Source organism: Bacillus sp. FSL K6-6540 (assembly GCF_038007545.1).
The window spans coordinates 15001-72671 of record NZ_JBBOXH010000001.1; the positions used below are offsets into that span (position 1 = coordinate 15001).

Sequence of the window (57671 nt, forward strand, 5' to 3'; positions counted from 1 at the left end):
TTCCTGAGGAAGGCTCGTCCGCTCAGGGTAAGTCGGGACCTAAGGTGAGGCCGAAAGGCGTAATCGAAGGACAACAGGTTGAAATTCCTGTACCACCGTAAACCGTTATGAACGATGGGGTGACGCAGGAGGGTAGTGACGCGGACTGATGGATGTCCGTCCAAGCAGTGAGGCTGATGTGTAGGCAAATCCGCACATCGTAAGGCTGGGCTGTGATGGGGAGTGAAAATTACAGTAGCGAAGGTCATGATCTCACACTGCCAAGAAAAGCCTCTAGTCAGGTGAAGGTGCCCGTACCGCAAACCGACACAGGTAGGCGAGAAGAGAATTCTAAGGCGCGCGGAAGAACTCTCGTTAAGGAACTCGGCAAAATGACCCCGTAACTTCGGGAGAAGGGGTGCCTCGGTAGGGTGAATAGCCCGAGGGGGCCGCAGTGAAAAGGCCCAAGCGACTGTTTAGCAAAAACACAGGTCTGTGCGAAGCCGTAAGGCGAAGTATACGGGCTGACGCCTGCCCGGTGCTGGAAGGTTAAGGGGAGCGGTTAGGGGTTAAACCCGAAGCTGTGAACCGAAGCCCCAGTAAACGGCGGCCGTAACTATAACGGTCCTAAGGTAGCGAAATTCCTTGTCAGGTAAATTCTGACCCGCACGAATGGCGTAACGACTTGGGCGCTGTCTCAACGAGAGATCCGGTGAAATTTTAATACCTGTGAAGATGCAGGTTACCCGCGACAAGACGGAAAGACCCCATGGAGCTTTACTGCAGCTTGATATTGGATTTGGGTACGATCTGTACAGGATAGGTGGGAGCCTAAGAAGCATGAGCGCCAGCTTGTGTGGAGGCGACGTTGGGATACCACCCTGATCGTATCTAGGTTCTAACCTGGTACCGTGATCCGGTACGGGGACAGTGTCAGGCGGGCAGTTTGACTGGGGCGGTCGCCTCCTAAAGAGTAACGGAGGCGCCCCAAGGTTCCCTCAGAATGGTTGGAAATCATTCGAAGAGTGCAAAGGCATAAGGGAGCTTGACTGCGAGACCTACAAGTCGAGCAGGGACGAAAGTCGGGCTTAGTGATCCGGTGGTACCGCATGGAAGGGCCATCGCTCAACGGATAAAAGCTACCCTGGGGATAACAGGCTTATCTCCCCCAAGAGTCCACATCGACGGGGAGGTTTGGCACCTCGATGTCGGCTCATCGCATCCTGGGGCTGAAGTAGGTCCCAAGGGTTGGGCTGTTCGCCCATTAAAGCGGTACGCGAGCTGGGTTCAGAACGTCGTGAGACAGTTCGGTCCCTATCTGTCGTGGGCGTAGGAAATTTGAGAGGAGCTGTCCTTAGTACGAGAGGACCGGGATGGACGTACCGCTGGTGCACCAGTTGTTCCGCCAGGAGCATGGCTGGGTAGCTACGTACGGACGGGATAAGCGCTGAAAGCATCTAAGCGTGAAGCCCCCCTCAAGATGAGATTTCCCAATTAGTAAGACCCCTTGAAGACGACGAGGTAGATAGGTTGGAGGTGGAAGTGCAGCAATGCATGGAGCTGACCAATACTAATCGGTCGAGGGCTTATCCAAATATATTTCAATGTGCTGCAAATTCGTTTCGTATCTAGTTTTCAGGTGATCAAACATCTGAACCGTTTGGTGGCGATGGCGGAAGGGTTCCACGCGTTCCCATACCGAACACGACCGTTAAGCCTTCCAGCGCCGATGGTACTTGGACCGAAGGGTCCCGGGAGAGTAGGACGTCGCCAAGCGAAAAACCACTGTCGATGTAATCGATGGTGGTTTTTATTTGTTTATGGGACTTTTGATGCTTTGCCGTATTAAGAGGTCCAACGCTTAAAATAGCACCAAACGTAAGTGCTAGCGGCTTTTCTGTTATATAACATGATCATAAAATTGACGTAAACAGATGAAGATTTTGTTACCGATACCACACCGAAAATCAGTATAATAGAATTAGGCATAATCGGGTAAGTGTTTACCGATTTACGCAGGCTATAGGAATGAAGGCCTGATTGGAAGGTTCTCCATTAACCAACCAACTATGAATACTCATCTGGAGACCGGTTATTGTGGGGGAAGGAGGACAATGACATGTTGCGTAAAAGTGGTCTGCATGTGGCAGGAATGATCTGTGCGGGTACGATACTGTTAATCGGATCCGGATGCGGGGCATCCACGGAACCAAGCTGGAAATCCTTTGACGGGGCAGCGAATGTGAAATCATTCCCGGTTCCGAAGGAAGCGAATAAAACGGAGCAGACGACAGGCAATAGTGACTTGGATTATGTACGCTATGCGCTTCCAGGCTTGAAGGAAGACGACAGTATTCCTGAGCCTTACTTGGATGAAATCGAGTCCTGGGGATGGAAGCAGAAGGAAGTTGAAGACAACGGGTCTTCGTTAGTGTTTGAAAAAGGTAAAAGTATCGTCCACCTGTCGGTGCAAGACGATTTTCTCATAATCACGGTTCCTACTCAGCTTAAGAAACAAGTCATACAAGGATTGGAAAGCAATAAAGCGAATGAATAAAGACCTCTTCCGGCTTCGGAATGAGGTCTTTATTTCATGTACAAGAGAATATGGTTACAACGCTATGTAGTAAATTCAAACACGAAAAATCCTTTACTTTATTGCTGGTAGTATGAGATATCCTGCTCATTCATTTTTAACATCCCGTCTTTGCGCTGACCGCTCAGGCGCAGCATGGTATAACCTCGCGGAAGAAGCAGCCATAGATGCCAGAACACAATCGCAATGGCAAACGGCAGCGATGACCAGAAGGCCATGATAGCGCTTAAGACTATCCCTACCCAACAGGTATAGAACTGCACCAACATGAATACGCGACGGCTGACATGTTGATCTGGGATATAACCAAGCCAAGGCAGCCTCAGCCTGAAGCGCCAGCGCTTCCGATAGCCTGTTCCCAGGAGGACAAGCACGGTATGACCGATAACGTACTGGATCCATAACATAAGCGGAAAAGCGATGAGCATATAGAGCAGAATGTACGGAGACACCCATAGGGTCCCTGCAGCTGCAGCAAGCCAAGGCAGACTTAAGTAGAGGATGAGCAAGCTTTTGGAAAACTGGATTTTCTTGATTAAGCGGTAGTGATAAAAGGTGGCTTGACCGTGTGGATCTGCCATTGGGCTATGCCGTCCCCCTTTAAATAGAAGATAAATTTCGATAGACGAGAAGTTTTAGTCTTTTATGTTTTTATCGGACAAAATCATATTTTTATTAAGCTGAAAAAAAGGTACAGACACAAGGCCATCAAGGGGTACATATAAATAAAGCGTAGAAAGATATCCTATGAAAAGGTTTAAAATAATAGAAACTGTGTCATACTAATAGGAAAAGGATCAAGGTGGGATGGTTATGGAAGAATTGACCGAACACGTATGTATCATATGCAATCAGTCGAAGACCGATGGAATCACCATTGTATCGCAATTCGTATGCGAGGAATGTGAATCGGAAATCGTCCATACCAGTGCGGAAGATGCCAAATATCATTTTTTTATCCGTCAATTAAAACAGATTGCGATGCCGAAGAATGCATAGGCGCGGGTACGCGTGTTAAATGGGCCTGAAGTAAGGGCCTTTTTTTGTTTAGAGAGGATTTTCAGGACATGGAAACGTAGGCGTAGGTTTCAATTTGCGTTAAAATAGGTTAGAGAATGTAATCCGAAGGGATATGTCGATGACTACACATAGAGAGCGTGCCCCACTTACTGAAGCTTTAAGGTTATACCGGGAACGCGGGGCTTCATCTTTTCATGTACCCGGCCATAAGAACGGCAGGGTATACGGGGCAGAAGGTGGCGCAGCGGAGATGCTGCGAGAGGCAATGCGCATCGATGTGACGGAAATTACCGGAACCGATGATTTATTTCATCCGGAAGGCGTGATTCAGGAAGCGCAGGAGCTGGCTGCCGATTGTTTTGGCGCCGAAGAAAGCTTTTTCCTGGTGGGCGGAAGCACGGCCGGCAATCTGGCGCTGATCCTGACGGTATGCCGTGAGCCGGGCGATCTCGTGCTGGTGCAGCGGAACGTACATAAGTCCGTGTTGAACGGATTGATGCTGGCCGGTGCAAGGGCGGTGTTTCTTCAGCCGGAGCTGGACAAGCAGAGCGGTTTAGCCGTTGCCCCATCAGAAGCTACGCTGAGAGCGGCTCTTGAGGCCTTCCCTGAGGCCAAGGGAGCGATCATCACGATGCCGAACTATTACGGGATGGGGAGCGACTTAAGGCCGCTGGCGGAGGCCTGCCATAAGCGCGGAGTGCCGCTGCTGGTGGACGAAGCGCACGGAGCGCATTACGGGCAGCATCCACAGCTGCCGATGAATGCTTTGTCATGCGGCGCGGACGGCGTGGTCCAATCCACGCACAAGATGTTAGCCGCAATGACGATGGGAGCCATGCTGCATGTACAGGGCGGGCTGCTCGACCGGAGCCTGCTGCGCCAGCGGCTGGCGATGGTGCAAAGCTCCAGCCCCTCGTACCCGCTCATGGCTTCGCTGGATCTGGCGCGGCACCTGCTGCACAAGCAGGGCGCAGGCGCCTTCACGGCTGGCCTGGCCGCCGTGGATGCCTTCCGGCGCGGCCTCGCGAAGCTGCCGCGCTTCGGGCTGCTACAGCCGCCGCAGCCCGAGGATAGCGCCGCGGGCACAGCCGCCGCGGCGTATACCCGCCAGGACCCGTTCAAGGCGGTCATTTATGACCGCACCGGGGCCCTTAGCGGGTATGCACTCCAGCGCGCACTGGAGGCGCGCGGCTGTGTGCCGGAGATGAGCGACGAGCTGCGCGTCGTCTTATTGTTTACATTGGGATCGACCCGCGAAGATGCGAATCACGTCTTATGGGCTCTTGTGCATATTGTAGAGCAGGGGGAGAAGACAGATGAGACCGGAATGGAACCAGGCACTGCTGCGGAAGATACGGAATTACTGATCCGGAAATTGCGGGAACAGGGGGATTTCGCGAAGTACGAGCGGCCGGGGATCCACTTGAATGAGGGCTCTTCTCACTTCAATGTCGATGCTAACTTGTTAACTGAAGAAAGTTCGGTCTCCGATGTTTCCACGTGGAACAATTTGCTGCGACAGGCTCCATATTCAGCTCCAGTCCCTTTCTCGCTCAAGCCGATTGACAAGGAGCGATTGGAATCGGTGCCGTTAGCAAAGAGCGCCGGGCGAAAGGCGGCCGAGATGGTTATTCCGTATCCGCCAGGCATTCCGATATTATACCCCGGCGAAGACATAACAGCAGAAATGGAACAGAGAATGCTGGCATTGAGGATGGCCGGGGCCAAGTGTCAAGGAATAACCGATCCCACGCTGCAAACCATTGTCGTTTACAAGGAAACGTAAAGGATGGAAACCTCCGTTATGCGCCGGTACGTAAAACTTGGGCATATGATCAACAAATGATGAAAGCAGGATACGCTATGAATAATCGCAGACCACTATTTATTACCCTAGAAGGAGGAGAAGGTTCCGGTAAGACGACCATGATGGGCAGACTCGCCGCCTTTATGCAGAATCATTCGATCCCGTATCTGATTACCCGCGAGCCTGGAGGCATAGACATCGCTGAGAAGATCCGCTCCATTATTCTGGATCCGGAGCACACCGCGATGGATGCACGCACAGAAGCATTGTTATATGCGGCAGCCCGCCGCCAGCATCTTGTGGAGAAGGTGGAGCCGGCATTAAGGCAGGGATTGACCGTCCTATGCGACCGATTCGTGGACAGCAGCCTGGTTTACCAGGGCTATGCGCGCGGATTGGGCATGGAAGAGGTATGGAGCATCAATCAGTTCGCCATTGATACCCGGATGCCGGATCTGACGCTGTTATTCGATATCGAGCCGAGGATCGGCCTGTCAAGGATCGTGGCGAATGCAGAACGGGAATGGAATCGACTGGATATGGAGAACCTGACATTTCACGAGAAAGTTAGGGAAGGCTATCTATTGGTAGCAGAGCGTAATCCGGATCGAATTCGCATCGTGGATGCTTCCAAGACACCCGCGCAGGTCGAAAGGGAAATGAATCGTCACTTGGAAGACGCGATATTAAAGGATTTTTGAGGTTGTTTGTCAAATAAGTAGTGTTAAGGGCATATGATGCCCAAAATAAACAAGGAGGGTTTACCATGAAATTGATTGTTGCGATTGTCCAGGATAAAGATAGCAACCGTCTCTCCGCCGCATTGGTCAAAGCTAACTTTCGGGCGACAAAGCTTGCAAGTACGGGCGGCTTTCTGAAGGCGGGGAACACCACCTTTATGATTGGGGTAGACGATTCACAGGTTGAAAGTGTGCTCAGCGTCATTCGCACAAGCTGTAAGGTCCGCGAACAGCTGGTCACTCCGGTAACCCCTATGAGCGGTACAACCGATTCCTATTTGCCGCTTCCGGTTGAAGTGCAGGTTGGCGGCGCAACGGTATTTGTACTCCCTGTAGAACGTTTCGAACATTTCTAAATTCATTCTCTAGATCTGCGATAGATACGTAACGGATGTTTTTATTGGGATATTTGACGGCTGTGTTCTCCTGTATTGAAAGTCTTCTGAACCACTTCTGTATCATAATAAAAATAGTTACCGTAGATCGCTGCAATCGGGAGATGATCTTTCATAAATGGATATTGTAGATGGACTCCGGATAAAGCACCCTGTATTTCGATCAATGTCGGCGAATCGCTTGACAAGATAACCATTTCAAGGTACGTTCACGTGAGGCATAGGTTGTTCGATATGAACGTACCAGATGCCTCCGTTTTATTAGATGCAACAAATAACGCAATAGGCGGTGGATTCAGGTGAAGATCAATCCGGGCTTTCGGCCCATGAAAAGCGAAATCACGGTGCCGGATGGCAACGCCAGACCGATTCAGAAGCGATCGTTCTCGGATATGATGCAGCAGCAGGGAGAACGTGCGACCCATGAAGAGCTGAGTCGTCAAATGCGTGAAATTGCAATGCAAGGGGATCGTTTGGCCAAAGCGATGACCGTTCGAGAGCTAAAGGCATATAAATTGATGGTTCGCCGATTCTTGGAGGAAACAGTTCGTCGCGGGGTAAAAATGAAGGAAACACGAGGCTGGGACCGCCGGGGGCGCGGCAAGCGCTATAACGTAATCGATGAGGTCGATTCGGCGCTGCTCGAGATGGCGGATGAGCTGCTGGATACAGAGCAGGGGAGAATTGATCTGCTGAACAAGGTAGGGGAAATCCGAGGCATGTTGATCAATCTTGTATTCTAGCCGCAAGCAGTAAGGAAGTTACTTGAAATGATGGAGTGTTCCGTAATAGAGGATCATGAAGGATTGGTAGAAGGTGAGGACATATGTCTTTTAACGATATCGTAGGTCAAGAGACTGCGAAGCAACTGCTGCAAAATGCCTTGCGCCGTAATGCTGTCAGTCATGCCTATCTGTTTAGCGGCCCAAACGGTGCCGGACAGATGCAGACGGCGCTTACGTTTGCCAAGGCATTGTTTTGTACGGAACGGGAAGACGATGCTTGCGGGCAATGTTTGGAATGCCGCAAGGTGGAGCACGGCAACCATCCGGATCTGACGATGGTCGAGCCGGATGGGGCCAGCATCAAGATCGATCAGATCCGCGATCTTCAGCGGATATTCTCCTATCGATCGGAGAACCGGAATCCCAAGGTATATATTATTGACCGTGCGGAGAAGATGACCACGCAGGCAGCCAACAGCCTGCTGAAATTTCTTGAGGAGCCGCAGGCGCCTGCCGTCGCCATACTGATTGCCGAGAATGGACAAGCCCTTCTGCCCACCATTCAATCACGATCACAGCTAGTCCCGTTCCGGGCCCTTGATCCGCAGATGATGGAAAAGGTCCTTGTAGGTGAGGGCTATCCTGCCGCGCTTGTACGCTGCGCTGTTCATCTGGCGTCCGGACTTGACGAGTGCAGGAAAATATTGAATGAGAATTGGTTTGCAGAAATTAGAAACGTAGTGTTACAATTAGGGAAGGAGTCTTTGACCCGCAGTGGCTCTGCGATGATCACCGCGAGTCAAAAAGTGTTCAAAACCGAACTCTCCGATCATCTGGACTTATTGTTCAGTATGTTTCATTTATGGTTTAAGGACATGATCCATGTCCAGTATGGAAGGAAAGAGTCTCTCGTTTTCATAGATCAGGCAGAGTATATCACTGGTCATGCATCAGCCCGCAGCACAGCACAGTGGGTGTCATACATGGATTTGGCCGCAGAGTGTCAGAAGAAGTTACGCTATAATGTCAATGGACAGCTCAGTTTAGAGCAGTTATTGATGGGTTTGGGCGGTAACACTCCGGCGTGAGCACACCCCCAGGCCCGAAGAATGGCCAATATGTACAGGCACAAGGGGGTTTATTTTTGTACAGTGTAGTAGGTGTCCGCTTTAAGAAAGCGGGCAAAATATATTACTTTGATCCGCTCGACCTCCCCGTGGAGAAGGAACAATCCGTAATTGTGGAAACCGCGAGAGGGATCGAGTATGGTCAAGTTGTGATAGGAAAGAAGGAGGTAGGTGAATCCGACGTTGTCCTTCCCCTCAAGAAGGTCATTCGTATCGCTGGTGACTCCGATGCCCGTGTGGTTGAAGAGAACAAACAAGCGGCGAAGGATGCATTCACCACCTGTTTAAATAAAATTCGGGATCACGAACTGAAAATGAAGCTGGTCGATGTGGAATTTACCTTTGACCGAAACAAAATCATTTTCTACTTCACGGCGGAAGGCCGTGTGGATTTCCGTGAACTGGTTAAGGATCTGGCCAGCATATTCCGAACAAGAATCGAACTTCGCCAGATTGGAGTTCGCGATGAAGCCAAAATGCTCGGCGGTCTTGGACCTTGTGGACGCGTACTGTGCTGTTCCTCATGGCTTGGTGATTTTGAGCCGGTATCGATCAAGATGGCAAAGGATCAAAGCCTATCGCTCAATCCGACTAAAATTTCCGGGCTATGCGGAAGATTGATGTGCTGCCTGAAGTTTGAGCATGATAATTATGAAAGCGTGAAAGAAGAGCTTCCATCCGCTGGGAAACTGGTCGTTACTTCGCTTGGAGAAGGCAAAGTAGTCGGGCTCAATGCGGATAAGCGGACGGTTCATGTTCAGCTGTTTGAAATTGGAAAGGTCAAGGAACTTCCAATGGATGACGTTGTCATCAAATAGTCCAATAGAATGTTTATTTTCGGGGTGTAGACTTGGAGAAGAAAAACATTTTTGTGCTCATTCAAGAGTTGGAAACACAGATGGGACATATACACAGTGAACTGGGTGGACTTAAGCTGGTCATCAAGGAACTGCTGGAAGAGAACCATCGCCTCAGTCTTGAAAATGAACAGCTCCGGAAAATTTTAAAGAGGGAAGTCAATCCGGCAGAATTGGAAAGCCCAGTTGCTTTACAACCTCAGCCTCATGTGAAGGATGAGGAACATGAAGATGTGGTCGGTGAGGGGTATGATAACCTGGCACGGCTGTATCATGAAGGCTTCCATATTTGCAATGTCTATTATGGACATCTGCGGACGGAAGGGGATTGCCTGTTCTGCTTGTCTTTTCTGAATAAATAAGAAGCCGTAGGGGAAACTGCCTACGGTTTTTTTCTAGAATCGAAAGGTTATACTGTAAGGATCGCGAGTGAAACATATGGCTGCTTGTCATGCAATGTGAAGAGCAGCTTTTTACGTATTTCATATCATCAGGCAAGGGTGGAAAGAGTTACACACCAAAGTAGCGGGGATATAACGAATTATAGAGATAAAGGGTTGAAACCATGAAATTGAAAGAAGTGTTATTGCAACCATCCGAGCGGATCGATGATCTGCTCACCCATGAGCTCGGCATCATTCAAAGCGAAGAGGTATTCAGCTTCTCCATGGACGCGGTCCTGCTTGCCAGGTTTGCCAGCATACCGCGCAGGGGCCGGATTCTGGATATGTGCACGGGTAACGGGGTAATTCCCATTCTGCTGTCGACACGTACAGGCGCGCCGATCGAGGGGATTGAAATTCAGCCCAGACTTGCGGATATGGCCAGACGGAGCGTAGTGATGAATGACCTTCAGGACCAGATCACGATCCATGAAGGCGATCTGCGGGAACTGTACAAGGAAAAGGGATATGGAGCGTATGACCTGATTACGGTCAACCCGCCTTATATGCCGATGAATGGCAGCGACTTGAAGCTGAATGAGCATCAGGCGATTGCGAGGCATGAAATTCACTGTACGCTTGAAGAAGTCATTGAGTCCTGTGCAAGGCTGCTCAAACAAGGCGGGAAGATGAGCATGGTTCACAAGCCTCTGCGGCTGGCGGAGATTATCACCCTGATGAGCAAATACCGGATTGAGCCCAAGGTCATCCGATTTGTGCATCCGCGCGTGAAGATGGAAGCCAACATGGTCCTGATCGAGGGCATTCGGGACGGAAAGCCCGAGGTTCGGCTAAAGCCACCGCTGATTGTGTATGATGAGCAGGGGAATTACGGACCGGATTTTATGGAAATTTACTATGGAACACATGAGGATGAGACAAAAGAATGAGAAATCTTGTGCAACAGAGTTATGCCGACCGGGGAGCGGGAAGTCCGGGTTCGCTGTATTTGGTGGCAACGCCGATCGGGAATTTAGAGGATATAACGTACCGCGCCGTACGCATCCTACAGGAATGCGATATTATCGCGGCAGAGGATACGAGGCAGTCACGCAAGTTGCTGACCCATTTCGAAATTCCGGCTAAACCGCTGTTTAGTTATCACGAGCATAACAAGGCGGCAAGCGGTCCTGAAATCATACGTTATATAATAGAAGGAAAAAATGTGGCACTTGTCAGCGATGCCGGTCTGCCGGCGATTTCAGACCCTGGCAGTGATCTGGTTTCGCTTGCGATTGAGGCAGGAATTTCGGTCATTCCGATCCCGGGAGCCAATGCGGCGTTATCCGCCTTAATCGTGTCGGGTTTGCCGACCGAACGGTTTACGTTTATCGGCTTTTTGCCGCGGGAGCGCAAAGATATCGTCCAACAGCTGCAAGCTTTGCAATCGGCGCAGGGAACGTTATTATTTTATGAATCTCCGCATCGCGTGAAGAAGACGCTGGAGATCCTGCAGGAGGTACTGGGAAATCGGAAGGTGACCTTGGCACGGGAGCTCACCAAGCGCTACGAGGAATTTGTGCGAGGCAGCATTTCCGAATGCCTGGACTGGCTCACGGAGCATCCGCCGCTGGGAGAATATTGTTTGGTGGTGGAGGCCGGCAGTGCAGAAGAGGAGCAGAAAGAGAAAAATGCCTGGTGGCAGGAGCTCTCGCTGGAGGAGCATGTGGGGCACTATGAGCGGGAAGGACTAAGCCGCAAGGATGCCATGAAAAAAACCGCGGGTGATCGCGGCGTATCGAAAAGGGACATCTATAACGCACTCCTGACGGAGTCGTGAATATGGCTTGCCTGGCCCAAGGGGGATAAACAAAAAGCCCCACAAAGTGGACCCAAGCTTCGATGCTTATTCCAAATACTTTACGGGGACCCCAAAACATATAAATGGGATTAAAGAAAGGATACGCTTCACTGAAAACGTATAATTCTTTAATCCCAAAAAAAGACCCTCCTGCGGCCGGGTTCATAGCCGAGGAAGGCACCAAGGAGATATGAAAAAGGTTAGAATTAACAAAATGTAATAATGCTATTATATACTAAAAATCTTAATTTGTCACAGGTGTAGGGATTTCCGAGATACATTCATGGCAAACAATTTTACCTTTGAAGTAAGTGACGTTCTCAGCGTTACCACAGAAGATGCAGGCAGGCTCATATTTCTTAAGCATGATGCGTTCGCCGTCTACATAAATCTCCAATGCATCTTTCTCACCAATTCCGAGCGTGCGGCGCAACTCAATCGGAATGACGACCCGTCCAAGCTCATCGACTTTCCTTACAATTCCTGTTGATTTCATCATAACTTATAAATGCCCCTCTCGCCATAATTTAAAAAAGTCATAATTCGACATAGTTCTAGTTTTTATGTTATTTATAGTACCAACGATTCCCAAAACAGTCAACCTATATTTTTGAAAAATCGGAACCTGTTTACGAAAGTATAGTGAACAAAAGCCTTATATAGCAACGGAATTACCATAATCGAACCAATTTTTGCGGCGATTTTGGATTTGTCGATTTGGAAAGCGTGATTTTACGTTATTCGACATGGTTCGACATTAGATGTCAAAAGAAGTGTTTATCGGCTAAAACTAAAGAGTTAACGAGAAGGAGTTGAGATGAAATGCATTCACCCATTTCGGAAGAAAAAGTGTTTAAGGACCCCGTCCACAATTATATTCATGTGCAGGACGATATTATCTGGCGGTTAATCGATACCCCGGAATTTCAGCGGCTTCGCCGGGTCAGGCAGCTCGGCACTTCTTTCCTGACCTTTCATGGAGCAGAGCACAGCCGATTCTCCCATTCTCTTGGAGTCTATGAAATTACGAGAAGAATCATCTCTCAATTCGAACGGAGAGGGTATTCCGATTGGCCTGCCGAGGAACGGCAAGTTGCGCTCTGCGCGGCGCTGCTGCATGATGTAGGGCACGGGCCTTTTTCGCATTCCATAGAAGAAGCTTTTCATATGAACCACGAGGATTGGACATGCCGGATCCTGCTCGGAGATACTTGCGTCAATCAGGTACTTCAGGAGCTCGGTGCCGATTTTCCCGAGAAGGTCGCCTCCGTTATTAACAAAACCTACGATAAGCCAATTGTCATGAATCTGGTCACTAGTCCGCTGGATGCAGACCGGATGGATTATTTGCTAAGGGATGCTTACTATACGGGAGTCAATTATGGAACGATTGATATCGACCGAATCTTGCGGATGCTGCGGCCGTACCGCGATCGGGTCGTCGTGAAGGAATCGGGCATGCACGCGGTGGAGGATTATCTCATGTCGCGGTATCAGATGTACTGGCAGGTGTATTTTCATCCCGTCACCCGAAGCTCCGAAATCATCCTGCGCCAAATCTTTCGCCGGGCCAAGGAGCTGCATGACCGTGGATATGCTTTCCGTTTCATGATCGAACCGCTTCCTGCGTTGTTTTCGGGGAACATTGGCGTACACCAATACTTGCGTCTTGATGAAGCCTTGATTCAAACGGCCTTTCTGCAATGGACGGAGGAGGAAGACCCGCTTCTTAGCGAATTATGCGGCCGTTTCATGCACCGAAAGCTCTACAAATATGTAGAAATCGACAACATCGATCTGGAAACCATCGACGGGATCCGCCAAGCGTTCCGCGCGGTGGGGCTGCATCCGGAATATGACCTGGAGATTGATTTTCCAACGGATCTTCCTTATGATAAGGTTCATTCCGATATGCCGCTTAACGAGAAACAGATTCTCCTTCTGGACCGGCATGACGAGCTGAGGGAAATCTCGGAGGTATCCGATATCGTACGCTCGATCAGCGGCATTCATAAAGGGCGGTACCATCTTTATTATCCGGAGGAGAAGGTGGGCCCGCTCCTGGGTCAAATGCCGGAGACGATAGCCGACGTTTTCAAACAACAGTATTAAATCAAGCAAAACAGGACAACCGTTAATCCCCTTGCATTCAACCAACTAATGGAAAATAGACGACATAGAAACGACAGGAAGGAGAGTGTGGATAGTATGCTGTTCGACACGCACACTCATATGGACGCTCCCCAATTCGACGAAGACCGGGAAGCTGCAATTCATCGGGCGCTTGAAGCCGGCGTTACGCGGATGATCAATATCGGATTTAACCGGGAGACGATCCCGACCACGATGAAGCTGGCTGAGACTTATGATTTTATATATGCAGCGGTAGGCTGGCATCCTGTAGATGCGATCACCATGGAGGATCAGGACCTGGATTGGATCGCCTCTTTATGCAGTCACGATAAAGTGGTGGCAATCGGGGAGATCGGCTTGGACTATCATTGGGATACGTCCCCCAAGGAAGTGCAGCACCGCGTGCTTCGGCGCCAGATCGGGCTTGCCCGGGAATTGAACATGCCCATTGTCATTCATAACCGGGATGCGCATGAAGATATCGTTAACATTTTGCGTGAGGAAAAAGCCTCTGAGGTCGGCGGTGTCATGCATTCCTTCTCCGGAAGCTGGGAAACGGCCAAAATGTGCCTGGATATGGGATTCCATATCTCGTTTGGGGGGCCGATAACGTTCAAGAATGCGAAGCAGCCCAAAGAGGTTTTGGCAAAGGTTCCGCTTGATCGATTATTGATCGAAACGGACGCGCCTTACCTGACACCTCATCCCTTCCGCGGGAAACGAAATGAGACCGCATATGTAAAATTGGTGGCGGAGGCGGCGGCCGAAATTAGAGGGTTGTCCTATGAGGAATTGGCCCAAATTACCACCAAAAATGCACTGGAACGATTTGGTATTTAACGAAAACAAGAGCAAAAGCCATGAAAAAGGGAGCATTTTCGATTAATTAAAGTTTTTTAATCAGAAAAGGCGTTGATATTACAATATTTTAACCTTTTACTTGAGAAAATGTGGTTGAATGTCGCTTTACAACCTGCATACAAACAGGATATCATCTTTTCAGTGATAAGAAGCTGCGATGTGCAGATCGCAGCCGAATATTTCATGAACCGTCTCGCTTAATCTCCGAAATTCTGGAGAACGGGGGAACCGATACTGCGGTGCATACTGGTCTGGATGCACGAAGCTGTATTTGATTTCTTTTTCGGGTCTTTGGGGTGAATTTGAAGGATCTCGCCATGAGCGGGCATCCGGATATAGGGCGTCTCTCTTACGTCCGAACCCGACAGCTAACTCCGTAAGCGAAATAAGAGGGGAAATCTCGTGCATACCATTTCCATGATTTCATTCATCAGGAAGCCACGTTAGAGCCTCTAGTACTCTTTCAATGGCTTCTTTTATTTTTGAATAATGGAGACGGGTCCATCATACTCTTGGTAAACAGGAGGTGATGGCAAATGGACGGAAGACGGGAATTGACGCAGGGTGTAGATAGATAGCAGGGCGCCCTGTGAGAAAAATTGCTATAGTCACGTCAAATGCATTCATGCGTTTACCTAGACGGCGGGACTATGAAGGAGGATGGAATAGTGGGCATTTTTCAACCTGAAGAAACCCATGAATCACAATCATCCAGCATGTCTTACGCATTGAGATGGAAGCATGACAATTTGCGTCAACTGATGTTGCTCGGCGCCATGGGTGCCGTTACGGTATCACTTCTCATATCGTTGGTTGTACATGACCAGGCAGGCAAGGAAGTTCAGCTTGTCGTCGACGGCCGGGTCACTACGGTGGAAACACGTGGATCGTTGCTGCAGGAATTGCTGGATGAGCAAGCGATCACGTTGAGTCCCCAAGATCAAATTTCGATGCCCCTGAACGGCGCAATCCGGGACGGAGACCGAATTATTATTGACAGAGCTATTCCAGTCAACGTTACGGTAGGCAGCAAAACCAAAACCATATTTACATCCCAGGATACAGTTGATCATGTACTCAAAGAGGCTGGCGTTACGATCCAGGGTGAAGATATAGTACAACCGTCGCAAGACACGAAGCTGACCAGCAATATGAATATCAATGTCGTTCGCGTCACGAAGCAGAAAGTTAAGGAAACGGAAGACCGCGAATTCCGCGTGATCAAGACGGCCGATCCATCGCTTGAAAAGGGCGATAACCGCGTCATTCAGCGGGGCGAGTCTGGTCTTATGGTGAACCATTACGAGAAGGTCTACCACAATGGCAAGCTGGTTTCCAAGACGAAGGTCTCCCAAGAAATCGAACGCAGAACGAAGGATAAAATCATTGCCGTAGGCACGAAAAAAGTGGAGAAGCCTGTTATCGTCCAGGCGGCAGCCACCGATGTAAAAGCTACACCAGCTAAATTGTCCGGCACGAAAAAAGTAACGACCGCCAAGGCTGTGGAGAACAACGTGGTTTCCCGCGCAGGCGTTGATTTTAAATACAAGAAGGTATTGAACAACGTGTCGATGACCGCGTATTCCGCCGAACAGCAAGGAATCGGTACGCGTACCGCATCCGGCACACGCGTTACGGAAGGTCGCACCATCGCCGTTGATCCTAATATCATCCCGATCGGATGGTGGGTTTACATCGAAGGCATCGGCTTCCGCCGTGCTGAAGATACGGGCGGCGCCATCAAAGGCAACAAAATCGATGTCTATTACGATTCGTTGAAATCGGCCATGAATTTCGGCCGGAAGAGCGGCCGCACCGTTTACGTGATCGGTCCGGTTAAACCTGAATTGAACTAGACGCATGAATTCCAATTTACTTTGCCATTCTAATGCTATACTATTTAGCTTATAATATATGATGATCAAGAAGAGGGAATATTTCCTCTTCTTTTGTTTTGTAAAGACCGGAGTAATCAAGGCTAAACGGGTTGAGCCTTAACGTTGTACAGGCCTGCTCTGCTTGGGAAGGAAGAGAACGAACGAATGATTAAAGAAGTGATTGTCGTGGAAGGCAGGGACGATACCGTTGCCATTAAACGGGCCGTAGAAGCCGACACGATCGAAACCGGCGGTTCAGCGATCAACAAGCAAATCCTGAAGCGCATAGCGCTTGCCCAGGAGCGCAGAGGCGTTATCATATTGACGGATCCTGACCATGCGGGTGAACGAATCCGCAAAATCGTGGATCAGGGCGTACCCGGCTGCAAGCACGCCTTCATTCCGGAAGCGGATGCTACAAGGAAAGGGGATATCGGCGTAGAGAATGCCTCGCCAGAGGCGATACGGCGCGCGCTGGAGCGGGTTCACACGTCTTTTGAGGGTGGAGAGAGCCTGATCAGTTTGGAGGATATGCTGGAGGCAGGATTATCGGCTCACCCGGAGGCTGCGGCAAGACGGATGGCGATGGGTAATCTGCTGGGCATCGGATACTGCAACAGCAAGCAGTTCCATAAACGATTGGCCATGTTTCAAATATCGCGGGAAGAATTTCTGGCAGCACTTGCACAGTTGGAAGAAGGGGGCGTTTAGCTAATGAGTCGGATCGAGGATATATCAACACCAAGACGGACGAAGGAGATCATCTCGCGCCATGGATTCTCCTTCAAGAAGAGTCTGGGCCAGAACTTTCTCATCGATCAGAATATTTTGTATAAAATCGTGGAAGCTGCAGGACTGGATGAAGATAAGGGCGCGCTCGAGATCGGACCTGGCATCGGTGCACTGACGGAGAAGCTGGCGCAGACGGCAGGAACCGTCACCGCGGTCGAAATCGATCAGCGCCTGATTCCCATCCTTAGGGAAGTCCTGGAGCCCTACGGGAACGTGAGGGTTCATCATGGGGATGTGCTGAAGGTGGATCTTCACGAGCTGTTCCGTCAAGATTTCGCGGACGTATCGAAGGTAAGCGTGGTTGCCAATCTGCCGTATTACGTGACGACGCCGATTCTCATGAAGCTGCTGGAGGAGAAGCTGCCGCTGGAGAACATCGTGGTGATGATTCAGAAGGAAGTGGCCGAACGGATGGCCGCTGCACCGGGAAGCAAGGATTACGGAAGTCTCAGCATCGCCGTTCAATACTACAGCGAGCCTAAGCTGGTCTGCATCGTGCCGCACACGGTGTTCATTCCGCAGCCGAACGTCGAGTCGGCCGTGATTCGCCTGGCGGTCCGGGAACAGCCGCCGGTCCGCGTGGAAGATGAACGATTCTTCTTCGAGGTGGTCCAGGCTTCATTTGCACAGCGACGGAAGACGATTGCCAACAATCTGAAGAGCCGGTTCTTCCCGGGTGAGGGACGTGAACGGCTGGAGCAGCTGCTGCAGGAAGCAGGGATCGAGCCTTCACGGCGCGGAGAGACGCTTAGCATTGAGGAGTATGCGCGGCTTAGCAACGTGCTGTTTGGCGCCAATATCCGTTGACGCAGCCGTTCAGGGAGTCTCTGGAGCTTACGCATGGCCTCCGCGCGATAAATTGGCGCTGAACAAGAACCAATAGTCACAGTAGCCCATACCATAGGGTAGGGGTGATGTTGTGATGAACTTGGGAGACTTGGTCGTTCGTAAATCCTACGGCGGCGATGTAACGTTCCGGGTAGAAGGCATGCGGCAAAATAACAATATCGTCATCAAAGGGACGGAATTCCGGTTACTGGCCGATGCTCCCGTTGATGATCTGGTTACGGTCCCGCATCCCACCTTAAGCGAACGAACAAAGCAGGCGCAGATCAAAGCCAATGAATCGCTGGACCGCCTGCAGAAGCAAAGACAGGAGCAGAGCGAGCGTCAACTGGCCAGCCTGCGGCATACTGAAGGCGGCCAGCTTGCGGATAAAGGATACTTTGACGTGCCGGGCAAGGTGCTGCATTTGGATGGAGATCCCCAATATCTGAAGAAGAGCATGACCTTGTACAACCAGCTTCGGGTCCCAGCGGAAGGCCATTATATCAATGAGTCGGGGATGGCCGATTCATTATATCGTCTTCTTCCGCGGGTAAGACCTGATATCGTTGTGATCACGGGACATGATGGGGTTCTGAAGAGACGTCAGCCATACGATTTATATAGCCTGGACAGCTATAAGAATTCCCACAACTTCGTCACGGCGATTCAGGTGGCGCGTCAATATGAGCGGAACCTGGATTCCCTGGTCATCGTGGCCGGAGCGTGCCAATCGCATTTTGAGGCACTGCTGCAGGCTGGAGCCAATTTTGCCAGCTCGCCGGGGCGAATCCTCATCCATGCGCTGGATCCCGTTTACGTCGCCGCTAAAGCGGCCTATACGTCGGTCCGGGATACCGTGAACATCCATGACGTGGTCCATCATACGATCAGCGGCAGCCAGGGCGTAGGCGGAATTGAGACGAGAGGCAGCTACCGGATCGGTCTGCCCAAGCTGCAGGATTTGTCCACCTTGAAGGTTACGCCTTCAGTCAGCTAGGCTCCTAATCCGTTCGATCAGAGGTCCAATAACCGCTGGAGAATGAACCAAGAAGAACCCCACTCGCTGGGGTTTTTTTATTTTTCGTTTCCATTCGTTAAGAAAGTTGTCAAAAAAATTACATAAAGCTTGTCAATTTAGCACATATTAAAGCAAATGAGCGCGAGAATGGCAGGGTCAAAAAAAATACATTGACAATATATTTTTGATGCTGATATAATTAATGTTTTTGAATTGACAAATGATGTAATCTTCGGTATAATGGACAAGGAAAGAGGTGGTCGTCGACAATGGCTAAAAATGCGCTGTTGGAAATCAAACGCAGTCTCGATGCCCATTTAGGGCAAAAAATTACGCTTCGGGCAAACGGTGGCCGTCGGAAGACCGTCGAGCGTACTGGTGTTTTGGAAGAAACGTACCCTTCTGTTTTCATTGTGAAGCTGGACCAAGACCAGCAAACTTTTAAACGTGTGTCTTACAGTTATGCGGATATTTTGACCGAAACCGTGGAAATCATGGTCACCGGTGACGACAACGAGATGCGAATCACCTATATCAAGTCATAACGATACGTCATGAGAGCAGTCTCCGCTTACAGGGAGGCTGTTTTTTGTTGCCATCCTTCCGGAGGGATGACAAGGACGGGTTGAACGCATACTAAAGCTGCGCGAAGCTTATCCCAGCCGTTCTATACGCGGTGACGGAGACTTAAGCATGCGTAAGGCCCATGGAAGGCCGCTGCGTCGCGCAGGATGCTGTTCATGCCATACTCAATACATTTTCCAAGGAGGCGGGATTGATGAGCAGAAGAAGACGAAGCATCATGTCCGATCAATTGAAGACCGAATTGGCTAAAGAATTGGGATTCTACGACACCGTGGAAAAAGAGGGCTGGGGAGGCATTAAGGCCAAGGATGCCGGCAACATGGTAAAACGGGCGATTGAGCTCGCCGAGCGGGCAGCCCGCAAATCCGACCTGTAAGAGTATGGCCGCATCGCAGCAGGGTCTTCCGATTAAGCGGAAGGCCCTGTTTGTTTCATCTTTAGCTTCCTGACTCGCAGGAAAAGCTTACGTTATGCGCGTCGATAGGCGTTTTTCTTAAAGCCGGTGCATCGTAAACGTCATCAAACGGTCCCATGACTTCAAAGCCTGAGTTTGTTAATATAGAGGCATTAGATGTTTTTCCTCGAATATGTTAAGTTCAAGCATATGGGAAAAGCTAAGGATAGGTGAACGTTCTTGAAAATATACGAAAAAGCACCGGCCAAAATCAATTTGATGCTGGATGTACTCCATAAACGTCCTGACGGCTTTCATGAGGTAGAGATGGTCATGACGATGATCGACCTCGCCGATCGGCTCGAAATGTCCGAACAAAAGCGGGACACCATCATCATCACCTCGCAGGCAGGATACATACCGCTGGACGAGAAGAATTTGGCCTTTCAGGCAGCAAGACTAATCAAAGAGCGCTACGACGTGAGGAAGGGTGTACATATCCACCTGGACAAAAAAATTCCCGTTGCCGCGGGACTCGCAGGAGGCAGCAGCGATGCGGCGGCCACGCTGCGCGGCTTGAACCGCCTCTGGGGGCTCGGCATCCCCCAGCAGGAGCTGCTCGCGCTCGGTGCCGAGCTCGGCTCCGATGTGCCGTTCTGCGTGACCGGCGGCACGGCATTGGCTACGGGGCGCGGCGAAGTGCTCACGCCGATCCAGAATCCGCCGCAATGCTGGGTGATCGTGGCGAAGCCGCCGATCAATGTGTCGACGGCGGAGGTGTATGGCCGCTTGCGCAGCGAGCAAATTCAGTCCCACCCATCGGCTGAGCGGATGGTGGACGCGCTGGCGCAGGGCAGCTTCCAGCAAATGTGCCAGTCGCTGGGCAACGTGCTGGAAGAAGTGACCTTGAAGATGCACCCGGAAGTTCAGCAGCTGAAGGAAGGTATGCTGAAATTGGGCGCTGACGGCGCGCTGATGTCCGGCAGCGGTCCTACCGTCTTCGGACTGGTCTCCAAGGAATCCAAGGTGGCCCGGATTTACAATGGCCTTCGGGGCTTCTGCAAGGAAGTGTATGCCGTTCGCCTGCTCACTTAGAAACGGTTGGAATTGACAATTCGGGGGCGAATTGCAATCAAAGTTGTATAAATACGTACAAAAGTGTTATATTTAACATATAATATTCGGATTTAGCGAGGAACCCTAGGTGAAAAAATTAAAACGAAGCGAACGATTGGTCGATATGACCCAATATTTACTATCCAAACCGCATACGCTGATTCCGCTGACAACGTTCGCCGAGCGATATGGAGCAGCCAAGTCGTCCATTAGCGAGGATTTGGCGATCATTAAGGACGTATTTGAGAGCGAGGGGCTAGGAGAGCTTCAGACGCTGGCCGGAGCGGCCGGAGGGGTAAGGTACATTCCGAAGCTGCGCAGAGACCATGCCCTGCGCTTTGCGGAGGAGCTGTGCCAGCAGCTTCAGCAATCGGATCGGATTCTGCCGGGCGGCTACCTATACATGTCCGATCTGCTCGGACAACCTACGCTCATGAACGAAGCGGGCAAGATCATTGCGACGGCATTCTCCGACCGGGAGATCGATGTGGTCATGACCGTGGAGACCAAAGGAATTCCGTTGGCCTATGCGACGGCGGCGCAATTGAACCTGCCGGTCGTACTAGTTCGCCGGGACCATCAAGTGACGGAGGGGTCGGCCGTAAGCATCAATTATGTGTCGGGCTCGCACAAGAGCATCCATACGATGTCTTTATCCCGCCGGGCGCTCAAGGAACGCTCCCGGGTGCTGATCGTGGACGATTTCATGAAGGCAGGAGGCACCATTCAGGGGATGGTCGATCTGCTGGGTGAATTTAATGCCGAAGTCGCAGGCGTCGGGGTCCTCGTGGAATCGGGATCGGTAGAAACCGAGGAAAGACTCCTGGAGGACTATATTTCACTCGCGGTTTTGAGCGACGTAGACTCCAAAACCAAGAGAATTACCGTCAAACCTGGTAATTATTTCGAAAACTAGGCACGCGGTTTTTGTCGATATAATAGCGTTTTCATTCGAATCGGCACGAAGTCTGTCGAAAATATCACATTCTAAAAAAAATTCCTGTTTTTAGGACATTTTGTAGTAGAAAAAAGAAGGATTTCGGGTTTGCTGTGTGGAATTATACACCAAGTCTCTGATGGAAAAAGGTGGTGAACACATATGCAAATTACGGATGTCAGACTCCGCCGTGTTAACTCTGAGGGGAGAATGAAGGCAATCGCATCCATTACCATCGATAATGAATTTGTCGTTCACGACATTCGCGTCATCGACGGAAACAATGGAATGTTTGTTGCAATGCCGAGCAAACGCACTCCTGACGGAGAGTTCCGCGACATTGCCCATCCCATTTCTTCCGGTACCCGCGAGAAGATTCAATCGGCTGTATTGGCCGAGTATGAGCGAGCGGCTACTGAAGAAGAAGTGATTGAAGAAGGCGCTTAAGTTTTATAATTGGGGTTCAAGGAAAAGAGAGCCATACCTATGGCTCTCTTTTCTTTTTTTGTAGAATGATATATATTCAGTAGTGAGTTCAAGAGGAGGAGGCATGGCCCTTGAAAAGATTTGCTATTGTGCTCGCCGCTGGGCAGGGCAAACGTATGAAATCCAAACTATATAAAGTGCTGCATCCTGTTTGTGGCAAGCCGATGGTCGGACATGTGGTCCAAACGGTACAGCAGGTGAACTGCGAACGCAGTGTTGTGGTCGTTGGCCACGGCGCGGAAGCGGTTCGTACCTATCTGCAAGACGCAGCCGAGTATGTCCTGCAGGAGCAGCAGCTCGGAACGGGTCACGCCGTGAAGCAAGCCAAGGAACTGCTTGGCGGTGAAGAGGGATCCACGATCGTCATTTGCGGGGACACTCCGCTGGTGACGTCTGAGACGCTGGAGAATCTTCTGAAGCTTCATGAAAGCAGCAACGCGGCCGCCACGGTGCTCACCGCGCATATGGATAACCCGAAAGGCTACGGCCGGGTCATTCGAGGCGAGGATGGAAGCGCGCTTCGGATCGTCGAACAGAAAGATTGCAGTCCGGAAGAGGACGCCGTCACTGAAATTAATACCGGTACCTATTGCTTTGACAATAAAAAGCTATTTGCTGCACTGGATAACGTAACCAACCAGAATGCGCAGCAGGAATATTACTTGACCGATTGCATCGGCATCCTGAAACAAGCCGGCGAGACCGTGCTTGCTTATCAGACGGATGACTACGCCGAATCGATTGGCGTCAACGACCGTCTGGCGTTGTCGGAAGCCGAAGGCTTCATGAGAGAGCGCATCAACCGCTCGCACATGTTGAACGGTGTTACCATCATTGACCCGGCTTCTACGTATATCGGAGCCGACGTTCAGATTGGTTCGGATACCGTGCTTTATCCCGGCACCGTTCTGAAAGGGAACACGGTGATCGGCGAAGACTGCGTCATCGGGCCGGATACCGATATCGAGGACTCCGTTATCGCGGATGGTGCCAGCGTCAAACATTCGGTGCTCAGCAGCGCTGAAGTCGGCTCTCGGACCTCGGTAGGGCCTTTTGCTTATCTCCGTCCGGGGGCAAAACTCGGAGCTGACGTGAAGGTGGGCGACTTCGTCGAAGTGAAGAACGCGACGATTGACGACGGTTCTAAAGTATCCCATCTCAGTTATGTTGGCGATGCCAAAGTCGGCAAAAACGTCAATATCGGCTGCGGTGCGATTACAGTCAACTATGATGGTTATAATAAATCCATTACCGAAATAGAAGACGATGCATTTATCGGCAGCAACGTGAATTTGATTGCGCCGGTGAAGGTGGGCAAGGGCGCATTCGTTGTTGCAGGCTCGACCATTACGCATTCCGTCTCGGACAATGATCTGGCCATCGCTAGGCAGCGTCAGGAGAACAAGCCAGGGTACGCAGAGAAGATCCGGGCACGCGCCATCGCCAAGAAGAACAAGAAATCGTAATTATCCCTGCTTCTCTTTTCCAAGATAAGAAGCGGTGATCGGATAGCCTAATTCAACGAACCAGCACGGAGGGTTTTTATTCTATGACTTATCTTGATTCTAAATTAAAAATATTCACGTGTAATTCCAATCCTAAACTTGCCCATCAAATCGCTGATTACATCGGCATTCCGATGGGAGAGTCGCATACAACCAGCTTCAGTGACGGCGAGATTCAAGTTAAGCTCTCCGAGAGCGTACGGGGTTGTCATGTCTATATTGTGCAGTCCACTTGCTTGCCGGTGAATGATAACCTGATGGAGCTGCTGGTTATGGTGGATGCGCTCAAGCGGGCATCCGCGAAGAGCATCAACGTGGTTATTCCGTATTACGGATATGCCCGTCAAGACCGTAAAGCGCGTTCGCGGGATCCGATCACCGCTAAGCTGGTTGCCAACCTGATCGAAAAGGCAGGGGCTCATCGCGTCATTACGATGGACCTGCATGCGATGCAGATTCAAGGATTTTTCGATATTCCGGTGGATCATTTGCTTGGCGTGCCGATCCTCGCCCAATATTTCCGTTCGAAGCAGATCGAGAACCCGGTCGTTGTATCTCCGGATCACGGCGGCGTGGTTCGCGCGAGAAAGCTTGCTGATTTCCTGAATGCCCCGCTGGCGATTATCGATAAACGCCGGCCGGAGCCGAATGTCAGTGAAGTCATGAACATTATCGGGAATATCGAAGGCAAGACCGCCATTCTGATCGATGACATTATCGATACCGCCGGAACGATTGTGCTGGGTGCCAATGCGTTGATGGAAGGCGGCGTGAAGGAAGTCTATGCGTGCTGTACGCATCCGGTTCTCTCGGGCCCTGCCCATGAGCGTCTGGAAAACTCCCCGCTGAAGGAAGTTGTCGTAACGGATACCATTCCGATCACCAATCCGAACCCTAGCAGCAAACTGACGGTACTGTCGGTTGCTCCGTTGATGGGTGAAGCCATCATCCGGGTTCACGAGGAATTGTCGATCAGCAAGTTGTTTGAAATAGAATAATAAACCGTGTAAAAGGCAGGGTTACATCTCCTCATGAGGGAAATGTAGCCCTTGTCGGCTATGACGGCATTACGGCCCTTTAGCAGATGCAGATGGACAGCCATGAAGAAAACGTTTTCAAAATTCATGACCTGTCAATGCCAGGACGACGTCCATCCGCTGTCAGTAACCGGGCCTGGAGATGAAAGTGAACGTACTCCGGTTGTACAGCGTTCCCTCAAGCTCGACAAAATAGGCGTCGACCGCAGTGATCAGACCCACGTCGATGTGACAACCGAGTTCATAGACTTGAACAGGGATGCCATGCTTCATATGGTATTGAAAATGGCTGTGATGCGTTAATTTCTGTTCGAAAGCTTTCAATGCCGATTCACCTTCTTATGAGGGCATAACGCCAATAGGTTTTGTTCATATTGTACTCAGAAATGCGCAAAGAAGAAAGTATAAATCGTGAAAGGAATCAACCTGTGATGAAATGGATTGTCGGACTGGGCAACCCCGGTCCCAATTATGAGAAGACACGCCACAATGTTGGATTCATGGCATTGGATGCCCTCGCAGAGCGCCATGGCCTGAAGTTCAATCAGAATAAATGCAAATCGGTCATCGCCGAAGGAATGATTGGCGGCACCAAAACCGTCCTGATCAAACCGATGACGTTCATGAATCTCTCGGGCGAGGCTGTGCGTGCTTATATGGATTATTATAAGGTGAGCCTGGAAGACATGATTGTGGTTTATGATGATTTGGATACCGTCGTCGGTAAAATCCGCCTGCGGTATCAGGGCAGCGCCGGAGGACATAACGGCATCAAGTCCATCATTCAGCATACCGGAACCCAGAGCTTCAACCGGGTCCGAATGGGCATTTCGAGACCCGAGCCGGGTTATGCGATTGTCGACTACGTGCTCGGGACGTTCCCGAAGAAGGAGCGCGAACAGCTGCAGCACATGGTGGAAGAGACCTGTGACGCACTGGAATTCAGTTTGGGTCATACCTTTGAGCAGACTATGGCGAAGTTTAACAAGTCGTAGAAGAGCAACATAGATGAGGAACAGAGGAACAAAGATGAAGTATCCCCGTAAGATGACTCTGAGGTATTCGATAATGGGGACATCCGGGTCTTAAACAAGGGAAATCCGGGCATACTGAAGGTAATATACGACCTTCAGGAGGCATATGATGGCGATAACCTATGTTTGCAGACATTGTCGAGCGTTCCAGGGCCGCATCGATTCCCATGATGTATCCGAAGCCCGTCTCGGATTTGATTCCTTGACCCCTGAGGAACGCAGGGATATAATAGCGTATGATTTTAACGGAGAAGTGATGGTTCGGGTAACCTGCGATCATTGCAGGGAAGCGCTCGAGGCCCATCCGGAACTCAGCCTTTTGGCAAACCCCCTGCAATGAGAGTATAATGGGGTACACGACGTTTTTTCGTAGATGACATACAGCGGCAGAGCCTGCCGCTGCTTTAGCCTTGGCAGTTTTGCTCAAGGCTTCTTTTCGGTTATAATTTTTCGGCAATCGTCTAAAATTCCATGAGAAATAGAGTCTAGGAAATTCATTTCTTTTGCATAAGAGAGGTGCCCCTTTTGTTACAAGCACTTATTGATGTATTTTCGAAGGATTCGGACTTCAAATCCATAACGTCTGGCGTTCATGCCGGCATGAGGGAGCAATTGATCTCCGGTCTTTCCGGGTCGTCCAGACAGATCTTAATGGCTGCCCTGCACCAGGACCAGCAGCGCCCGCTGCTCGTGGTCACTCATAATATGTTTTCAGCCCAGAAAATCGCAGATGATTTACAGGAAGCGCTGTCATCGGATCAAGTGCTGTTATACCCTGCGAATGAACTGGTGGCGGCCGAGTCGGCCGTTTCAAGCCCCGAGACTCTGGCGCAGCGGATCGATGTGCTCGTCCGTTGTGCAAGAGGCTTCCGGGGTATTGTCGTTGCGCCATTTTCCGGCGTGCGCCGCCTTCTCCCCGCTCCCGAGGTGATGTCCGATGCCCGAATCGTGCTTCACGACGGCGGGACCCTCGTGTTGGACGCCTTCCTCAACCGGATGATCGAGATGGGGTACGAACGCGTGGAACGGGTAGAGCGCCGCGGCGAGATGAGCGTCCGCGGGGGGATCATCGACTTCTACCCAATGACAACAGCCATGGCGTACCGCGTCGAGCTGTTTGATGAGGATATCGACTCGATCCGAACCTTTGATCCGACGGATCAGCGCTCCATCGATAAGGTCCGGGAGGTCATGATCACACCGTGCAAGGAAATCATTGCGGATGCGGAGCGGCTCAGCCGCACGGCGGATACGGTGGTCCGCCTGCTGGAGGCGCAGCTTGAACGCATGAGCGACCGTCAGGCCAAGCTCCGCCTGCGGGATGAAATACACCGGGAAGTCGAAATGCTGCGCGAGCGGATCTACTTCCCTGAAATCTATAAATATATCTCCTTGTTGTATCCGGAGAAGACCAATCTGTACGATTACATGCCGAAGGATACGATTCTGATCATGGATGAGCCTGCCCGTCTGCTGGAAACAGCCAAGCAGTTGGAGCGGGATGAAGCGGAATGGAATTTGCATCTGATGCAAAACGGCAAATCGCTGCCGGATCTGCCGTTGTCCCTGGATACGGAGGAGCTGATTTATCAGCATCCTTACCAGAGTCTGATGATCTCCATCTTCCTGCGCCAGGTGCCGAGAATGCAGCCGCAGAATATCGTCAATGTCATTACGCGCGGCATGCAGGATTTCCATGGCCAGATGAACGTGCTCAAGGCCGAGATGGAACGCTGGAAGAAGTCAGGCGTCCAGGTCATGATGCTTGCCGGCGATGCGGAGCGGATGGACCGGATGCGGCGGGTTCTGCAGGACTACGGCATCGAAGAACCGGTTATGCTGGAAGGGCATCTCCAGAACGGCTTCGAGATGCCCTCGGTTCACGCGGCCATTATTACGGAGAGCGAGATGTTCTCCTCAAAGCAGCGAAAAACACGCAAAACCACGAAGAATATGGACAACGCCGAGCGCATCAAGAGTTATACGGAGCTCAAGGTCGGCGATTATGTAGTGCATCAAAACCATGGCATCGGGAAATATATGGGGATCGGGACGCTCGAAATCAACGGGATCCATAAGGACTACATGCATATTCTCTACGCTGGGGGCGATAAGCTGTCCGTTCCGATCGAACAGATCGATCTCATCCAGAAATATGTCGGTTCCGAGGATAAGGAGCCGAAGGTTTACAAGCTGGGCGGAAATGAATGGACGCGGGTCAAGAACAAGGTTCGTTCCTCCGTTCAGGATATCGCCGACGATCTGATCAAGCTGTATGCCGAGCGTCAGTCTGCGCCGGGGTACGGATTTGAGAAGGATACGTCCGAGCAGCAGGAATTCGAGGACATGTTCCCTTATGATGAAACCCCCGATCAGCTTCGGGCCATTACCGAAATCAAAAAAGACATGGAGCAGAACCGTCCGATGGACCGGCTCTTATGCGGTGACGTCGGTTACGGGAAAACGGAAGTGGCGGTTCGCGCTGCATTCAAGGCGGCGATCGAAGGCAAGCAGGTTGCGGTGCTGGTACCGACCACGATTCTGGCCCAGCAGCATTACGAGACGTTCCGGGAGCGCTTCGCCAATTACCCGATCAATATCCAGGTGTTGAGCCGTTTCCGCAGCCGGAAGGAACAGAATGAGACGATCAAAAAAGTGAAGCAGGGCTCGGTCGATATTCTGATCGGCACGCATCGACTCCTGTCCCAGGATATTGTGTTCAAGGATCTGGGGCTGCTGATCGTGGATGAGGAGCAGCGCTTTGGCGTTACGCATAAGGAAAAATTGAAAAAGCTGAAGACCAATGTCGACGTGCTGACGCTGACGGCAACGCCGATTCCGCGCACGCTGCATATGTCGATGCTCGGCGTTCGGGACTTGTCCGTAATCGAGACGCCGCCGGAGAACCGTTTTCCGGTGCAGACGTATGTCGTGGAGCATAGCCAGACCTTGGTGCGGGAAGCCATTGAACGGGAGCTGGCCCGAGGTGGCCAGGTATACTATCTCTACAATCGGGTTCAAGGGATCCAAGAGATGGCAGCCCAGATATCGATGCTGGTGCCGGAGGCCCGCGTAGGCGTAGGGCATGGCCAAATGTCGGAAACGGAGCTGGAGAAGACCATTCTCGATTTCCTGGACGGCGAATACGACGTATTGGTGAGCACAAGCATTATCGAGACGGGTGTCGACATTCCGAATGTCAACACGCTTATCGTGCACGACGCCGACAAAATGGGCCTCTCCCAGCTGTACCAGCTGCGTGGGCGCGTCGGACGTTCCAACCGGATCGCGTATGCCTATTTCACGTACCAGCGGGATAAGGTGCTGACCGAAGTAGCCGAGAAGCGGCTGCAGTCGATTAAAGAGTTTACGGAGCTGGGCTCCGGATTCAAGATTGCGATGCGGGACTTGTCGATCCGCGGAGCGGGCAACTTGCTCGGGGCGGAGCAGCATGGCTTCATCGCTTCGGTCGGGTTTGACCTGTATTCACAGATGCTGGCAGAGGAGATTCAGAAACGCAAAGTCAGCATGCTGGGCGAGCCGTCATTGCCGTCGAAGGACTGGAACACGTCCATCGATTTGGGGATTGACGCTTACCTGCCGTCCGATTACATCTATGACAGCATTCAGAAGATCGAAATTTATAAAAAAGTGGCCGTCGTTTCCTCGATCGACGAATCGGCTGAGCTTGAGGACGAGCTGCTTGACCGCTTTGGCGAGCTGCCGCTGGCGGTAAGCAACCTGCTTGCCGTATCCCGCTTGAAGGTATATGGCCGTACGTACGGGATCGATTCCATTACCCAGCGCGGGGACGACGTTCTGCTGCAGTTTTATGAAGGGCAGGATAAAGCGGTGGACACCGCAGGGCTTGCGCAAATTGGAAATAAGTTCGAAAGACGTGTACAATTTGAACAAGGGCCGGCTATGGCCATTCGAATCAAAGGCAAGGGACTATCCGATCAACAACTGTTAGAATTGCTTGAGCAATTCCTGGAGGCTGCACAAGGGCCATTCAACCTGAAGGGAGAACTACAAAATGCCGTCAAGAAATAATAAGGCATGGAAGACGTTTATTGTATCGATCACAGCAGTACTATCCATGTCGATGATCGCTGCGTGCGGAAACGACAAGACTAAAGGTGCCGAAGAAGATAACAGCAAAGTCATTGTCAAATATAAGGGTGGAGAAATTACCGAGAAGGAATTTGATCTGGAACAGCGCATGATTCAGTTCATGTCCCCGGAATATGCCCAATTTTTGCAAATGGATGAATTTAAGGAGTATTTGGCGAAACAGGGGGTAGCATATGAGTACCTGTACGCCAAAGCTGACGATAAAGCCAAGGAAGCTGCCGAGAAGCAAACGGATGATTTGTTAAAGCAGCAAAAAGCCGGAATGGGCGAGGAACAGTTTAAAGCCGCCCTGGAATCTCAAAAATTGACGGAGGACGACCTGAAGAATTATATGCTTCGCGTCATGACCGTCATGGAGCATGAGAAGAATCAGGTAACCGAAGAGGATATCAAGAAGGAATTCGATGCGAACAAGAAGGACTACACCAACATTAGCGTTCGTCATGTCCTGATTGCTTTTCAAGATGCCGAAGGCAAGGAGAGACCGGAGGGCGAGGCGCTCAAAATTGCCAAGGAAGTACAGTCCAAGCTGAATAAAGGGAAGGATTTTGCTGCTTTGGCGAAGGAATATTCCCAGGACCCTGGTTCCAAGAACAGCGGAGGCCTGTATGAGAACAAGCCGGCAGGCAGCTGGGTGCCTCAATTTAAGGAAAAGGCCTTAACGCTGGAACTGAACAAAATCAGCGATCCGGTAGAAACCGATTACGGCTACCATGTCATGAAAGTGGAGAAGCGCGAGGAAGTGACGTATGACAAGCTTCCAGCCGATCAGAAGGAAGGCATTCGGAGCGAACTGGCTTCGGCGAAGATCGACAACTTTATGCAGAATGAACTCAACAACCTGATTGAGAGCATGAACCTTCCGAAGAGCGAGAATGCGGACAAGCCTGCCGAAGGCACGGGTGACCAGAAGACGGACGGCACGACCGACAAACCGGCAGAGGGCGACCAAACACCGGATGCAGGCAAGGAAGATACGGGTAAATAAGCCCGTGGCCCGTGGACCGGTATCGGCACAAGGATATGGTGCTGCGAGTGATGCCAAATCGACGGCCAGCGTGATGATGAAATGGCGTGATCCTTTGAATCCATAACGTGCGATGCGCGCGTTATGGATTTTTTCTCCCCCCGGGGCGGTGAAGTCGCTCCTGACGAGATTTATTTTTGGATTTCGCAACCAACAGAGGGTAGATGATGTATAAGGAATTGGGAATGGATGAATACTATGGTCAGACATTAACTCTTATATACCTGGGGACATCCTCTTCCCGAATGGAACAGTAGTTGAAAAATCTTCTTATGAAAGTGGGGCAACAAGTGACATGAAAGCTACTGGTATCGTCCGCCGTATTGATGACCTCGGGCGCGTGGTCATTCCAAAAGAAATTAGACGCACACTGCGGATTCGCGAAGGCGACCCGCTCGAAATCTTCGTGGACCGGGATGGCGAAGTCATTCTGAAGAAATATTCACCGATCGGTGAATTGGGCGATTTTGCGAAGGAATATGCAGAGTCCCTTTATGAGAGTACAGGCCACATCACGATCATATCGGACCGTGATACGTTTATCGCCGTTGCAGGCGGCTCCAAGAAGGAGTATTTGGACAAGCCGATCGGCAACCTTCTGGAAAACTGCATGGAAAATCGCAAGACGGTACTGGAAAGCAACAACGGTACGTATGAGATCAGCAAAGACAATCCGGAAGCGTTGTCCGCTTTTGTCGCCGCGCCTATCATTGCAGGAGGAGACCCGATTGGCAGCGTCGTGCTGCTGAACAAGGACGAATCCGTGAACATGGGCGAGATGGAAGTGAAAATGGCTGAAACTGCCGCAGGTTTCCTCGGCAAGCAAATGGAACAGTAGACGAGGACATCGTTCCTTGGATGGAGACTCCCGCTGAACGTTGATCACTAGGTCAATCGGCAGCAGGGAGTTTTTGTTTTGTCCGGTCGAATTTTGTGACACTCTCCCACCCTTGGTTATAATGGAGGTACGCATGGCAGCGTCTGCATGAGGATCGGCTTGCGATGCGAAAGAAGAGACTAGGGGATTGGAAGAGGATATGAAACCAGATCAAACCGGGGCAAGGCTGCTGCAGGGAGCGTTTATCCTCAGCGCAGCCGCCATTCTGTCCAAGCTGATTGGCACGCTGCAAAAAATACCGCTGCAAAACATGGGCGGCGATGCCGTCTTTGGCATCTACAACACGGTTTATCCGTTCTATATGATGATCATTACGATCGCGGCGATCGGCTTCCCCGCGGCCGTATCCAAGTATGTGGCAGAGTATGAGGCGGAAGGGCGCACTCGGGACGGTCATCGGCTGCTGCGCTTGTCCTCCGCCGCGCTGGTGCTGTTCGGCCTGATCCTTGGTTTCCTGATGTACGCCTGCGCTCCGTGGATCGGGAAGTGGATCGGCAGCAGCCAGGTAATACCGGCTCTCCGCGCAGGAGCTTTGGCGCTGGCCTTCGTGCCCTGGATGTCGGTTCTGCGCGGTTATTTTCAGGGACTGCATAATATGGTGCCGACGGCCATCTCCCAGATTACGGAGCAGATGGTCCGCGTCGGGGTCATGATCGTGCTGCTGCTCTACCTGATCCGTGTCGGCGCCGATGCCGACGTGATTGCGGCGGGGGCGCTGCTTGGATCTGCTGCCGGCGGTGCCGCCGGGCTTTTGGTGATGGGGATATACTGGCGCAAGCATATCCGGGCATCTCGGAGCACCTCGCGGGGAGCAGCAAGGCACGAATCCGGAGAGTCCGGTATGAACAAAACGGAGATGCGTGCCGATGTAACTAAAGAGGGAGCAGGTGTTCTGCTTGGCCGCCTGCTCGCTTATGGCATCCCGGTCTGCCTCAGTCTGCTGGCGGTTCCGCTAATCGGACTGGTGGACACTTTCACCGTGCCCCGGTTATTGGCGTCCGGCGGACTTGGCGAATCGCTGGCCATGGCGGAGTTTGGGGTCTATAACCGCGGCCTGCCGCTGGTCCAGCTGGTTACGATGCTGGCCGCTTCCTTGTCGGTGCTGTTCATCCCTGCGTTGGCGGAAGCCAAGTTCAAGGGAGAATCGGACCGGGTCGCAAGCCAAAGCCGCATGGCCCTTCGCTGGTTCTGGCTGATCGGCATGACGGCCTCCGTAGGCCTGGCTGTGCTGGCTGAGCCGATCAATATCATGCTGTATGAAGATGCCGCAGGTACGGGCACGATGCAGGTGATTGCCTTTACAGCGGCCGGGGGGACGCTGAGCACGATTACGGCAGCATTGCTCCAGGGCATCGGCATGGTCAAGGGGCCGGCGATTCACCTGCTGGCTGCGGCCGGTTTGAAACTGCTGCTCAACCTGCTGTTGGTGCCGCAGTTCGGCATTACCGGCGCGGCCATCGCCGGCGTGGCTGCGCATCTGACCGCAGCCGCGCTCAACCTCGCGCTGCTCTCGCGAAGGGCCGGCGCCCGTCTTGACGCCGGCGGGATGCTCGCGAGGACGCTGCCGGTCCTCGCTGCGGTGGCGCTGGCCGCCTGGGGCGCAAGTGCCGCGTCCGGCGGCCTTCTGGGGGCGGCCGGCTTCGCACCAGGCCGCCTGACCCACGTGTTCGCGAGCCTGAGCGGCGTCGCGGCCGGCTGCGGCGCCTTCCTCATCGGCGCTGCGGTCACGAAGCTCCTCACCGAGGAGGAGCTTCGGATGCTGCCGAAGGTCGGAAGACCGCTGGCAGCCTTCTTGCGGGCCCTGCGCGTGCTGCGCTGAACCGGGCAGACGTGCAGATATTTGATCTTCTGTGATATAGTAGTGTACGATAACGACGTCGACAAGGCGGACGAAGACGAAAGGAAGTAGCTTATGAGTGCATCCATTACGGTGGTCGGCTTGGGTTCTGGCAATCCGGATCGATTGACGATAGGCATCATCAAAACCATGCAGCGGGCATCGAAGGTGTATGTGCGCACATTATCCCATCCCGTCATGGCTGCGTTGAAAGAGTTCCAGGTTCAGCCGGAATCGTTTGACCATGTGTATGAAGCGCACGACACCTTTCCCGAGGTGTACGAATCCATTGCAGCCGCTCTAATCAACTTGGCCAAGGCCGCGAAGGACGACGAGCGCGAGATCGTCTACGCGGTACCCGGGCATCCGATGGTAGCGGAGGCAACGGTCCGGCTATTGCGCGAGCGCTGCCCCGGAGAGAATGTGACGCTTACGGTGCTCGGCGGCGAGAGCTTTCTGGACGAGGCCTTCGTCCGCCTTGGTTTCGATCCCATTGAGGGCTTCCAGCTGCTCGATGCCGCTGAGCTTCGAGCAAGCGTCATCCAGCCGCAGCTGCATACCCTGATCGGCCAGGTGTATGACATGTTTACGGCTTCGGAAGTGAAACTGGCGCTGATGGAGCTGTATCCGGACGATTATCCCGTCATTGTCGGCCATGCGCTGGGCGTTGAGGGCGAGGAAGCGATCCAGCAAGTGCCGCTCTTCGAGCTCGATCGCATCGACGGATACGGCAATTTGTCGCTGATCTATGTACCCCGAAGCGATGACAGCAATCTGAGGCAGCGGACGTTTGCGAGGCTTCATGAGATCGTTGGCATTCTCCGCAGTCCCGAAGGCTGTCCGTGGGACCGTGAGCAGACCCACGAATCCATCCGCAAAAATCTGATCGAAGAAACCTACGAGGTATTGGAGACGATTGACGAGGATGATCCCGAGCATATGCAGGAGGAACTCGGCGACCTGCTCCTGCAAATTATGCTGCATTCCCAGATGGAAGAAGAGCTGGGCACCTTCACGGTGTACGACGTCATTCAAGCCCTGAATGACAAGCTGATCTTCCGCCACCCGCATGTTTTTGGCGAGAGCAGCGCCAAAGACGCGGAATCGGCCCTGCAGAACTGGGAGCAGATGAAGGCGGAAGAGAAACGGCGCAAGGGGCTCTCCCCGGAGAAGGCCTCGGCGCTGGACGGCATCCCGCGGGACCTTCCCGCCTTGATGAAGGCGTACAAGCTCCAGAAGAAGGCGTCCAAGGTGGGCTTCGATTGGGATAACATCGACGGCGTATTCCAGAAGATTGAGGAGGAGCTCGGTGAGCTGCGGCAAGCGGTGACGGAGGGTCAATCCGACGAGGATACGGCGCTCGAGCTCGGCGATCTGTTGTTCGCGGTTTCCAATGCGGCAAGATTCATCGGCGCGGATCCGGAAGAGGCGCTTTCGAGAACGAACCGGAAGTTTATCCATCGCTTCAGCTACATAGAGGAGCAGCTTGCCGCCCAGGGCAAAACCCTGCAGGAAAGCACCTTGGACGAGATGGAAGCCCTGTGGCAGTCCGCCAAAACGGGATCGGCGCATCACGGCGGTATCGAAGAGTGAAAAAACGCATCTTTTCACGTAAAAAATAAAAAAATAGGGATATGCGGCAGGAATTCCGCAAGGCATCCAGAATAATCATTAATGGTGAAATCTTGCAGAGTGCAAGGCGGTATAACCGAATAACCGTAAATCTTATATTTTTCTGATAATTGGGAGGATTTAATTCATGAACAAAACAGATCTGATCAACAACATTTCCGGTAAAAGTGGATTGACTAAAAAAGACGTAGAGAACGTCCTGAACGGCTTCCTTGGCGAAATCACGGAAGCTTTGGCTAATGGCGATAAAGTTCAATTGATCGGCTTCGGTACATTCGAAACTCGCAAGCGCGCTGGACGCACAGGCCGCAACCCGCAAACAGGCAACACGATCGAAATTCCAGAATCCAACGTTCCTGCGTTCAAGGCAGGCAACAAGCTTAAAGAAGCTGTAAAATAATGCGCGTCGATAAATTCCTGAAAGTATCGAGGTTAATCAAGCGGCGTACCGTAGCGAAAGATGTATCGGATCAAGGCCGGGTGCTGATCAACGGCCGCGAGGCCAAGCCGAGCAGCACGGTTAAAGTGGGCGATGAGATCACCGTCCAGTTTGGCCAGAAGCTGGTGACCGTCCGGGTCGAGCGTCTTACCGAGACAACCCGTAAAGATGAGGCGACCAGCCTCTATACCTTGGTCAAGGAAGAACCGATCGTTAAAGATCGCGGATTGGACTGGTAAACAGCCCGAGCCGTTCCATGAAACGTCCCTCTCACCATAAGGTGGGGGGGACGTTTCTGTTTTCATCCTGGCGTGTATATATGTACGGGAGATCCGGGCTCCCGTTCGTTTATGAAGCATCCCGGCTGCTTTCCGATCTTTCATGAAGGTGTGCGCCGCTTCCGGTTCTAAAGACAGGCACCTCCCCATAAGCTATTGTTAAAAGGAGGGGTACATGCCATGATCGACCAAGGGAAGGGCAAGTTTCATGATCTGCGGATGCAGAACCGGAAGCTGCTGGACATTACGGGTGTCCAAAACGTGGAGAGCTTTGACAGCGAAGAATTCCTGCTTCAGACCGAGCTTGGGCATCTGACCATTCGGGGGCAAAATTTACATATTAAAAATCTCAGCCTGGAAGAGGGGCTTTTGTCGATTGAAGGTCAGGTGCACTCCCTGATATATTTGAATCCCGGTTCGCAGACCAAGAACAAGAGTCTGCTGGGCAAGCTGTTTAAATGAATCCCAGCGTACAATGGATCACGCTGCTCTGGATGCTCTTCTCCGGAGCAGCGATGGGAGTCGCCTTCGACAGCTACCGGGTGCTGGCAGGGCAGCTCCGTTTCCCGCAATGGTCCAAGCATGCCATGGACTTCCTTTACTGGATTGCGGCAGCCTTCTTCATTTTTCGCATGTTATACATGACCAATGACGGGCAGCTACGCTTTTATGTGTTTGTTGGGCTATTTATAGGGGTTTGGATCTATTTTTTATTATGGAGTGTCATAACCCAGCGTTTTGTGGTAATGTTAATTCAAGTGACAAAAGGCTTGCTGTCCTTTTTGTACAAGCTGTTCCGTATGCTATTATGGAATCCGATCAAAGGAATCCTGATGCTGGGCTTAGGGCTGTTAAGGTTTCTATGGAAGTTTCTCCTGTCGCTGTTGCGTTTAATCCTTAAATGCCTCATGCCTTTTTGGCGACTCCTGAAATGGATGCTGAGACCGATCACATCCAGGGTCAGGCTGCCGGCATGGAGCAGGCAATTAGCGGACAAGGTTATCAAGGCGTGGAAGCGCTGGTTTTAGGAGGTATGGTCATGGGAAGATTTGCTGATCCATCGAAGCAGGCTCCCCAACAAACCAAGACAAAGAACAAAGGCGCCCGCCGGCGTAAGAGAATGTTTGTGGCGATGATGGCGCTGTTTTTGATCTGGGCAGGATCAACGCTCTGGTCCCAGAATGACCGCATCCGTAATCAGAACGAAGCGCTAGCTCAGAAGCAAGAGGATTATAAGTCCGTTGAACAGTCGCTCATCCAGATTACTCACGAAGTGGAGCGATTGAAGGACCCAGAATATATCGGGCAGATTGCCCGCAAGAAGTTCGGATTGTATCTGCCGAATGAAACGCCGATCATTCAGCCCCAAAATTCGGGCGAATCGCCGTAATTAGGCATGACAGACGTCTGTTGACCTTGTTTAGGTCATTATCGTATAATCAAATCACCGCAGCGCGATTTCTAAATCGGACTGTATATTTTTAAGGGAGGATCATTTTATTCTATGGCAATTGAAGTGGGCACCAAGTTAGAGGGCAAGGTGACAGGCATAACGCATTTTGGAGCATTTGTGGATCTGTCAGGAGGTGTCACGGGTCTCGTTCACATCTCGGAAATCGCCGACAACTACGTTAAGGATGTCAACGATCATTTGAAGATCAACGATGTCGTTACCGTGAAGGTGATTAATGTCGACAAGGACGGCAAGATCGGTCTTTCGATCAAGCAGGCTGTCGACAAGCCGGCTTCCGAAAGTCGTCCACCCCGCGCACCGAGACCGGAACGCAGTGGAGGCGGCGGAGAACGATTCGGAGGTGGCGGTGGAGGAGGATTCAACCGCGAACGCGGTGGACGCCCGTTTAAGCCTGCGGCCAACAAGCCTTCATTTGAGGATAAAATGTCACGCTTCCTGAAAGACAGTGAAGAACGAATCTCTTCGCTCAAGAAGAATACGGAAGGCAAACGCGGCGGACGCGGAGCCAAACGTATGTAATTCGATAAAATATAAACTGACCGCAGAGGGAAATTGCCTTCTGCGGTTTTTTTGTCGTTGCATCCAAGGGTACGACAGGTTCCTACGCATTTTACGGCGCCAATCTGCGGAATGAACGCGGGATGGCCGCCTCAATTCGGGAAATGATCCGCCCGAACGCCCCAGGCTAGACCTGCGGAAACCCGGCTGGGCGCGGGGGATGAGCGGTCGTTTCCCGAACGTTCGCAGGGCACGTTGATTTTGTCGGAAATTTCTTTGGGGCTTGTCCGGTGTTCTGACAAACTTTCCGAAACGGGGGTTTTATAATGGGACCAACAAATTCGTGAAGAATGGGGTGCCAGCGTAATGGATAAAAGAAATCTGGTGATGTTTCCGGGTACTGAGGCAGTTAAAGGGGGAGCGGGTTCTATTCGTGCCCGCGTGGCGGAACGGTTAGGGCAGCTGCCTTTCCTGCAGCGTCCCATCCACTTCCTGGCCGCAAAGAAGTGGATGATCCTGCTAACCTTCATGGGTTTTCTGCTCGGACGAGCTATGATTCTGGGGGAACTTTCTCCATTTGCAGTCGCCTATTTCGCAGTCATCGCCTTTATGCGACGCGATGTTTTGCTGCCGGTAGGCGCAGCGATCGTTGCAGGAAGTTTATTTGCTTCCTTTCCGGTGGCATGGATGGTGCCGGCAGAGATTTTGATCTTTTATTTTATGATGCGGGGATTGGAGACATATGATCGGGCGGAATTGTCTTATGCACCTTTGATGGTATTTGTCTCCACCTTTTTTGTGAACCTGTTCAGCGTCCTCATCGGACCAAGCATTACCTGGTACTCCATGATGATGCTCACCTTAAATGCCGTACTCAGTTTCGTGTTGACGCTGGTCTTTATCCAGGCGATTCCGGTGCTGACGCTTCGTAAAAAAACGCATGTTCTTCGTAATGAAGAAATTCTATGCATCATCATTCTGCTGGCGTCGGTCATGACAGGTGCCGTCGGCTGGACCGTTCAATCCCTGTCGGTGGAGCATGTCTTATCCCGGTATCTGATTCTGCTGTTTGCGTTGGTAGGGGGTGCGCCGCTGGGCGCTTCGGTTGGCGTAGTGACGGGCCTAATCCTCAGTTTGGCCAATATATCGGCCTTCTCGCAGATGAGCCTGCTCGCCTTTTCCGGGATGCTCGCCGGTATGCTGAAGGAAGGGAAGAAGGGCGGCGTTTCGCTGGGCATGCTGCTCGGGGCAACCATTCTTTCCATCTATTTCAGCAATCCCGGAGAAGTCATGATCTCCACATGGGAAACCTGCGCGGCCATCGTGCTGTTCCTCATTACACCGAAAAGCGTGATGCAGGCCATCGGCAGATATGTGCCGGGGACGCAGGATCATACTCGTTCTCAGCATGAGTATGCCAAGCGGGTCCGGGACCTCACAGCCGATCGCGTGACCCAATTCTCCAAGGTGTTCCGCCAGCTCTCGCAAAGTTTCGGACAAACGTCAGGGGTCATACAGCCTCCAGGCAAACAGGCGGAGGAGATGAATCATTTCATGAATGCCGTGGCGGAAGGAAGCTGCGCCACCTGCTATAAACGGAATCAGTGCTGGGACATGAAATTCTACCAGACTTATAAATATATGACCGATATGATGACCTCGATCGAGGAGAATCCCGAGATGGAAGCAGACGATCTGCCGCCGGAGTGGAGCCGGATCTGCGCCAAGAAGGAGGAGGTGCTCGGCATCCTGAAGCAGCAGTATCATCTTTACCAACATGATATGCAGTGGAAACGCCAAATATACGATAGCCGCCATCTGGTAGCGGAACAATTATCCGGCGTGTCGCAGGTCATGGAGGATTTGGCTCGAGAGATTAAACGGGAAAGCCAGACGATGCACATTCAGGAGGAGCAGATCAGGGAAGCGCTGCAGCAGTTGGGGTTATCGATTCAAGGCATCGATATTATTAGCCTGGATTCGGGTCAGGTCGAGATTGAGATCGTTCATGCGTATACCCGCGGATACGACGAATGCAGGAAGATTATCGGGCCGTTGCTGTCCGACATTCTCGGGGAGCATATCGCAGTTATGGAAGAAACCCTGACCCATCCAAGGGACGGATTGGCGACGGTGCGTTTCGGGTCGGCCAAAACATTTGAAATTATGACGGGCGTAGCGGCAGCGGCCAAGGGAGGAGATATTTTATCAGGGGATAGTTTCAGTACGGTTGAGCTGGGCAACGGCACGTTTGCGGTAGCGCTCAGCGATGGAATGGGGAACGGGGAAAGGGCAAGGCTCGAGAGCAGCTCGGCCCTGAATATATTAGAGCAGCTGCTTCAATCCGGCATGGATGAGAAGCTGGCAATTAAATCGGTCAACTCGATCCTGATGCTGCGCTCGCCGGATGAAATCTATGCCACGGTCGATATGGCTCTCATCGATCAATACACGGCTCAGACCACTTTTATGAAGATCGGTTCGACGCCAAGCTTTATCAAAAGGGGCAATGATGTCATACCGGTCTCGGCCAGCAATCTTCCCATCGGCATTATCCAGGATATCGAGGTGGATTTGGTATCCCTGCAGCTGCAGGCGGGCGATGTTCTCATTATGATGACGGACGGCATTTATGATGCGCCGGGTTACGCGGTGAACAAGGAGTTATGGATGAAACGAATGATCCAGGAGGTGAACAGTGAAGACCCGCAGGAAATAGCCGATTGCCTGCTTGAGAAGGTGATACGCTATCAACAGAATCAAATCCATGATGATATGACGGTGGTGGTCGGGCGCGTGGATCACTTCCATCCGGAATGGTCGAATGTGCATGTTCCGGGATTCGCCCGCATGGAGCGGCCTCGAACGGTTAGCTGAGGATTTACAATATAACAAAGCGATTACCCGGGAAATGGAGGCCCGGAGCCGATCAATTCTTTTCCGTCTATTCTTCCTGATTGTCGTTTGAACTCTCTTGAATGTGGAAATGATAGAGATAGAAATCCAATCGATAGGATGGATCAGACGGGAGGCAATTTATTATGAAACAAATCTTGCTGATTACAGACGGGTGTTCGAATGTCGGTGCCAGTCCGGTTCTGGCCGCGGCGCATGCGCTGCAGGATGGTATTGTCGTAAACGTGGTGGGGGTCCTTGATTACGGGACGATCGGTGAACTTGGGGGATTGGAAATACAGGAGATAGCCAAAGCGGGAGGAGGCATACACCGGATCGTAGGTACGCCGCAGCTTGCGCAGACGATGCAGATGATGACTCGGAAAACGGTGGTTCAGACGATCCAACAAGCGGTAAATAAGGAGATACAGCATATTTTGGGAGGCGGGACGCTGGAGGAACTTCCGCCGGACAAGCGTTCGCAAGTCGTCGAAGTGGTGGATGAGCTGGCCGAGACGTCATCCCTTCAGGTTGCGCTGTTAATCGATGCAAGTGCAAGCATGAAGCCTAAGCTGGCAGCCGTTGAGGAAGCGATACGCGACCTGATGCTGAGCTTGAAAGCGCGCGCAGGCTCAAGCGAATTGTCGGTATTCCATTTTCCCGGAAAACATAGCGGCGAGGATATCGTCATGGACGTGGATTGGACCTCGGATCTTGACGGTGCCCGCGGCATGTTCAGCAGGCTGCAGATGAAGGGGGCGACGCCGACAGGACCTGCCTTGTTAAAGGTGATTGAATTTTACCGATATGGTACACTAGAAGGTAATCAATCATGGCAGGGTCGTTCCAGCCAAGAGGAAGGGATGCTCGGTGACTACGTTGTCTAACCCGGGTTATCCGCCAGGAACCGTAATTAAGGGCAAATGGCGGAACAGCCGGTACATCGTGGAACGTATGCTCGGTAAAGGGGCTAACGGCAAGGTGTATCTGGTCCACCGGGCAGGAGTGCGCGAGCGTTATGCTTTAAAAGTAGGCTATGACGCTCTGGATCTACAATCCGAAATTAATGTGCTGAATGCACTCAAAGAACAAATGACGGACCCTTACCTCGTGGAGGCGGACGATCATCATGACGGCAGCGGCGAAGTGTCCTTCTATGTCATGCGTTACATCGAGGGGAGCCCGCTGCATCATTTTATTCGCAAACGCGGCACCGAGTGGGTCGGCCTGATCGGGCTGAAGCTGCTTGAGAAGCTGTCCGTTCTGCATGCATCCGGTTATGCGTTCGGAGATTTGAAGCCGAATAATGTGATGGTTTCGGCCTACGGAAGGGTGGAACTGATCGATTACGGCGGCGTCAGCTCCTTCGGGCGCAGCGTAAAGCAGTTTACGGAATGGTACGACCGGGGATACTGGAATGCCGGGAGCCGGACCGGCGACGTATCCTATGATTTGTTCTCGTTTGCCGTGATGTGCATCGGCCTGCTGGATGAGAAATCGCTTAAGGAGGCGTCTTGTCAGCTTCCCCAAACCCGGAGCGTTGCCGACCTGCAGCTGGTGCTGCGAAGAAACCCCGTATTCAAGCCGTACGCCGTCTGGCTGAACAAGGCATTGTCGGGAGAATTCGCGGATTCACGGGAAGCGCTGAACGAGTGGAGAAAACGGATATATGAAGGCTCGAGCCGAGGCGGTCGCCCCGTTCCGGGACGTACGCCGCGCTGGCTAAGGAACGCGTTTGGGTTGTCCTTGGTCATTATGGCCTGCGCCGTTTATTTCTTCTTCCGCTCATGAGTTGTTGCCTTGTTACTGGAAGTTCATAAAGGTGCGAGTTCAAAAAGGTCGGTTTTCAGCACCGAGAAGGTTATGCTCCCGATGTGCGTTTTTTCAAGACGCTTCAGATTGGATGAAACTAGGGACGTCAGGAATGGAGCGTACGCTTTGGTACGTGAGCACCTGAAATGTTTCCGCAGGAAACATACTTCGAAAGCATCTGCTTAGGCCCGGCTGAATTCAAGATTCGATGCCGAGTGGCTTCCGGATTCACTTCGTGTTAGATATAGAATTTATGAGTTATCAGTGGAACTGGTGAAATTCTATATCGCCAGAAAACCTACCTATGCATCGCGGTCGCTCATCCTTTGAAGTGGCCTCGATAGGGGGTTTCTTATCAAAAGCGGACTTTTTGAACAACCTCTAAAGGGGATCTGGAAGTGAAACAGGATTATTTACGAACATTCGTCCAACATATCGAGCGTACCGCCGCAGAGTTTGATTTGTGGTCGGAAGGCGACGGTATCGTGGTTGCCGTTTCCGGCGGACCGGATTCCGTTGCGCTTCTTCACGTTCTGCATGAAATCTCACAGCACCGTACGCCGCTCCGATTGATCTGCGCTCATGTGCATCATGGTTTTCGAAAAGAGTCGGATCAGGAGGCGGAGATGGTGCGCGAGCTGGCGGAGTCGCTCGGACTTCCATTGGAAACGGCGTTCATCGATATTCCCGCTTATATGGAAGAGAGCGGCAAGGGTGGACAGGAGGCGGCAAGAGAGAAGCGTTACGAATTTCTGCTGCAAACGGCCCGGAAACACAATGCGCGCTCCGTGGCTCTGGCTCATCATGCCGACGATCAAGCCGAGACGGTATTCATGAGGCTACTGCGCGGAAGCGGTTTGTCGGGCCTGGGCGGCATCAAATTTAAACGCACGGAAAAAAAAGTGGAACTTATCCGCCCGTTCCTTCGTATGTACAAGGCGGATATCGTGGAGCTGTGCCGCGTATGCGGATTCCAGTATGCGGTGGATCACAGCAATCTGCAGACGAAGTACCGCCGTAATGCGATTCGCCTGGAAGTATTTCCTTTTTTGGAGCGATACAACGGGCAGTTCTCCTCCTCACTCAATCAGCTGGCCGAAATTGTCCAGCAGGAGGATGATTTTGTGGAGCTTGAAGCTGCGAAGCAATTTCGGAGTTTGGTACAGGAGAACGATGGGAGGCTCGCTTTCGACGCGCCTTCCTTTTTGGGCTTACATGTCGCTTTACAACGGCGTTTGATTAAACTAATATTAAATTACCTGCCCTCAGATCAGGAAAACACCGATTTTGTCAAGATTGAAACGGTGCGCCACGGCATTCTTAACGATCAGCGAAGCAACTGGCGTCTGGATCTGGGTGACGGCATTACCTGTGTTCGTGAGTACGGAGTGATCCAGTTTTGGCCAAAACCTCCGGAAGAACAGGGACAGTACATATACATTCTTGATTCTCCTGATGCGTCAGAGCTTTATGTTAAGGAAATCGGAAAAATGCTGACATTGTCGTTAAAGACAGGAAGCGAAAGCCGGAGCGGCTCCAGACCATCGGCCTTTGTGGCGGATTTTGATGCGGATGAGCTGCAGTTTCCTTTAACCGTGCGCAACAGACAGCCGGGAGACAAGATGAAGATCATGGGATTAAACGGAAGCAAAAAGGTGAAAGATATTCTCATTGATGAGAAAATCCCGCCGTCTGTCCGTGCCCGGATTCCTATTCTTTGTGACGGTTCCGGCAGCATCGTATGGATTCCAGGTGTACGACGTTCCGTTCACGCCGCTTGCGGGCGGCACACATCACGAGTTCTCCGAATGGAGCTGTCGGATGTTTAAGGCAAGTGTAAAACGAAGAATGGCCCGTTTCACGCTTTCATAGTATAAACGTAGGAGGTCCACTTAAGTTGCAGAATGACATTCAGGAAATACTCATCAGTGAAGAAGAGATTCGCGCAAAAATTAAGGAACTCGGTTCCAAGCTCAGCGCCGAATATGAGGGACGCAATCCGCTCGTTATTTGCGTTCTTAAAGGTGCGTTTATTTTTATGGCCGACTTGGTTAAATCCATATCAGTACCTCTAGAGTTGGATTTCATGGCTGTATCCAGCTATGGAGCATCAACCAAATCCTCTGGCGTGGTCAAGATCATTAAAGATCTGGACGCTTCCGTTGAAGGAAGGGATGTTCTGATTGTGGAGGATATTATCGACAGCGGTCTTACGCTCAGCCATTTGATTGAGCTTCTGAAGAGCCGCAAGGCAAACTCGGTGCGTGTTGTCACCCTGTTCGACAAGCCGGCACGCCGTACGGTGGATTTGCAGGCTGATTATACCGGATTTGTGCTGCCGGATGCTTTTGTTGTCGGATACGGGCTCGATTACGCCGAGCATTACCGGAACCTCCCCTACATCGGGATTCTGAAACCGGAAATCTACAGCAGTTAAACCGCGCCAATAGGCTGCTACCACAGATCGGGGGCCTTTGTTGAGATGGCCAGACAGGCTGTGGTAAAATATCTTATGTGTCTTGAGAGGAGGTAGGGGATGAGTCGGTTCATCCGGAATTCTGGTTTTTATTTGATTCTATTTTTAGTCGTGGTGGGCATAGTACAATTCGTCACCAATGGCGGCGAGCAAGCCGATGCCCCTAGTTATAATCAACTGCGGCAGGAAGTCAAAGCTAACAACATAGAGGAAATGACGGTACAATTTGACGGTTACGCTTATCTGGTGACCGGTAAGTATAGGGAGATATCCGAAGAGAAAAAATCGGAGAATTTCTCGACCTATATTCCTGCCACGGATGCAGCGATGCAAGAGCTGACTGCAGCCAGTGATAGCAACAATGTCAAACTGTCCGTGGTGCCAATGGAAGGCCAAAGCATTTGGCTGACATTGCTTTCATCCTTTATTCCGCTCATCATTATGTTTGTTCTGTTCTTCTTCCTGTTCAATCAGGCTCAGGGCGGCGGCGGCAAAGTGATGAACTTTGGTAAGAGCAAAGCCCGCTTATATAATGAAGAGAAGAAACGGATTACATTTGAAGATGTAGCCGGAGCAGATGAAGAGAAGCAGGAGCTTGTCGAGGTTGTTGACTTCTTGAAGGATCCGCGCAAATTTAACACGGTTGGCGCTCGCATTCCGAAGGGCGTCCTGCTTGTCGGTCCTCCGGGAACCGGTAAGACGCTCCTTGCACGCGCCGTTGCCGGCGAAGCGGGAGTGCCGTTCTTCAGTATTTCCGGTTCCGACTTCGTAGAGATGTTTGTCGGCGTCGGTGCTTCTCGCGTACGCGACTTGTTCGAAAACGCAAAGAAGAATGCACCATGTATCATCTTCATTGATGAGATTGATGCTGTAGGTCGTCAGCGCGGCGCCGGTCTCGGCGGCGGTCATGACGAGCGCGAGCAGACGCTCAACCAATTGCTGGTTGAGATGGACGGTTTCGGAGCGAACGAAGGCATTATCATCGTCGCTGCGACCAACCGACCGGATATTTTGGACCCGGCGCTTCTTCGCCCGGGACGTTTTGACCGTCAGATTACCGTCGATCGCCCGGATGTGAAGGGCCGTGAAGCCGTACTGAAGGTTCATGCACGCAACAAACCGTTGACGAAGGATGTCAAGCTTGACATCATCGCCAAACGTACAACCGGTTTTACGGGCGCCGATCTGGAGAATCTCCTGAACGAGGCTGCCTTGCTTGCGGCTCGCCGCAACCGTAAAGATATCTCCATGCGAGAAGTGGATGAAGCGATTGACCGCGTTATCGTGGGTACCGAGAAGCGCAGCCGCGTGATCAGTGACCGCGAGAAACGCATCGTAGCTTACCATGAAGCCGGTCATACCATTGTGGGTTACTTCCTTGAGCATGCGGATACGGTGCACAAGGTAACGATTATTCCTCGCGGCCGTGCCGGCGGATATGTCATCATGATGCCGAAGGAAGATCGGATGCTCGTAACGAAGCAGGAATTGCTGGACCGCGTAACCGGTTTGCTTGGCGGCCGTGTCGCCGAGGAGCTGTTCATCGGCGAAATCGGAACCGGAGCCTACAGCGACTTCCAGCAAGCAACGGGCATCATCCGCAGCATGATTGTGGAATACGGTATGAGTGAGAAGCTCGGACCGATGCAGTTCGGTACATCCCAAGGACAAGTGTTCCTGGGACGTGACATCGGACACGAGCAGAACTATAGTGATGCAATCGCTTATGAAATCGATCAGGAAATGCAGCGGTTCATTAACGAATGTTATGAGAAGTGTAGAGAGCTTCTGACCAAGCATTCCAAAGAGGTTCATTTGATTGCCAACACGCTTCTGGAGAAGGAAACACTGGAGCTTGAGCAAATCAAGAACCTCATTGAGACCGGATCGGCTGAAGGCGATGGCAGTGGCGAAGGTGAAGGTTCTTCCGAGAACGGCGAGCCGATTATCGATAACATTGGCGACGTGAAAGTTCGCATTCAAGGGAAAGAAGACGGCGGGCAGCCGACTTCCACGGAAGAGATTCCGAACAACCCGATGGATTCGAATGATCCAGCACCGGAAACCAAAGATTCCGAACGCAAGGATCCTCCAGGCGGATCGGACAACGGTAACAGCAGTTTAACGTAATATTCGCTGATAAAACATCGAATACCGAATAAAAAAGAAGAACCGGAGAACGATAATTCGTTTTCCGGTTCTTTTTGTGCTTTCTATCACATTGACAGGGGACAGAACGAACGTGTACATTAGTTGTTAAATAAGGATGCGCTTCCTTTCACAAAGGTGGGAACCATCCTGAAAGTCACATGGTCATAAGCGGCGAACAGCCGGACAACATAAAGGGAGAGGGTCGATCATGGAAGCTTTGGCACTGGAGCGCAAGGCAGAACAGAACCGTGAACTGCGTGAGCGGTTAATGCAGTTGAAGAAGGAACGTAATGCAATTATTTTGGCTCATTATTATCAACGGGACGAAATTCAGGAGGTTGCTGATTTCCGTGGGGATTCCTTCTTGCTCGCGCAGAAGGCGGCACAAACCGACGCCGAGGTCATCGTATTCTGCGGCGTGCATTTTATGGGCGAGAGCGCCAAAATCCTGGCACCAAACAAAACGGTTCTGATTCCGGATGAACGGGCTGGCTGTCCTATGGCCGACATGGTGAACGTGGACGGACTGCGGAAATTGAAAGCGCAGCATCCGAATGCGAAGGTGGTTACGTACATCAATTCATCCGCTGAAATCAAGGCCGAAACGGATATCTGCTGCACTTCCTCCAACGCGGTGAAAGTGATTCAGTCGGTGGATTCGGACGAAATTATATGGGTTCCCGATAAGAACCTGGGGCACTATGTTCAGCAGCACACCGACAAGAAACTCATTATTTGGGAAGGATACTGCAACACGCATGACATGCTGACCGTTAAGGATGTCGTCGAGATGAAGGCCAAATATCCTCAAGCTGAATTTGTGGTGCATCCGGAATGCCGTCCGGAGGTTGTTGCCATGGGGGACTTTGTGGGAAGCACAACCGCCATCCTGGAATATTGCAAACAGTCATCGGCCAAGGAGTTTATCGTGGGCACTGAGGACGGTACCGGTTATCAGCTTCGACTGGATAGCCCGGATAAATCGTTCCACTTCGCGACGAAATTCCTGGTATGTCCGAATATGAAAGTGAATAATCTCAAAAAGCTGGTGAAAGCACTGGAAACGATGAAGCCGCAGATCTATGTGCCGCCGGTCGTTGCAGAGAAAGCCAGAACTTCATTAGAGCGCATGTTACAGGTTAAGTAGCATGCGCTACTCTTTCGTGAAAAGACAGGTGAAGCAACGTGATACCGCAGTATTTGGTTGATTTTGAGCTGAACGATCTCCCGGTTGTAGAGACGGATGTCATCGTGATCGGTTCAGGCATTGCGGGTTTATATACGGCGATCATGGCAAGTGCGACTCAGAATGTGCTTTTGATTACGAAAAAATCGCTCCTCGAGAGCAACACCCGTTATGCTCAAGGCGGGATCGCGGCCGTAACGGCGGAGGATGACTCGCCAGCATATCACCGTCAGGATACCCTCCTTGCAGGGGCCGGTTTATGTTCATCTGCCGCGGTGGATGTGCTTGTAAACGAGGGTCCCGTCGGGGTTCAAGAGCTGATTCGCCTCGGCACGACGTTTGATGTGGAGAACGGCGAGCTTGCTTTGACCAAAGAAGGTGCGCACAGCCACCGACGGATCCTTCATGCCAACGGGGATGCTACCGGTTATGAAATTGTGCGCGCTCTTTCCATTCAGGTCGAAATGCTTCACAATATAGAGGTATGGGATGATCATTTTGTCATTGACCTGATTACCGAACAGGGAGAGTGTCACGGCGCATTGGTACAGATGCCGGATGGCAAGCGGGTATTCGTGCGCGGCCGTGCGACGATTATGTGTTCCGGCGGGGCCGGTCAGTTGTACCGGTACACGACCAATCCGGAGGTTGCGACCGCGGATGGCATCGCCATGGCTTATCGGGCAGGCGCGGAAATTCGGGATATGGAGTTTATCCAGTTTCATCCGACGGCGCTAAGCTATCCGGGTGCTCCCCGTTTCCTGATATCAGAGGCGGTTCGCGGAGAAGGCGCCGTGCTTCGTAATATAAGAGGGGAACGATTCATGCCGAAATACCATGAGTTACAGGAGCTGGCACCCCGGGATATCGTGGCACGGGCCATTGTCAGTGAAATGGAAGCGACGGGATCGACCTTCGTATACCTGGATATTACCCATGAGTCGCCGGAAATGGTCAAACATCGATTCCCAACGATTTATGAAACATGCATGCAGTACGGGCTGGATTTATCGTCCGATTGGATTCCGGTCTCCCCGGCTGCGCATTATATGATGGGGGGCATCAAGACCAACCTGCACGGCGAGAGCAGCGTGAAGCGATTATTTGCTTGCGGAGAAGTCTCGTCTACCGGTGTTCACGGAGCGAACCGGTTAGCCAGCAATTCGCTTTCGGAGGCGGTCGTGTACGGCAGTCGGATTGTCGAGCGCATTAAGAGCCTCCCGGAACCCTCTGGGGATCCTCTTGGGGTATCATTCCATCTGGGCCGCAAGGACGCTCCGTCGCAAGCGATGGTGGAAAAACGCTTGAAGCTTCAGAAGGTCATGGTGCGTTATGCAGGACTTCGGAGAAATCGGGATACTCTAATAAGAGCAGCGGAAGAGCTTGGCCGTCAGCTGCCCTTGTTCCAATCGATGCTCTCCAAGCGTGAAGAATACGAATTTGCGAATATGCTGACTGCATCCCTGCTGGTGGTTCAAGGCGCGTTGGGTCGGGAAGAAAGCCGGGGAGCTCACTACCGTGAGGATTATCCGGAGCGAAATGACAGCGAATGGCGCAAGCATATTGTGTTTATACGGGACCAAGAAATGACGGAGGAATTGAGCGATGATGTTTAACGGATATAACGATGGCCTTCTCCAGAGCATACGGACTTGGCTTCAGGAGGATATTGGGTCGGGGGATATTACGACCCTCACCACGATCGAGCCGGGTCACGAATCCAAAGGGGTTATCCATGCCAAAGAGGCAGGCATCGTGGCAGGCATGCCAGTGGCAGAGCTGGTATTCGAAACGGTAGATCCAACGCTTATGTTTACGGCATTGGTCCGTGACGGAGACGTGGTGGAAAAAGGGACGGTTCTCGCTGAGGTGGAAGGAAGCACCCATCGTATTTTGACAGGCGAGCGGCTCGCCTTAAATTTGCTTCAGCGTCTATCGGGCATTGCAACCAAAACACGTTCTTTTGTTGATGTGCTTGAGGGATTGCCGACAAGGCTGGTGGATACCCGCAAAACGACGCCAGGCCACCGGATGCTTGAGAAATATGCCGTGCGGGTCGGCGGCGGCGCGAATCATCGCTTCGGCCTGTACGATGCCGTCATGATCAAGGATAATCACATCAAGGGTGCGGGCGGCATCGCCCAGGCGGTCAGCCGGGCCAGAGCCCATATTCCGCACACCATGACGATCGAAGTTGAAACCGAGAGCCTGGCACAAGTGGAAGAAGCCTTGGCTGCAGGCGCGGATATTATCATGCTGGACAACATGAGTCATGACATGATGATGGAGGCCGTGCGGAGAATCAAGGCCAAGTCGCCCCACGTTCGCGTCGAAGCGTCGGGGAGCGTGACGCTGGAGACCGTGCGCGGGATTGCGGAGACCGGGGTCGATGTCATTTCGGTTGGACGGCTGACGTATTCATTCCATAGTCTCGATATTAGTTTGGATCTGAATGCAAAGAAAGGAGGAGCAGAGGGTTGATTCTCGTTGTGGACGTAGGGAATACCAATATTGTGCTGGGTGTGTACCAGGGAAAGAAACTGCTGCATGATTTTCGGATCAGTACATCGCGTCAGTCTACCGTGGACGAATACGGTGTATTGATCCACAATTTGTTTCAAATGTCCAATATATTGGTAAGCCAAATAGAAGGCGTTATTGTCTCTTCCGTAGTTCCTCCGCTTGTGCGCGTGGTCGAGGAAATGTGCAATAAATATATTGGCAAGGCGCCCCTTATCGTTGGGCCGGGGATCAAAACCGGACTCAATCTGCGGTATGAGAATCCGCGTGAGGTGGGGGCTGACCGGATCGTGAATGCAGTAGCAGCCGTCGAGCAGTACGGGGGGCCGCTGATCGTAGTGGATTTCGGTACGGCGACGACGTTTGATTGCATTGATGAAGCAGGCAACTATCTGGGCGGCGTAATTGTGCCGGGCATTGGCATTGCCACGGAAGCCCTTGTACAGCGTGCTTCCAAGCTTCCTCGCGTAGAGCTCGAAAAGCCGAAAAAGGTGATTGGGCGCAACACCGTTCATGCCATGCAGGCCGGCATCGTATTCGGTTATGCAGGACAGGTCGATGGCCTGGTTAAACGCATAAAAGCCGAGATGGGAACGGACAATGTTAAGGTTATCGCCACGGGGGGAATGGCTGAGCTGATTGCCGGCGAAACGGAATCCATCGAAGAGATTTCTCCCCTCTTGACGCTGGAAGGCTTGCGTATTATTTACGAGCGTAACTAGAAGCGATATAAAACCGTTAGATATTACAAACAACCAGAAAGACAAGGAGGCCTCAAGATGGGTAATCAAAAAGACCGTATGCTGCGGGGAACGGCGTTAAACGGGAAAGTGCGGGCATTTGCCGTTCGGACAACCGATCTGGTGGAAGAGCTTCGCCGAAGACACGATACGTTCCCTGTCGTCACAGCCGCTTTGGGCCGCACCGTGTCAGCAGCAGCGATGATGGGAGCTATGCTAAAGGGAGATGAGCGTCTTAGCATTCAGGTTCGCGGCGATGGACCGATCGGTCTGATTGCGGCGGAGAGCAATGCCAAGGGCGAGGTACGCGGTTATGTCAAAAATCCGCATGTGGAGCTGACGAATATACGTCCGGGCAAGATGGACGTAGCCGCTGCGGTAGGGACCACCGGTCAGATTGATGTGGTCAAGGATTTCGGATTGAAGGAGCCTTACCGTGGCAGCGTGCCGATTATCTCGGGCGAGCTGGCCGAAGATTTCACGTATTATTTTGCCGTATCCGAACAGACCAACTCGGCGGTAAGCTTGGGCGTGCTGGTTTCGCCGGATTATTCCGTGGCCAATGCCGGCGGCTTCATCATTCAGCTTCTCCCCGGCGTTAGCGATGAAGAGATTACGGAGATCGAGCTTGCGTTAAGCAAGATTCCTCCGATCACCGAGATGCTGGAGGAAGGGCTGGATCTCGAGGATATCCTGAAACGCGTCCTTCCGGATGTGACGATTCTGGAGGAAACGGAAGTCTACTTCAGCTGCGACTGCTCGCATGAGCGGGTGGAGCGCGCACTGATCAGCTTGGGACGGGAAGAGCTTGAGCAGATGATCGAAGAGGACGGCAAAGCAGAGGTTTCCTGCCATTTTTGCAATGAACGATATACGTTTGACCGAGAACAGCTTAAATCCGTGCTAGAGCGGGCCAAATCTTAATGTTGGGATGAGCGACCGTGATGACGAGACAAGAGAAGGGATTGTGGGCGACCGTCATTGTCTTGACAGCATGCGTATTGGGTATGGGGGGCTGGATGCTGTTTTCCGGGGGCTTTTTGCAGGAGGCTTCACCGCCGTGGAAAACAGGCTCCCAGCCCGTTGCATCCATCCAGGACAGGGCGATTACCGAAGACGAGTGGGTTGACGAGCTGAAGAAGCGATATGGGCGCGAAATGCTGATGACCATGCTGAATCGGCACGCCGTGGCGCTGGAAGCGAAAGCGAAGGGCATTGATGTGACGACCGCGGAAGTCGAAACGGAAATCGAAGTCATGAGCCGAAGCTATGGCTCTAAGGAACGGTTCTTATCGGAAATGGAAGATCAGCTTGGCATTACGGAGAGTGAGTTAAAGACGGAGACGACTTATCGGCTCCTGCTTGAGAAAATTGCGACTTCCGATGTTCACATCGAGGAGCAGCAAATCGATTCGTATCTGGAACAGTACCCTGATCAATTTCGGCCCAAGAAACAGCTGAATTTATCCATGATTGAAGTCGCTTCGGAAGATGAGGCGGAACGCGTCATGGATCGGCTGGAAAATGGGGAGGATTTTGCAGATCTCGCAGCTCAGGTATCCCTTGACGAGTACACTCGGGAAGACGGCGGACAGATCGGCTTGGTAGAAGAGGATGACCCCTTTTTGCCGCCAGAGCTGCTTGAAGCAGCTTTATCGCTCGAGCCCGGAGATATTGCGGGACCTGTATCGCTCACGGACACATATGCCATAGTATATGTGAGGGATATTATTGAGCCTCAAGCTCCTAGCGAGGAAAGTATCCGGAAGGCGGTTCGCAAGCAGCTGGCCCTGGAGCAGTCGGTGTCCTTATCGGAATTGGAGCGGCAGCTTCGCGAGAAATACGAGGCACGGATAAGTGCGGGTACGGTTACGCTGTAAATAAAGCAACAAAATGAGGAAAGCTCGCTGCGGCGGAGAAAAATCTGGCTGCAGGAGCTTTTTTCGCTGTAGTTAATGCCTGAGCTTGGATGGCTGCGGAAAATTGGCGGTTATCCGGCATGAAGTCCTCCTAAGGATTTCGCGTTCGGCTCGTTCGTGAGTCGCAGGAAAATTCACCTAGAAATGTTGATTTTCGAGCAGCGGGATATTGACAATGGCCTGTAACGTTGATAAGATGAAGGTACAAAAACCTACCTTTTTACTCGGATATTGGAGAGCCATTGAACAACTGGAATTTTATTAATCTGCAGGCTCCCATTTTTTTAACATCGAGAACCTACAAATTCATGATTCGACATTCGAATGAATAACACCATTATGTATTCACTATTTTTATCCAGATCCATATTTAGAGGAGGTCTTCTTTCATGGCAAAAGTCGTAAATAATGTGACAGAATTAATCGGTGAAACTCCGCTCGTCCGTTTGAACCGGATCGTACCTGAGGATAGCGCAGAGATCTATCTGAAGCTGGAATACCAGAACCCGGGCGCCAGCGTTAAAGACCGGATCGCGATCAGCATCGTGGAAGAGGCAGAGAAGGATGGACGTTTGAAGCCGGGCGATACGATCATTGAAGCGACCAGCGGTAATACCGGCATCGGCTTAGCTATGGTGGCAGCGGCTAAAGGCTATAAAGCGGTTATCGTCATGCCTGAAACCATGAGCTTGGAGCGCCGAAACCTGCTGCGTGCTTACGGAGCGGAACTGGTCCTGACACCGGGATCGGAAGGAATGAACGGTGCCGTTAAGAAGGCCGAAGAAATCCTGAAGGAAAATGCCGGATTCTTCATGGCCGAGCAGTTCAAGAACCAAGCGAACGTGAAGATCCACCGTGAAACGACTGGTCCGGAAATCGTTGAAGCGATCCAATCGATCGGCGGTTCCCTGGATGCGTTCGTGGCTGGCATCGGAACAGGCGGTACGATTACAGGCGCTGGGGAAGTGCTGAAAGAGCAATACCCTGACATCAAGATTATTGCGGTGGAGCCTGCTGCATCGCCAATCCTTGCCGGTGGCAAGCCAGGCCCTCACAAAATCCAGGGCATTGGCGCAAACTTCATCCCGGAAATTTTGAACCAAGAAGTCTACGATGAAATCGTTCATGTAGAGAATGACGATGCCTTTGAAACTTCCCGCCGCGTGGCGAAGGAAGAAGGGGTTCTTGGCGGTATTTCCTCCGGTGCGGCTGTATATGCTGCCTTGAAGGTCGCCAAAGAGCTTGGTAAAGGCAAGCGGGTTGTCGCTGTCATTCCAAGTAACGGAGAGCGTTACCTGAGCACGCCGCTCTATAACTTCGAATAAAATGATCTGGAATAGGCTGTGCATTTTCATCTCACCCAAGTGAGGTAATGTGCTGCGAGAAGGGAGCCCTCAATGTGTTTTTTATAGCATTGGGGGCTTTTTGCGTATACTACTCCCTAAGATAACGCTTTAATGGATTCAAGGGCTGACCGCATCAAAAATTATTGTTGGACAAGCCTCTATTTAGGGTTTTCAAGAGAAGCGGGATACAGTATACTGACAGGCAACAGTAAGGCTTTTGAAGACTAAGGGAGGATCGGCATGGAGAGAAGAGTGGAGCTGGCCCAGTGGCAGTCATGGGCTAAAGAGGGCTGGTCCGTCGTTCCCTATCTGGTTCAATATAAAGGAGCAACACGAGGATTACCCTTGTCATGGAGACATGCTTGGAAAGAAGCATCGCCTTATGCCTTTGTGCTGGAGAGCGGTAAAGGTGGACGCTACACGTATCTTGGGTTACGACCGGTGTCCATTTTGCAGGGAAAAGGAAGCCAGGGCGAAGTTGTCGAAATGTCAGGCGGATTGCGAACGCAGGTAACGGGAGAGCCGCTGCGTCTGTTGGAGCAGTGGATGAAAGCGTGGAAATCACCCCGAGTGCCGGGATGGCCGGACTTTCGGGGAGGCTGTGCAGGCTTTCTGAGCTACGATGTCATCCGCTCGATCGAGCAGCTGCCCGTGATGGCTAAGGATGAGCCTGGCTTTCCGGATTATTTGTGGATGCGCATGGAAGAAGTCTGGATTTACGATCATGCGGATGAGAGCCTATACTGCTCGGTGCATGTTCCTCTGCCTTGGGCTTCCGGGAGCGGGGAAGATTCGAAGGAAGCGACGGCGCTTGAGGATTCAGCGGATGTTTCTGAAGGTTCGGAGCTCTCACTGGGGCAGGAAGAGATTTTGGAGGAATTATATGAGAAGGCCGGCTTAAGAGCCGAATCGATGCTCTCCCAATGGAATCAAATGTACGGAACGGGGTCAGAGAACGATTCGAAATCCGAAGATGAACGGGTGCGGCAGGAACGATGGAAGAAAGCGCAGGAGCTGTCAGGGCCGAATGTGGAGGTCTGGGATCGGCTGGAGATTGATTTTTCGCAGGAAGCGTTCGAGCAGGCGGTTCTCTCGATCCAAGAATATATTCGGCAGGGCGATGTTTTTCAGGTCAACTTGTCTCTTCGCCGGCATCTGCAGCTCCATGCGGAACCTTCCGATATTTACGAGTGGCTGCGCATTCTGAACCCTTCACCTTATATGGGATATTTATCCTCGCCTGGCTTCAGTTTGGCCAGCGGCTCGCCGGAATTGCTGGTGAAGCTGGATGGCGATATCGTGTCTGCCCGGCCGATCGCGGGTACCCGCCGCCGGGGGAGAAATCCGGAAGAGGACGCGGCTATGGAAGCGGAGCTGCTTGGCAGCGAGAAGGAACGGGCCGAGCATATTATGCTGGTCGACCTGGAGCGGAATGACATCGGCCGCATTGCTGCATACGGGACGGTGCATGTTCCGGAGCTGATGACCGTGGAGAGGTACTCGCACGTCATGCATTTGGTGTCCCAAGTGGAAGGGCGGATTGCTGAGGGCAACAATGCATATGATGTCATTGCGGCAGCGTTCCCTGGCGGCACCATTACCGGCGCACCCAAAATCAGGACCATGGAAATCATCGAAGAGCTGGAACCCGTGACACGGGGGCCTTATACCGGCTCCATGGGCTGGATCGATTATAACGGCGATATGGAGCTTAACATTATTATCCGGACCCTCGCCGTGAAGGATGGGGTCGGTTACATTCAGACAGGTGCTGGGATCGTCATTGATTCCGATCCATATCGGGAATACCGGGAGTGCCATAACAAGGCCAAAGCTTTGATAGCGGCGCTGATGTGCAGTGAAGAAGAAGCCGCTGAGGCGGCTGCCTATATAGGGGGGAAATAACATGATACTTGTCATCGACAATTATGATTCGTTTACGTATAACCTGGTTCAATATTTGGGGGAGCTCGGCGAGGAAGTCAAGGTTTACCGGAATGATGAGATCGACATCGCCGGCATCGAAGCGTTGGCGCCGGACCATATCCTGATATCGCCGGGACCGTGCACGCCGAATGAAGCGGGCATTAGTCTGGACGTGATTTCGCATTTCAAAGGGATCATTCCCATCTTCGGCGTCTGCCTCGGCCATCAGGCGATCGGGCAAGCCTTTGGCGGCAACGTCATCCGTGCGGAGCGCCTCATGCATGGAAAAACATCCGCCATCCAACACACAGGAGAATCGGTCTTCGAAGGTTTGCCGGTTCCGTTCACCGCAACGCGATATCACTCGCTGATCGTTGAGAAGGAGACCCT

General features: G+C 51.8%; 56 protein-coding genes, 2 rRNA genes and 1 riboswitch (2 of these 59 only partly in view). Of the genes, 54 read left to right on the top strand and 4 right to left on the bottom strand.

The features are described 5' to 3' along the window. The 3 genes from MHH82_RS00055 to MHH82_RS00065 form a co-directional block, all read left to right on the top strand. A 23S ribosomal RNA gene (locus MHH82_RS00055) occupies nt 1–1573 on the top strand (it extends 1356 nt beyond the left edge of the window). A 65-nt stretch (nt 1574–1638) separates the two neighbouring features. After that, nucleotides 1639–1755: ribosomal RNA gene (gene rrf, locus MHH82_RS00060) — 5S ribosomal RNA — on the top strand. Between the two features lie 343 nt (nt 1756–2098). After that, on the top strand, nt 2099–2536 hold the full coding sequence (locus MHH82_RS00065; protein ID WP_012818298.1) for a hypothetical protein: 438 nt from the start codon (nt 2099–2101) through the stop codon (nt 2534–2536). A 98-nt stretch (nt 2537–2634) separates the two neighbouring features. Here MHH82_RS00065 and MHH82_RS00070 read toward each other — a convergent pair whose 3' ends face one another. Then, nucleotides 2635–3156, bottom strand: a complete 522-nt coding sequence (locus MHH82_RS00070) for a hypothetical protein (protein WP_036661720.1) — start codon at nt 3154–3156, stop codon at nt 2635–2637. Between the two features lie 232 nt (nt 3157–3388). Here MHH82_RS00070 and MHH82_RS00075 point away from each other — a divergent pair, with 232 nt between their 5' ends. From MHH82_RS00075 to rsmI, 10 genes are all read left to right on the top strand, one after another. Beyond that, on the top strand, nt 3389–3574 hold the full coding sequence (locus MHH82_RS00075; protein ID WP_006207397.1) for a sigma factor G inhibitor Gin: 186 nt from the start codon (nt 3389–3391) through the stop codon (nt 3572–3574). A 139-nt stretch (nt 3575–3713) separates the two neighbouring features. Next, nucleotides 3714–5381 carry an aminotransferase class I/II-fold pyridoxal phosphate-dependent enzyme gene (locus tag MHH82_RS00080; protein ID WP_340962441.1) on the top strand — a complete coding sequence of 556 codons (1668 nt, stop codon included), beginning with the start codon at nt 3714–3716 and terminating at the stop codon, nt 5379–5381. A 77-nt stretch (nt 5382–5458) separates the two neighbouring features. Continuing rightward, nucleotides 5459–6103 carry a dTMP kinase gene (tmk, locus tag MHH82_RS00085; RefSeq protein WP_036661716.1) on the top strand — a complete coding sequence of 215 codons (645 nt, stop codon included), beginning with the start codon at nt 5459–5461 and terminating at the stop codon, nt 6101–6103. A gap of 65 nt (nt 6104–6168) precedes the next feature. Further along, the gene (locus MHH82_RS00090; RefSeq protein WP_006207400.1) at nt 6169–6498 is read left to right on the top strand and encodes a cyclic-di-AMP receptor; all 330 of its coding nucleotides are present in this window, start codon (nt 6169–6171) and stop codon (nt 6496–6498) included. Nucleotides 6499–6836: 338 nt separating this feature from the next. Further along, complete coding sequence (locus MHH82_RS00095) at nt 6837–7280, top strand: YaaR family protein (protein ID WP_009591907.1); 444 nt, start codon at nt 6837–6839, stop codon at nt 7278–7280. Nucleotides 7281–7363: 83 nt separating this feature from the next. Beyond that, nucleotides 7364–8350: a DNA polymerase III subunit delta' gene (gene holB, locus MHH82_RS00100; protein ID WP_340962444.1), complete on the top strand. Its 987-nt coding sequence runs from the start codon at nt 7364–7366 to the stop codon at nt 8348–8350. Nucleotides 8351–8406: 56 nt separating this feature from the next. After that, complete coding sequence (locus MHH82_RS00105) at nt 8407–9207, top strand: PSP1 domain-containing protein (protein WP_009591910.1); 801 nt, start codon at nt 8407–8409, stop codon at nt 9205–9207. 32 nt (nt 9208–9239) lie between these two features. Further along, the gene (yabA, locus tag MHH82_RS00110) at nt 9240–9608 is read left to right on the top strand and encodes a DNA replication initiation control protein YabA (RefSeq protein ID WP_012818303.1); all 369 of its coding nucleotides are present in this window, start codon (nt 9240–9242) and stop codon (nt 9606–9608) included. 203 nt (nt 9609–9811) lie between these two features. Further along, a complete protein-coding gene (locus MHH82_RS00115) occupies nt 9812–10579 on the top strand; it encodes a tRNA1(Val) (adenine(37)-N6)-methyltransferase (protein WP_012818304.1) in 768 nt (255 codons plus the stop codon). Then, nucleotides 10576–11469, top strand: a complete 894-nt coding sequence (rsmI, locus tag MHH82_RS00120; protein ID WP_012818305.1) for a 16S rRNA (cytidine(1402)-2'-O)-methyltransferase — start codon at nt 10576–10578, stop codon at nt 11467–11469. Before MHH82_RS00115 ends, rsmI begins: the two co-directional genes overlap by 4 nt. A gap of 265 nt (nt 11470–11734) precedes the next feature. Here the strand turns inward: rsmI and MHH82_RS00125 are convergent, their stop codons facing one another. Continuing rightward, on the bottom strand, nt 11735–11989 hold the full coding sequence (locus MHH82_RS00125) for an AbrB/MazE/SpoVT family DNA-binding domain-containing protein (protein WP_006207408.1): 255 nt from the start codon (nt 11987–11989) through the stop codon (nt 11735–11737). 323 nt (nt 11990–12312) lie between these two features. Between MHH82_RS00125 and MHH82_RS00130 the strand changes: the two genes are divergently transcribed. The 13 genes from MHH82_RS00130 (at nt 12313) to MHH82_RS00190 (ending at nt 25020) form a co-directional block, all read left to right on the top strand. Then, nucleotides 12313–13602, top strand: a complete 1290-nt coding sequence (locus MHH82_RS00130; protein ID WP_340962450.1) for an HD domain-containing protein — start codon at nt 12313–12315, stop codon at nt 13600–13602. Nucleotides 13603–13698: 96 nt separating this feature from the next. Beyond that, nucleotides 13699–14463 (top strand): TatD family hydrolase, encoded by a 765-nt coding sequence (locus MHH82_RS00135; RefSeq protein WP_340969752.1) that lies wholly within the window; start codon nt 13699–13701, stop codon nt 14461–14463. 205 nt (nt 14464–14668) lie between these two features. After that, a riboswitch (cyclic di-AMP (ydaO/yuaA leader) is annotated at nt 14669–14883 on the top strand. A gap of 269 nt (nt 14884–15152) precedes the next feature. Continuing rightward, nucleotides 15153–16340, top strand: a complete 1188-nt coding sequence (locus MHH82_RS00140; protein WP_340962451.1) for a G5 domain-containing protein — start codon at nt 15153–15155, stop codon at nt 16338–16340. Nucleotides 16341–16526: 186 nt separating this feature from the next. After that, complete coding sequence (rnmV, locus tag MHH82_RS00145) at nt 16527–17072, top strand: ribonuclease M5 (RefSeq protein WP_036661712.1); 546 nt, start codon at nt 16527–16529, stop codon at nt 17070–17072. A 3-nt stretch (nt 17073–17075) separates the two neighbouring features. After that, entirely contained in the window at nt 17076–17960 is an 885-nt protein-coding gene (rsmA, locus tag MHH82_RS00150; RefSeq protein WP_192570146.1) for a 16S rRNA (adenine(1518)-N(6)/adenine(1519)-N(6))-dimethyltransferase RsmA, read from the top strand. A gap of 115 nt (nt 17961–18075) precedes the next feature. Next, nucleotides 18076–18978, top strand: a complete 903-nt coding sequence (yabG, locus tag MHH82_RS00155; RefSeq protein ID WP_012818311.1) for a sporulation peptidase YabG — start codon at nt 18076–18078, stop codon at nt 18976–18978. Nucleotides 18979–19268: 290 nt separating this feature from the next. Further along, a complete protein-coding gene (veg, locus tag MHH82_RS00160) occupies nt 19269–19544 on the top strand; it encodes a biofilm formation stimulator Veg (protein WP_006207415.1) in 276 nt (91 codons plus the stop codon). A gap of 233 nt (nt 19545–19777) precedes the next feature. Beyond that, complete coding sequence (locus tag MHH82_RS00165; RefSeq protein WP_009591920.1) at nt 19778–19960, top strand: small, acid-soluble spore protein, alpha/beta type; 183 nt, start codon at nt 19778–19780, stop codon at nt 19958–19960. A gap of 258 nt (nt 19961–20218) precedes the next feature. Beyond that, nucleotides 20219–21073: a 4-(cytidine 5'-diphospho)-2-C-methyl-D-erythritol kinase gene (gene ispE / locus MHH82_RS00170; protein ID WP_036661707.1), complete on the top strand. Its 855-nt coding sequence runs from the start codon at nt 20219–20221 to the stop codon at nt 21071–21073. Nucleotides 21074–21182: 109 nt separating this feature from the next. Next, nucleotides 21183–22010 carry a pur operon repressor gene (gene purR / locus MHH82_RS00175; protein ID WP_012818313.1) on the top strand — a complete coding sequence of 276 codons (828 nt, stop codon included), beginning with the start codon at nt 21183–21185 and terminating at the stop codon, nt 22008–22010. 183 nt (nt 22011–22193) lie between these two features. Then, nucleotides 22194–22478 (top strand): septation regulator SpoVG, encoded by a 285-nt coding sequence (gene spoVG / locus MHH82_RS00180; protein WP_006207419.1) that lies wholly within the window; start codon nt 22194–22196, stop codon nt 22476–22478. Between the two features lie 110 nt (nt 22479–22588). Continuing rightward, the gene (glmU, locus tag MHH82_RS00185; protein WP_009591944.1) at nt 22589–23983 is read left to right on the top strand and encodes a bifunctional UDP-N-acetylglucosamine diphosphorylase/glucosamine-1-phosphate N-acetyltransferase GlmU; all 1395 of its coding nucleotides are present in this window, start codon (nt 22589–22591) and stop codon (nt 23981–23983) included. 83 nt (nt 23984–24066) lie between these two features. Continuing rightward, nucleotides 24067–25020, top strand: coding sequence for a ribose-phosphate diphosphokinase (locus MHH82_RS00190; RefSeq protein ID WP_006207421.1), 954 nt, complete (start codon nt 24067–24069; stop codon nt 25018–25020). 162 nt (nt 25021–25182) lie between these two features. Here the strand turns inward: MHH82_RS00190 and MHH82_RS00195 are convergent, their stop codons facing one another. Further along, nucleotides 25183–25383: a hypothetical protein gene (locus MHH82_RS00195; protein ID WP_006207422.1), complete on the bottom strand. Its 201-nt coding sequence runs from the start codon at nt 25381–25383 to the stop codon at nt 25183–25185. 107 nt (nt 25384–25490) lie between these two features. Here MHH82_RS00195 and pth point away from each other — a divergent pair, with 107 nt between their 5' ends. The 25 genes from pth to MHH82_RS00320 all read left to right on the top strand — a co-directional run bounded on the left by pth (nt 25491) and on the right by MHH82_RS00320 (nt 53970). After that, on the top strand, nt 25491–26054 hold the full coding sequence (pth, locus tag MHH82_RS00200) for an aminoacyl-tRNA hydrolase (protein WP_012818314.1): 564 nt from the start codon (nt 25491–25493) through the stop codon (nt 26052–26054). 148 nt (nt 26055–26202) lie between these two features. After that, nucleotides 26203–26433 carry an anti-sigma-F factor Fin family protein gene (locus MHH82_RS00205; protein WP_009591947.1) on the top strand — a complete coding sequence of 77 codons (231 nt, stop codon included), beginning with the start codon at nt 26203–26205 and terminating at the stop codon, nt 26431–26433. Between the two features lie 185 nt (nt 26434–26618). After that, the gene (gene mfd, locus MHH82_RS00210; RefSeq protein WP_009591945.1) at nt 26619–30146 is read left to right on the top strand and encodes a transcription-repair coupling factor; all 3528 of its coding nucleotides are present in this window, start codon (nt 26619–26621) and stop codon (nt 30144–30146) included. After that, nucleotides 30130–31215: a peptidylprolyl isomerase gene (locus MHH82_RS00215; RefSeq protein ID WP_340962460.1), complete on the top strand. Its 1086-nt coding sequence runs from the start codon at nt 30130–30132 to the stop codon at nt 31213–31215. Before mfd ends, MHH82_RS00215 begins: the two co-directional genes overlap by 17 nt. 334 nt (nt 31216–31549) lie before the next feature. Continuing rightward, nucleotides 31550–32092, top strand: coding sequence for a stage V sporulation protein T (gene spoVT / locus MHH82_RS00220; RefSeq protein ID WP_009591908.1), 543 nt, complete (start codon nt 31550–31552; stop codon nt 32090–32092). Nucleotides 32093–32291: 199 nt separating this feature from the next. Then, complete coding sequence (locus MHH82_RS00225) at nt 32292–33971, top strand: putative polysaccharide biosynthesis protein (RefSeq protein ID WP_340962463.1); 1680 nt, start codon at nt 32292–32294, stop codon at nt 33969–33971. A gap of 93 nt (nt 33972–34064) precedes the next feature. Further along, nucleotides 34065–35582 (top strand): nucleoside triphosphate pyrophosphohydrolase, encoded by a 1518-nt coding sequence (gene mazG, locus MHH82_RS00230; protein WP_340962465.1) that lies wholly within the window; start codon nt 34065–34067, stop codon nt 35580–35582. A 166-nt stretch (nt 35583–35748) separates the two neighbouring features. After that, complete coding sequence (locus tag MHH82_RS00235; protein ID WP_009591918.1) at nt 35749–36021, top strand: HU family DNA-binding protein; 273 nt, start codon at nt 35749–35751, stop codon at nt 36019–36021. Continuing rightward, nucleotides 36021–36299: an RNA-binding S4 domain-containing protein gene (locus MHH82_RS00240; RefSeq protein WP_009591909.1), complete on the top strand. Its 279-nt coding sequence runs from the start codon at nt 36021–36023 to the stop codon at nt 36297–36299. Before MHH82_RS00235 ends, MHH82_RS00240 begins: the two co-directional genes overlap by 1 nt. Nucleotides 36300–36518: 219 nt before the next feature. Further along, nucleotides 36519–36800 carry a sporulation protein YabP gene (yabP, locus tag MHH82_RS00245; protein WP_009591926.1) on the top strand — a complete coding sequence of 94 codons (282 nt, stop codon included), beginning with the start codon at nt 36519–36521 and terminating at the stop codon, nt 36798–36800. Continuing rightward, a complete protein-coding gene (gene yabQ, locus MHH82_RS00250) occupies nt 36797–37366 on the top strand; it encodes a spore cortex biosynthesis protein YabQ (RefSeq protein ID WP_340962469.1) in 570 nt (189 codons plus the stop codon). Before yabP ends, yabQ begins: the two co-directional genes overlap by 4 nt. 11 nt (nt 37367–37377) lie before the next feature. Beyond that, the gene (locus MHH82_RS00255) at nt 37378–37728 is read left to right on the top strand and encodes an FtsB family cell division protein (RefSeq protein WP_009591911.1); all 351 of its coding nucleotides are present in this window, start codon (nt 37378–37380) and stop codon (nt 37726–37728) included. 114 nt (nt 37729–37842) lie between these two features. Beyond that, a complete protein-coding gene (locus MHH82_RS00260; protein ID WP_009591896.1) occupies nt 37843–38331 on the top strand; it encodes a S1 domain-containing RNA-binding protein in 489 nt (162 codons plus the stop codon). A gap of 345 nt (nt 38332–38676) precedes the next feature. Next, complete coding sequence (gene spoIIE / locus MHH82_RS00265; protein WP_036661701.1) at nt 38677–41187, top strand: stage II sporulation protein E; 2511 nt, start codon at nt 38677–38679, stop codon at nt 41185–41187. A 164-nt stretch (nt 41188–41351) separates the two neighbouring features. Further along, the gene (locus tag MHH82_RS00270; RefSeq protein WP_009591933.1) at nt 41352–42092 is read left to right on the top strand and encodes a VWA domain-containing protein; all 741 of its coding nucleotides are present in this window, start codon (nt 41352–41354) and stop codon (nt 42090–42092) included. Further along, on the top strand, nt 42076–42996 hold the full coding sequence (locus tag MHH82_RS00275; protein ID WP_012818321.1) for a serine/threonine protein kinase: 921 nt from the start codon (nt 42076–42078) through the stop codon (nt 42994–42996). The genes MHH82_RS00270 and MHH82_RS00275 overlap by 17 nt, the downstream gene beginning before the upstream one ends. Before the next feature lie 419 nt (nt 42997–43415). Further along, complete coding sequence (gene tilS, locus MHH82_RS00280) at nt 43416–44846, top strand: tRNA lysidine(34) synthetase TilS (RefSeq protein ID WP_012818322.1); 1431 nt, start codon at nt 43416–43418, stop codon at nt 44844–44846. A gap of 68 nt (nt 44847–44914) precedes the next feature. After that, a complete protein-coding gene (hpt, locus tag MHH82_RS00285; protein WP_012818323.1) occupies nt 44915–45454 on the top strand; it encodes a hypoxanthine phosphoribosyltransferase in 540 nt (179 codons plus the stop codon). Nucleotides 45455–45553: 99 nt separating this feature from the next. Next, nucleotides 45554–47623 carry an ATP-dependent zinc metalloprotease FtsH gene (gene ftsH / locus MHH82_RS00290; RefSeq protein WP_009591914.1) on the top strand — a complete coding sequence of 690 codons (2070 nt, stop codon included), beginning with the start codon at nt 45554–45556 and terminating at the stop codon, nt 47621–47623. A gap of 229 nt (nt 47624–47852) precedes the next feature. Beyond that, the gene (gene nadA, locus MHH82_RS00295) at nt 47853–48791 is read left to right on the top strand and encodes a quinolinate synthase NadA (protein WP_012818324.1); all 939 of its coding nucleotides are present in this window, start codon (nt 47853–47855) and stop codon (nt 48789–48791) included. A gap of 38 nt (nt 48792–48829) precedes the next feature. Beyond that, nucleotides 48830–50446, top strand: coding sequence for an L-aspartate oxidase (nadB, locus tag MHH82_RS00300; RefSeq protein ID WP_012818325.1), 1617 nt, complete (start codon nt 48830–48832; stop codon nt 50444–50446). Then, nucleotides 50436–51311 carry a carboxylating nicotinate-nucleotide diphosphorylase gene (gene nadC / locus MHH82_RS00305; RefSeq protein ID WP_340962479.1) on the top strand — a complete coding sequence of 292 codons (876 nt, stop codon included), beginning with the start codon at nt 50436–50438 and terminating at the stop codon, nt 51309–51311. The genes nadB and nadC overlap by 11 nt, the downstream gene beginning before the upstream one ends. Then, on the top strand, nt 51308–52072 hold the full coding sequence (locus MHH82_RS00310) for a type III pantothenate kinase (RefSeq protein WP_009591942.1): 765 nt from the start codon (nt 51308–51310) through the stop codon (nt 52070–52072). The genes nadC and MHH82_RS00310 overlap by 4 nt, the downstream gene beginning before the upstream one ends. A gap of 57 nt (nt 52073–52129) precedes the next feature. Beyond that, complete coding sequence (gene hslO / locus MHH82_RS00315) at nt 52130–53014, top strand: Hsp33 family molecular chaperone HslO (protein ID WP_145041179.1); 885 nt, start codon at nt 52130–52132, stop codon at nt 53012–53014. Nucleotides 53015–53034: 20 nt separating this feature from the next. Then, nucleotides 53035–53970 (top strand): peptidylprolyl isomerase, encoded by a 936-nt coding sequence (locus tag MHH82_RS00320; RefSeq protein WP_340969758.1) that lies wholly within the window; start codon nt 53035–53037, stop codon nt 53968–53970. Here the strand turns inward: MHH82_RS00320 and MHH82_RS00325 are convergent. After that, nucleotides 53960–54091, bottom strand: a complete 132-nt coding sequence (locus MHH82_RS00325) for a hypothetical protein (protein WP_340962484.1) — start codon at nt 54089–54091, stop codon at nt 53960–53962. The genes MHH82_RS00320 and MHH82_RS00325 overlap by 11 nt on opposite strands. A 307-nt stretch (nt 54092–54398) precedes the next feature. Here MHH82_RS00325 and cysK point away from each other — a divergent pair, with 307 nt between their 5' ends. The 3 genes from cysK to pabA form a co-directional block, all read left to right on the top strand. After that, on the top strand, nt 54399–55334 hold the full coding sequence (gene cysK, locus MHH82_RS00330) for a cysteine synthase A (protein ID WP_012818329.1): 936 nt from the start codon (nt 54399–54401) through the stop codon (nt 55332–55334). Between the two features lie 261 nt (nt 55335–55595). Next, on the top strand, nt 55596–57260 hold the full coding sequence (locus MHH82_RS00335; protein WP_036661686.1) for an anthranilate synthase component I family protein: 1665 nt from the start codon (nt 55596–55598) through the stop codon (nt 57258–57260). 1 nt (nt 57261) lies between these two features. Further along, a protein-coding gene (gene pabA / locus MHH82_RS00340) for an aminodeoxychorismate/anthranilate synthase component II (protein WP_009591892.1) crosses the window boundary here: on the top strand, nt 57262–57671 show its 5' portion. Its footprint extends 172 nt past the window's final position; the window shows 410 of its 582 coding nt (coding positions 1–410); its start codon is at nt 57262–57264; its stop codon lies beyond the right edge, outside the window.

Coding starts and splice junctions, on each gene's coding strand:
- yabP (WP_009591926.1), top strand. CDS start 36,519: ATGATCGACCAAGGGAAGGGCAAGTTTCATGATCTGCGGATGCAGAAC.
- rnmV (WP_036661712.1), top strand. CDS start 16,527: ATGATTAAAGAAGTGATTGTCGTGGAAGGCAGGGACGATACCGTTGCC.
- MHH82_RS00090 (WP_006207400.1), top strand. CDS start 6,169: ATGAAATTGATTGTTGCGATTGTCCAGGATAAAGATAGCAACCGTCTC.
- rsmI (WP_012818305.1), top strand. CDS start 10,576: ATGAGAAATCTTGTGCAACAGAGTTATGCCGACCGGGGAGCGGGAAGT.
- MHH82_RS00190 (WP_006207421.1), top strand. CDS start 24,067: ATGACTTATCTTGATTCTAAATTAAAAATATTCACGTGTAATTCCAAT.
- MHH82_RS00135 (WP_340969752.1), top strand. CDS start 13,699: ATGCTGTTCGACACGCACACTCATATGGACGCTCCCCAATTCGACGAA.
- MHH82_RS00325 (WP_340962484.1), bottom strand. CDS start 54,091: ATGCCGGATAACCGCCAATTTTCCGCAGCCATCCAAGCTCAGGCATTA.
- rsmA (WP_192570146.1), top strand. CDS start 17,076: ATGAGTCGGATCGAGGATATATCAACACCAAGACGGACGAAGGAGATC.
- MHH82_RS00235 (WP_009591918.1), top strand. CDS start 35,749: ATGAACAAAACAGATCTGATCAACAACATTTCCGGTAAAAGTGGATTG.
- tmk (WP_036661716.1), top strand. CDS start 5,459: ATGAATAATCGCAGACCACTATTTATTACCCTAGAAGGAGGAGAAGGT.
- MHH82_RS00070 (WP_036661720.1), bottom strand. CDS start 3,156: ATGGCAGATCCACACGGTCAAGCCACCTTTTATCACTACCGCTTAATC.
- MHH82_RS00255 (WP_009591911.1), top strand. CDS start 37,378: ATGGGAAGATTTGCTGATCCATCGAAGCAGGCTCCCCAACAAACCAAG.
- MHH82_RS00215 (WP_340962460.1), top strand. CDS start 30,130: ATGCCGTCAAGAAATAATAAGGCATGGAAGACGTTTATTGTATCGATC.
- MHH82_RS00320 (WP_340969758.1), top strand. CDS start 53,035: ATGACGAGACAAGAGAAGGGATTGTGGGCGACCGTCATTGTCTTGACA.
- ftsH (WP_009591914.1), top strand. CDS start 45,554: ATGAGTCGGTTCATCCGGAATTCTGGTTTTTATTTGATTCTATTTTTA.
- MHH82_RS00225 (WP_340962463.1), top strand. CDS start 32,292: ATGAAACCAGATCAAACCGGGGCAAGGCTGCTGCAGGGAGCGTTTATC.
- MHH82_RS00065 (WP_012818298.1), top strand. CDS start 2,099: ATGTTGCGTAAAAGTGGTCTGCATGTGGCAGGAATGATCTGTGCGGGT.
- veg (WP_006207415.1), top strand. CDS start 19,269: ATGGCTAAAAATGCGCTGTTGGAAATCAAACGCAGTCTCGATGCCCAT.
- nadA (WP_012818324.1), top strand. CDS start 47,853: ATGGAAGCTTTGGCACTGGAGCGCAAGGCAGAACAGAACCGTGAACTG.
- spoIIE (WP_036661701.1), top strand. CDS start 38,677: ATGGATAAAAGAAATCTGGTGATGTTTCCGGGTACTGAGGCAGTTAAA.
- hslO (WP_145041179.1), top strand. CDS start 52,130: ATGGGTAATCAAAAAGACCGTATGCTGCGGGGAACGGCGTTAAACGGG.
- MHH82_RS00240 (WP_009591909.1), top strand. CDS start 36,021: ATGCGCGTCGATAAATTCCTGAAAGTATCGAGGTTAATCAAGCGGCGT.
- pth (WP_012818314.1), top strand. CDS start 25,491: ATGAAATGGATTGTCGGACTGGGCAACCCCGGTCCCAATTATGAGAAG.
- MHH82_RS00115 (WP_012818304.1), top strand. CDS start 9,812: ATGAAATTGAAAGAAGTGTTATTGCAACCATCCGAGCGGATCGATGAT.
- holB (WP_340962444.1), top strand. CDS start 7,364: ATGTCTTTTAACGATATCGTAGGTCAAGAGACTGCGAAGCAACTGCTG.
- MHH82_RS00165 (WP_009591920.1), top strand. CDS start 19,778: ATGAGCAGAAGAAGACGAAGCATCATGTCCGATCAATTGAAGACCGAA.
- MHH82_RS00205 (WP_009591947.1), top strand. CDS start 26,203: ATGGCGATAACCTATGTTTGCAGACATTGTCGAGCGTTCCAGGGCCGC.
- MHH82_RS00260 (WP_009591896.1), top strand. CDS start 37,843: ATGGCAATTGAAGTGGGCACCAAGTTAGAGGGCAAGGTGACAGGCATA.
- spoVT (WP_009591908.1), top strand. CDS start 31,550: ATGAAAGCTACTGGTATCGTCCGCCGTATTGATGACCTCGGGCGCGTG.
- spoVG (WP_006207419.1), top strand. CDS start 22,194: ATGCAAATTACGGATGTCAGACTCCGCCGTGTTAACTCTGAGGGGAGA.
- MHH82_RS00075 (WP_006207397.1), top strand. CDS start 3,389: ATGGAAGAATTGACCGAACACGTATGTATCATATGCAATCAGTCGAAG.
- yabG (WP_012818311.1), top strand. CDS start 18,076: ATGAACTTGGGAGACTTGGTCGTTCGTAAATCCTACGGCGGCGATGTA.
- cysK (WP_012818329.1), top strand. CDS start 54,399: ATGGCAAAAGTCGTAAATAATGTGACAGAATTAATCGGTGAAACTCCG.
- MHH82_RS00335 (WP_036661686.1), top strand. CDS start 55,596: ATGGAGAGAAGAGTGGAGCTGGCCCAGTGGCAGTCATGGGCTAAAGAG.
- nadC (WP_340962479.1), top strand. CDS start 50,436: ATGATGTTTAACGGATATAACGATGGCCTTCTCCAGAGCATACGGACT.
- MHH82_RS00125 (WP_006207408.1), bottom strand. CDS start 11,989: ATGATGAAATCAACAGGAATTGTAAGGAAAGTCGATGAGCTTGGACGG.
- mazG (WP_340962465.1), top strand. CDS start 34,065: ATGAGTGCATCCATTACGGTGGTCGGCTTGGGTTCTGGCAATCCGGAT.
- MHH82_RS00080 (WP_340962441.1), top strand. CDS start 3,714: ATGACTACACATAGAGAGCGTGCCCCACTTACTGAAGCTTTAAGGTTA.
- yabQ (WP_340962469.1), top strand. CDS start 36,797: ATGAATCCCAGCGTACAATGGATCACGCTGCTCTGGATGCTCTTCTCC.
- MHH82_RS00270 (WP_009591933.1), top strand. CDS start 41,352: ATGAAACAAATCTTGCTGATTACAGACGGGTGTTCGAATGTCGGTGCC.
- MHH82_RS00130 (WP_340962450.1), top strand. CDS start 12,313: ATGCATTCACCCATTTCGGAAGAAAAAGTGTTTAAGGACCCCGTCCAC.